Origin of the sequence: Kribbella sancticallisti (genome assembly GCF_039530625.1) — a bacterium.
Classification (GTDB): domain Bacteria; phylum Actinomycetota; class Actinomycetes; order Propionibacteriales; family Kribbellaceae; genus Kribbella; species Kribbella sancticallisti.
In genome coordinates, this window is record NZ_BAAAOS010000064.1 from 223,068 (window position 1) to 279,732 (window position 56,665).

Consider the following 56,665-nt stretch of genomic DNA (forward strand, 5'->3'; position numbering starts at 1 on the left):
CAGTCCGGCGCGGGCTACACCGTACTGGGCGAGCATCAGGTCGAACACGGTCGTGACGAGGTGTCCATCGACCCGGCGGGCCGGCACCCCACGCCGGACGTCACCACCTGATCCGTCGCCGGTGTCGAACCTCGAGACCTGGACGAGGACCGCCTCCGCCTGTTCACCGGACAACGTCAGGGCCGGGTCGGTCTCGCCGGGATCGAGGTTCCATTTCCCTTCGCCGGCCGCCCCGAAGCGATGGCCGAGTGACCCGTTGGGCACCACCGGGGCACCGGTGCGGGAATCCAGCACGACCGTCTTGAACTGCGCGTTCTCCTCATCATCGAAGGCCGGAAGATCGGCCGCGGTCAGGAACTTCCCCGGCCGGTAGACGCCGTCGCTCGCCTCGTCGAGGCGGATCAGGTACGGCAGATCGGTATATGCCTTGCCATAGGCAACGAAGTACGGCGTCTCGCGGTCGACGAAGAACTCCTTGAGAATGACGTGTCCCATCGACATCGCCAGCGCCCCGTCGGTTCCCGGTGCCGCCGGCAACCACTCGTCGGCGAACTTCACGTTGTCGGCGTAGTCGGGCGCGACCGCGACGACCTTCTGGCCGCGGTACCGCGCCTCGGCCATCCAGTGCGCGTCGGGTGTACGGGTGACCGGCAGGTTGGAGCCCCACATGATCAGGTAACCGGCGTCCCACCAGTCCCCCGACTCCGGTACGTCGGTCTGGTCGCCGAACACCTGCGGAGACGCCACCGGCAGATCGGCGTACCAGTCGTAGAACGACAGCATGGTGCCGCCGATCAGCGAGGTGAACCGGGCGCCGGAGGCGTGCGAGACCATCGACATCGCGGGGATCGGCGAGAACCCGGCGATCCGGTCCGGCCCCCATTTCTTCAGCGTGTGCACGTAGGCGGCGGCCACCATCTCGGTCGCCTCGTCCCAACTCGCCCGCACCAGCCCGCCTTTGCCGCGAGCGGACTTGTACTGCGCCGCGCGGGCCGGATTGCCGACGATGTGAGCCCACGCGGCCACCGGGTCACCGTGCTGCGCCTTGGCTTCGCGGTACATCTGCAACAGCACGCCCCGGATGTAGGGGTAGCGGATCCGCGTCGGCGAATAGGTGTACCAGGAGAACGCCGCGCCCCGGGGACACCCGCGCGGCTCGTACTCCGGCTTGTCCGGTCCGACGGAAGGATAGTCCGTCTGCTGGGTCTCCCAGGTGATGATGCCGTCCTTGACGTACACCTTCCACGAGCACGACCCGGTGCAGTTCACCCCGTGCGTCGAACGCACCACCTTGTCATGGCTCCACCGATCCCGGTAGAAGTCATCGGCCTGGCGGCCACCAGTCTTGTGCAACGTCCGCAGATCGTCCGACACCACGCCCTTGGTGAAGTACCGGCGAGTGCTGACCAACGCCTGACTCAATCCTCCATCCAGACCCATCTCGCGCTTGTGGTTCTTCCCGTCAGGGTGAGCCTCAGTGCTCATACAGGTTCCTTCGCTGATCGAGTCGCGCCCTCAGGCTGCTGCTTGGTTCGCGGTGCTTCTGACGATGGTCAGGGTCAGAACGAGAGTCAGGGCTGCCGTGACGGACAGCAAGGTCAGACCGATCGCGTACGAGTCGGTGCGGCCGTAGACGTAGCCCATGATCAGCGGCGGCACGAAGCCGCCGAGGCGCCGGCCGCGCCGACCAGCCCGGTCACGCCACCGACACGAGCGGGATCGGTGACCTTGGCAACCAGTGCGAACGTCGCGCCACTGCCGGCGCCGAGTGCGGCAGCCAGGGACAAGAACGCCACCGTGCCGACGTGCTCGAGCAGCGGCGTGGTGGCGGCGACGGCCGCGCCGGCGACGACGACCGCGTAGCAGCCGGCCAGGACGGGCACGGGACCGAACCGGTCCGACAGCCAGCCGCCGATCGGTCGCATCAGGACGGCGACCACGACGAACCCGGCCATGCGGTTGGCCGCGTCCGCGGCGTCCAGGTCGTACGCGGTCTTCAGATAGGACGGGAGATAGACCGAGAAGGCGACGTATCCGCCGAATGCGACGGCGTACAGGACGCAGGCCTGCCAACTGATCGGCAGCTTCGCGTTGGCGATCACTCGGGTCAGAAGTGAGCCCTGCGGAGGCTTGCGGCCCGGTGCGTCTCGCAGGACCAGCCACGCCACCGCGGTGTAGATCGCGAGGGCGACGGCGGTGAGCAGGAACGGAGTACGTTCGCCTGCGCCGGTGTACAGCTTCACGGTGGTCAGGGCGCTGATCGCTGTACCACCCATCCCCGCGCCGAAGACGCCGATCGCCAGTCCACGGCGCTCGGGCGGAAACCAGGCGTTGACGAACGGCACCCCGACGGCGAACGCCGTCCCGCCGATGCCCAGGAAGAGCCCGCCGAGCAAGAGTGCATCGAACGACCGCAGGCCGATGAAGCCGATGAACAGCACCGGTAAGATCGTCGCGGCCGAAACCAGCGGGAACATCACCCGGCCGCCGAATCTGTCGGTGAGCGCACCGACCGGGATCCGGCCCAGTGAGCCGACGATGACGGGTACAGCGACCAGCAACGCGACATCGGACTCCGACAGCGTGCCCAGCGTTCCCTCGGTCCGGAACAACGGCCCCAAAGGGCTCAGCAGGGCCCAGGCCCAGAAGTTCACGGCGAAGCCAACGGTGGCAACGGCCAGCATCAACCCGGCCGACCTGGTCGGGCCGACAGCGGGAGGCGCCACCTCGCTGCCCGAGCTGGCGACGCTTGGGGGGTCCACGTTCATCGTTGGCCTCCGGCGCTCACACAGGACGTGCCCAAACCGCGGACAGGCAAACCGCGGTCGTGGGCCGACACCTCGATCTTCCCCGTGGCGCCTGGCCGCCGCCAGGGCCGAAGTGCCCGGATGACCGGGACCGATGCCACCACGCTGCCGCCCGGACAGGACTTTCGACTCTGGTCTCCGGGCCGCGCCGCATGACAGCGTTGATAGATCAGCCAAGGGAGGGGATTCGGTCGATGTCTGTTCAACATCCCGCCGAGCCGGCCACGGCTGAGTTCACTTTGGCTCCGGAGCCGACCGGTGGACGGAGCTTGATCGAGCTGGATCCGGCGGAGGCCTTCGAACTGCTGGCCGGCGCCGGCTACGGACGCATCGTGTTCTCCCACCACGCGTTGCCGGCGATCCGGCCGGTGAACCATTTCGTCAGCGACGGCCAGATCATCATTCGCAGCCGGCTGTCCGCGACCGTCGCCGGCGCGACCGGCACCGTGGTCGCCTACGAGGCCGACGACCTCGACCCGCTGCGCCGGCTCGGCTGGAGCGTCGTCGTGACCGGCATCGCACGGACCATCGACGACCCGGCCCGCGTCGCTCGCTACGAGCAAGCACTACGCCCCTGGGTCGAACTCCCGATGGACGTCGTCATCGCCATCCAACCCGAGATCATCACCGGCTACCGGCTCGTCGAGACTTCCGCCGGGTCGGACGTCACCAGGTAGACCAGGGAGCAACACCGCGGTTGGGGCCGCTTCCCGCCGGTCGCCATCGTCAGGTCCCGTTGGCGGCCTCGGACTGGCTGGACCCGATCATCACGTCGCTGCTCCCGCCCATGCCGGCTCGCCGGATGAGGTCGGATACCAGGTCGTGGCCCTGAACGATGGTCTCGTCAAGGGTCCGCATGCCGACGTGGTACGGCGGCCAGACAGAGAACAACATGCCTCCAGAGTTCAACGCCACACACCTTCAGCGCAGGGCCGAAGGTCCCTTCCCCGTCCGCCTACCGACCCGCGATGTCGGTCCCCACTGAGCCTGATCCAGGGTCGTCGTCGGCCCTGCCGAGAGACTCTGCCGGGCATCGTTCGTGCCGAAGGGCCTGAACATTTGGGACCGATGCCCGATGCGAGGGGCAATCCCGCAACCGCAGGCTGGAACTGCGGCAAAGGTTGCCGCCCCAGCGGAGTCGAAGGAACCCTCATGTCTGCAGACGAGCTGTCGATGGAGCAGATCGACCTGCTGCTCAAGGCCGCCGTCGCGGCGCCGAGCATGCACAACACCCAGCCCTGGCGGTTCGAGATCGACCGGCACGCGATCAACATCTACCTGGACGGATCCCGCGCGCTGCCGGCCGAGGACCCGACCGGCCGCGCGATGCGGATCGCCGCCGGCGCCGCGACCTTCAACCTGCGCTGCGCCGCCGCGGCGATGGGCTGCGGCAGCTGGTTCGGCCTGATGCCCGATCGCTACGACCCCGACCTGGTCGCCCGAGTCGTCGTCGAGCCGATCAACGAACCCGATCGCGTCCTGAAGCAGCTCGCGCAGGAGATCCCGCGCCGGCACACCAGCCGCGAGCCGGTCCGGCCGGTCCACCTGGCCGCTGAGGTCCGGGCACTGCTCAGCAAGGCGGCCATGACCGAACAAGCCGAGCTCACCTGGCTCCCGGCGCCAAAGGTCAAGGAGGTCCTCGACCTACTGGTCGACACCGATCTCCGCGAGATCGGCGACTGGCACCGCCGCGCCGAACGCGCCCACTGGGTCGGCGGCGAGCGCAGTACCGACGGCGTGCCGAGCTCGGTGCTCGGACCACGGTCCGCCGCCTACCCCTCACCTGTTCGCGACATGGGCACCAGCCCGACCGACCAGACCCGCTCGCGGGCCGTCTTCGAAGCAGACCCCGTCCTCGCGGTGCTGTCCACCAACGCAGACACCAGAGCCGACCAGGTCGCCGCCGGCCTCGCGCTCCAGCGAATGCTGCTCACCGCAACCCGAGAAGGCCTCAAGGCCTCCTTCCTCAACCAGCCACTCGAGTACGACGACCTCCGCCGCGCGGTCCAACGATCCACCGGCAAGCCCGGCCACGCACACATGGTGATCCGCTTCGGCCACAGCACCGTCACCGCCACGACACCGCGGCGACCGGTCTCGGCGTTCGTTCCTGCCCACCAGGAGTCGTCATGACCGACATCAACGCCCTGCTGGCAGAGATCGCCCGCTGGGAGCAAGAACTCGCCATGCTCGAGGACGAGGCCACCGCCGAAGGCTGGACGACGCCGGAAAAGCTGCTCTTCACCATGCAGCGGACCGTGGACACCTACCGCCGGCGAGTCCTTCCCCGGGTCACCACGGACGGACTGACAATGCGGCCCGCGAGCACCGCCGACCAGGCCCCCGCGGCCTTGACCGCCTACTCCGCGATCGTCGCCGACGAACTCACCCAACTCGTCGACACGCTGGAGGAACTACGAATCGAACTGATCCGGTTCGGCCAGACAGCCGAACTCCAACTCCAGGCCGCCGAGACCCTCGCAGCCCTCCGAGCCCTGGTCCGAGTGCTCGTCCGCATCGGCCAGGAGGTGCAGATCCCAGGATTGGCCACGCACCTCGCGCCGGAGCAATCCGCTCAGCTGACAACCGCCGTCCACGCCTACGAGAAAGACCTGCGATGACGAACGGAGTACTGCCCGCGGTCAGTTCCTCGGCGAGACGGGCCTGGAGATCGAACACGTCCGCCTGACCGGCCCGGCCGCCAGAGACGCCGAACATCGATTGGCAGAGTTCGCCCGGCCTGCCACCTTCGACGGCCAGGTGATCACCGACCAGGCCCGGCTACGGCGTCTTAGTCGGGGATGGCTCCGAGGCTCATGTTCGCCATGGTGCCTGCGATTCCGCTGGCCCGGTCCGAGGCGATGAACGTGACGATCTCGGCCATTTCCTGGAGGCTTGGCAGGCGTTTGCGGTGCGTGCGCCCGGCGACCATGTCCTGGAATTGGTCGCGGGTGATTCCGTGTGCCTTGGCGTGGATGCCGAAGACCTCCTCGATCGTGCCGCTGTCGGGCATGCCCTGGGCGCGGACGCCGGCCACGCGAACGCCGTACGGCGCGAGCTCGACTGAGAGGTCCCTGATCAGGGCCTCCTCGGCCGCCATAGCCAACGCGACGCCACCCATGAGGGGATTGGCGATCCGGGAGGGAATCGAGGTCACGGTCATGATCACCCCCGAGCCCTTCGCCGTCATGTGCCGGCCGGCAAGGCGGGCGGTCAGGAAGTTGGCTCGTACGTGCTCGGCTATCGGCCGCATGAAGTCGTCGACGTCGAGATCGACGAGGGGAACGCCCTGCAGGGTGGTATTGCGGAGCCCGACCGCGTTGAACGAGATGTCGACGCCGCCCGCCTTCTCGATCACGGTGTCGAGGTGCGCGGCCACGGCGTTCTCGTCGAGCGCGTCGACCTGCGCGGACTCGGCCACGCCACCGACCGCACTGATCTCCTTGGCGAGTAGCTCTGCCTTCGACAGGGTGCGGCCGGTGAGAAAGACCCGTGCCTCTTCGCGCGCGAAGGTCTTGGCGACGGCGTGACCGATGGCGCCGCCGGCTCCGTAGATCACGGCGGTCTTGTCCTGGAGCAGCAGACTCGTGTTCATGGATTGCCTTCCGTTACTGGTTCTGCGGCGCGGGGACGAGGGCCGCGTTCTCGCGCTCGAGCGCCTTGACCGCACCGCTGTTCCAGCTGTCGGCAAGCGCCCGCGAGAAGGGATCGGGGAAGATCTCGTCTTCTCCCTTGGCAAGCCCGTCGAGGATGGCCCGGGCTACCGACTGCGGTGACGCCTTCGGAATGTCGAGGTCACGCACCATGTCAGTGTCCACGGGACCGGGCAGCACGGCATGAACGTCCACGCCCTGACCGGCGAGCGTGGCACGCAGGGACTGCGTTAACGAGAACGCGGCCGCCTTCGAGATCGAGTACGCAGGACTGATCGGCACGGCAGCCACCGCTGCCAGCGACAGCACATTGACGATCGCGCCCTTCGACTCGACAAGTCGAGGCAAGAGTGCCTGGATGACGCCATAGGGGCCGAAAAGGTTAACCTCAAGATGCCGCTCCAGGCCGGCTCGATCGGCCAGGTCTTCATAGCCGTACACGCCCGCGTTGTTGATCAGGACGTCGAGTGAACCAACCGTTTCCGAAGCGGCGGCGATCTGTCCGGCGTTGGTCACGTCGAGGGTCAGCGGCGTGACGCGCTCATCCGTGTGGGTGAAGGGCTGGCGGGTGCCGGCGTAGACCCCTTTGGCGCCTCTGCTCAGCGCCTCGTCGACCAGCGCCTTCCCGATGCCGCGGCTGGCTCCAGTCACCAGGACCGTCTTGTCCGCGAGTGTCATGCGTTCTCCTCGTCAGGTGGAAATCGAACTGTCGAGAGTGCAGACACCCCACCGCCGGCAAAATGGGCGGCGCGTGATGCGCCCAGTTTTCGGCCCGGCCGGTGTCACAACTGAGGAAGACTGGCGAACCTGACACCAGGCGAGGTGATGACACGTGACCGCGAGCGAGCTGATCGCAAGAGCGCGGAATGGGGATGACGAGGCGTTCCGGCAACTGACAGAGCTACATCGCCGGGAGCTGCACATGCACTGCTACCGGATGCTCGGCTCGTTCCAGGACGCCGAGGACGTTCTGCAGGACACGCTGCTCGCCGCATGGCGCGGTCTCGACCGGTTCGAGGGGCGGTCCACGATCCGCACCTGGCTGTACCGGATCGCGACCAACCAGTGCCTCAACGCGATTCGCTCGGCCAGCCGCCGCCCGGCAAAGGAGTGGGACGTGCCCGAGATCGAACCACCGGAGCCGAGCCGGCACGGCGAAATCGTCTGGCTCGAGCCATACCCCGACGCGCTCCTCGACGGCGCGATCGCCACGCCGCCCGGCCCGGAAGCACGCTACGAGCAGACGGAGTCCATCTCGCTGGCGTTCGTCACCGCGCTGCAACTCCTGCCCGCCCGCCAACGGGCCGTCCTGATCCTGCGCGAGGTGCTCGGCTACCCGGCAGCCGACGTCGCCGACATCCTCGGCTCCTCCGTCGAATCGGTCAACAGCGCGCTCAAACGGGCACGCGCCACGCTGCAACGGCGCATCCCGCCGGACGGAACCACCGCTTCATCGCCGACGCTCGCCTCACCGGCCGAGCAGGCACTCGTGGCGAGGTTCACTCGCGCGTACGAAGCCGGCGACATCGATGCCCTGGTTGCCCTGCTCACCGACGACGTTCGGGTCTCGATGCCGCCGATGCCGCTCGAATACCTCGGCCGCGACGCCGTCGCCGGTTTCTACACCGCGCTCATGAGCGCCAACCGCGAGTACCACCTGGTCCCCACGCGCGCCAACGGCCAACCGGCCTTCGGCACCTACCTCCGCGCGCCCACCGACGGCATCCGGCACGGAACCGGGCTTCTCGTCCTCACCCTGGCCGGCGACCGGATCTCCGCCGTGACCCGCTTCGACAACAGCGTCCTTCCCTGGTTCGGGCTCCCACGCTCCCTTCCCAGCCACTGATTCCTCCGTCAGTGGAGTTGTACGGGCTGACCCCGGACGAGTTCATTGCTGCCCGCAACCAGCTCGCCAAGACCGTCGGCGGCGCAACCGGCGCCGCGGTCAAGGCGCTGCGCAAGCCGACACTCGCGGCCTGGCCGGCCAGCAGAAGCGGCTCGCAGACCTCGACTACCAGGTCAGGCCTCGGCTTCGGGGTTCTCGTCGACCGCGAGGCTGTGCCAGATGTCGAAGGCCACCGACGCGGCGCCTTCCGCGTCGCCGGCCTCGATGAGATCGATCAACTGCTCGTGCCGACTGACCGACACCCGGCCGTCGACGCCGAAGCGCAATCGCTCCGCGCGGCGGATCAGTGGGTCGAAGCGTTCGATCACCGCTTCGAGGGCCTGATTGCCGAGTGCGGCGACCGGGATCTGGTGCAGTTCCTCGTCCGCATCCAGGGCCGCACTGACATCGCCTGACGCCACCGCCGCGGCAAACCGGCGGTTCGCGTCTCGCATCCGGTCCACATCGTGCGCGCTGATCCGCCCCGTCACCTGTCGTACCGCCAACTCGTGCATCGCGGCGACGACGTCCTTCGCGTCCCGCACCACCTGGATGTCGATGGCGCTGACCGTCGTGGATCGACCCGGCAGCGCCACCACCAGTCCACTCGCCCCGAGGCGCAGCAGCGCTTCGCGCACCGGGGTCCGGCTCACCCCCAGCCATTCGGCGAGCTCACCGTCCTTGAGTTGCTCTCCCGGCCGGAACGTTCCGTCGACGATGGCGTCGCGGAGGCGACGGTAGACGTCGTCGCGCAGAAGGGCGCGGTCTACAGCAGGACTACCCTGGGGAATCGGCACAGCAACATATTGCACACACACCTCCCTCTCTACGAAACCCTGAGCGGCAGTTGCCCTCACGCCCAGGATGCAATATATTGCATATCAGAGACGGCGTATGCCGAACTCTTCACAACAGCCGCTCGGGACCTCCCCGTGCGGGAAGGGAGACCAGAGCATGAGCACGGACCAGGAGATCAAGAACGTCGTACTGGTGCACGGCGCGTTCGCTGACGGCTCGGGCTGGCGGGGCGTACGACAACCTGACCGCGCGCGGCTACCAGGTGACGATCGTGCAGAACCCGCTCACCTCACTCGAGGACGACGTCGCAGCCACCACCCGCGTGCTGGACCGGCAGGACGGCCCCGCGATCCTCGTCGCCCACTCCTGGGGCGGCACAGTCATCACCGAGGCCGGAGTCCACCCGAACGTGGCCGGTCTGGTCTACGTCTCCGCGCTGGCACCCGACGCCGGCGAGACCACGAGCCAGCAGTACGAGGGCTTCGCGGCGACGCCGGACTTCGTGATCGACGTCGGTGAGGACGGCTACGGCTTCCTCAACCACGACAAGTTCAAGGCCGGGTTCGCCCACGACGCGAGCGACGCGGACGCCGCCTTCCTGCGGGACACGCAGGTCCCGATCAACATGTCGGCCTTCGGCGCGCCGGTGAAGAACGCCGCCTGGCGGGACAAGCCCACCTGGGCCGTCATCGCCACGGAGGACAAGGCCTTCGACCAGGCCATGCTGCAGCACATGGCGACCCGCAGCGGCGCGAAGATCACCAACGTGTCCGCCAGCCACGCCGTCTTCCTGACGCAGGCCGGCGTCGTCGCCGACACGATCGACAAGGCCGCGAAGGCCGCTTCGCCCGCCGGTCGCTGAGCCACTGTTGACGCTGGGCCTGGCGCCCGCGCCGAGCGCGCGCCGGCCCAACTGTCCGGAGGGATGACATGTCGATCACCCCGTTCCAGGTGACGCTCTGGATCGAACTCCTGGCCGCCGGACTCGGCGGCCTCCAAGGGGCACTCTTCGCCGCAGGCGTCAGGTCCCGCCGCATCGACGTGCTCGGCGTGATCGCTATCGGACTCGCTGTCGCGCTCGGAGGAAGCCTGCTCCGCGACCTCGTGCTCAACCAACCGCCGGTCGTGGTGTGGAGCAACTGGTACCTGACCGTGGCCGGTGCCACGGCAATCCTCGGCATGGTCCTGCAACCGGTGCTCGCACGAGGGGACTGGCTCATCAGCGTGCTCCTCGACGCCGTCGTGATGGGCCTGTTCGGAGCCATCGGCGCCTCGAAGGCGCTGTCCCTCGGCGTCGGCGCAGCCGGGGCTGTGGTGGTCGGCGTCATCGGAGCCATCGGCGGCGGGATGCTGCGCGACGTGATGCTGGGCCTGTCTTTCTCTTTCCTGCACGTGGGCACCCTGTACGCCGTCGCGGCGGGCGCAGGCACGGCAGTGCTGGTCCTACTCGCCGAACTCGGTACGCCGATCCCGATCGCGGGGGTTATCTGCGGGGTGGTGACGACGCTGGTGCGCCTGGCCGCTGTGCGGTTCGAGTGGACCTTTCCGGAGCAGTTCGTGGTCCGCCCTCGGCGCCACAGGCCGTCCGAGGGGTAGTAACAGCTTAGGTGTGTCTGGGATCGATCGGGTGCGGGTGGCAGTTCACACCGCGCCAAATCCACGCTTGCCCTGCGGCGGCGTCCAGTTGCGGAAACCAACGGTCGTGACCCGTTGGCTCAGATCGCGCACAGCTCAGTGAGTTTCGGCGTCGCTCTACCTCGCCGGCAAACAGCTACTTGAATAGCCGCATCGGGACCGAGCGGTCCACGCCGCCCGGCGCCGCAGTACCTGCTCATGGACCGCCACGTACCGCTGTCCTGCGCGCTCTCGGCCTCTAGGCCATCGTCTTGTGCCCGGTAGGGCGCTTGGTCCTCGGGCAGGGGACCTTCGGCACTGATCGTGTGGCTCGGTGTGCTGTGGAATGGGAGCTGTAGGACGCCTGACGGTCTCCTACATCGTTGCCCAGAGCATGGGATCGGGAGGGACATCATCATGAGCGGTTCGCCGTACATCACCTGGTCACCGGACGGAAGCGGTTTCACCACCACCCCGGCTGCCTACCGCGAGTTCGTGCGGACTGCCAGGCTCCGGACGGTCGTGGCTACGCAGCTGCGCCGGCTTCGCCGTGGCGCGGACCTGATCGCGGTCGGGGCGTCCATTCGCAATGCCTACTTCTACGCGGACGTTCCGCCGGCTGTGGCTGAGGCGATCTCCGACGCGTATCGCCGGCTCGGTGGCGATGCGGTCGAGCTGGTGGTCGGGGGCGAGCCGGCCGACGACCCCATCGTCGAATTCCTCACCGGCCCGCAGGAGGTGTTCCTCCATGTCCGCGGACCGAACGCACTGTACTCCGCTTGCAAACGCTGCTGGGCTTCGTTGTTCACTGACCGGGCCATCATCTACCGAGAGGTTCGAGCCATCGATCAACTGTCGGTAGATCTCTCAGTGAGGATCCGACCGGTGGCAGCGTCGAGGTTGGCGCCGCAATCGAGGGAACTCGTGGCAATCGGTCCACGGTGAGAGTCACCGCCCCGATTCGGCAAGAACGGAGCGGTGCCAGGCCGCCCGCCGGTCATCGACGGGCATGACCTGGTCGACATGCTCGCCCAGGCCGACATCGCCCGCGCGATCACTTGCCGGCGGGGAGGAGACGGCCGTCGTGGACTTCGGCGACCGCGTCGACGGTGGTGAGCAGGGAGCGGTCGTGGGTGACCAGGACAGTGGCGGTCGCTCGCTGGTGGGTCAGGGTGGCGATGAGTTCGAGGATGGCAGCGCCGCGTTCGTGGTCGAGGGCGCTGGTGGGCTCGTCGATCAAGAGAATCGCTGGGTCGTTCATCAGGGCGCGGGCGATGTTGATGCGCTGGCGCTGGCCGCCGGACAGTTGGTGGGATCGCCGGTCGGCCTGGTCGGCGAGACCAACCGCGTCGAGCAGGTCCAAGGCGCGGCTGCGGGCCTGCTTCGGGTTGCGGCCGTCGAGATGGACCATGAGCTGAAGTTGTTCGGCAGCGGTGAGGGAGGGAAGCAGGTTGGGCTGCTGGAAGACAATGCCGATGGCGGTGCGGCGCAGGGCCGTCAACTCGTTGCGGCTCAGCCCGGTGGTCTCAGTACCCGCGATGCTCACCCGCCCGGCGTCGGGAGTGACAAGGGTGGCTGCCACCGCCAGGAGACTCGACTTGCCGGAGCCGGAGGGGCCGACGACAGCGGTGATGGTGCCGGCGGGCACGCTCAGGTTCACGTGATCGAGGGCGGTCAGGCGGCTGATGCCGTCGGGGTAGGTGAGGGTGATGTCTGCCAGGTGCAGGCCTGCGGCGGTGGTTGTCGCGGTCATCGGGCACTTCCCAACGCGGTAAGGGGGTCGACAGAGGTGATACGCCGGATAGACAGGGCCGCCCCGAGGACGCCGAGCGCGATCATGATGGCCATCGGGACGAGGACCGTGGCGGCGTCCAGGACGAACGGGATCGCGCTGCCGCCAACGGCAGCGCCGAGACCGGCCGCCAGGACCGTGCCGATTCCGGTGCCGAGTACGAGAAGGGTCACGGCCTGGCCAAGGGCGTCCTTGAGCAGGTAGTGGCCGGAGGCGCCCAGTGCCTTGAGGACGGCGACGTCGCCGCTGCGCTGGAGGGTCCACACGGTGAAGAACGCACCGATGACGAGGGCCGAGATGGCGAACAGGAAGCCGCGCATCAACTGCAGGGAACCGTTCTCCGCGGTGAAGGAGCCGATCGCCTGCAATGCTTCGTCGCTGCTGACGGCCCTGGTGTTGAGTTTCCGGTCGGCTGCCGCCAGATCGGCTCGGGTGGTGGTGGCCAGGGCCACGACAGTGGCACCCGCGCCGCCGTCACCGGCAGGAGCACCGAGTTGCTGCCAGTCGGCGAGGGACGTCCACACGACGGGCGTGTGGCTGTACATCGCCTCCCCGCTGACAGCGGCGACGGTAACAGCGTGCCCGCCCAGAGTGAGGGCGTCGCCGACTTTCACACCCAACTCGTCGGCGGCCCGCGTGGACATCACCACGGCACTGTCGTTGATCTCACTGGAGTCGGGAGCCAGCTCGGAGCCTGGCTGGACACCGAAGGCGGACAGGGAGGCGGTGGTGGAGCCGGCCTGAGCCTTGGTCATCGCGATGCCCAGCGGCTGGGCGGACTCGACGCCGGGTATCTGGGCCCACCGCTCCCAGGTGTTCTGGTCGATGTGGGAATCCGTGAAGGAGATGTCCTGGTCACCAGGTGGAGCGGAGAAGACCAGGTGGTCGGCAGGTAGGCCGGTGATGGCGGAGACGTTCTCCCGGGCCAGACCCGCCGTGAGCCCGGACAGCAGCCCCACCAGCAGTGTGATCAGCACGATCACGGTGCCCATGAGGGCGAAGCGGCCCTTGGCGAATCGGAGGTCTCTCCAGGCCACGAACACAGGCTTACCTCTTTCGGTGTGGTCCGGCGCCGGACCTGGCGCCCGGCGCAGGTCTCCACCGTCGCCTGTCGGACCTCGCCGCGGCATCGCCCCGAGGACTGCCCGATGATGGATCGTGGGTTCACCCGCGCTTACACCTTTTGGTTGATGCCGCCACCCGCGGCGCTTGCTTACCCTGTTCTGGGGAGTGGCACCATCTGGACGGATGTGCCCGACAGCCGATGAGAGACCTTGTGAGCGATCCTTCCTTGACTCCCGCGATGCGGGTGCTGCGTTTCTGCCTGCACTTGATGGTCGCGGGCCTGCTGGCCATTGCCGGAGTACGGGCCGCGGCCGACGGCGGTGCGAGCGGCCCGAAAGTGATCATCGCGATCTGCGCACTTGCGGCCGTCTACGGCGCGGGACCGCTCCTGCACCCCGTACGCACTCGGGCACCGGCCGCGGCCTGGTGGCTGGCAGCTGTCACGGCCACCTGGTTGGTCCTGCTCGCACTCACCCCGGACGGCGTCTGGCTCGCCTTTCCACTCTTCTTCGTCCAGTTGCACCTGCTGCCGCGCCGCTGGGCACTGACAGCCGTCGCGATCACCACCGTGCTGGCAATCGCAGGATTCGGCTGGCACACCCACACTCTCACCCCGGGCACAGTCATCGGCCCCGTGCTCGGCGCTGCAGTCGCCGTCGCGGTGGCCCTCGGCTACCAGGCTCTGTACCGGGAGAGCGAGCAGCGCCGCCGTCTTATCGAGGAACTGACCGCGACCCGGGGTGAACTGGCCGCTGCCGAGCATGCCGCCGGAGTCCTGGCCGAGCGCGAACGCCTTGCCCGCGAGATCCACGACACCCTGGCCCAGGGTCTGTCCTCGATCCAACTGCTGTTGCGGGCCGCCGAACGCGCCCAGCTGTCCGGCCGGTCCGCGGTGGCACTGGACCATGTGCGCCACGCCCGCCACGCTGCCGTCGACAATCTCGCCGAGGCCAGACGGTTCGTCCGTGCCCTGAGCCCACCCGGCCTGGAGGCCGGAAGCCTGCCTGCCGCGCTGGTGCGACTGTGCGCCACGACCTCCCGAACCTCTCCTTTGACCGTCCATTGCCAGATCTCCGGCACCCCGGCAGAGCTACCCACCCCGCACGAGGTCGCGCTGCTGCGCATCGCCCAGTCCGCACTGGCCAACACCGTTCAGCACGCGAACGCCACCCATGCCGAGCTCACCCTGAGCTACATGGATACCGAGATCGCGCTCGACGTCGTCGACAACGGACACGGCTTCGATCCCGGCGCTCTCCCCGTGCACGGCGGGAGCGAGTCCGGCTCCGGCTCCGGCTTCGGGCTGATCGCGATGCGCGCCCGCACGAGTGCCCTGCACGGCGCCCTGACCCTCGAAACCGCCCCAGGCCAAGGGACCGCCCTGGCCGTCGCACTCCCCCTGCCGGCCCGCGAAGGAGTCGACGTATGACCGTCGCCCCCGTCCGGCTGCTGGTCGCCGACGACCACCCGGTGGTACGAGCCGGGCTACAGGCCGTCCTGGAGACCGAGCCTGGCTTCATCGTCGTGGCCGATGTGCCCACCGCTGAAGAAGCCGTCACTCTCGCCGCCGAGCCCGACCTCGCTGTCGACGTGGTGTTGATGGACCTCCAGTTCGGCGGCCAGATGCTGGGCTCCCAGGCGACAGCCGCCATCACCGCTCGCAAGGGCGCGCCCCGGGTGCTGATCCTGACCACCTACGACACCGACGTCGACATCCTCGCCGCCATCGAAGCCGGTGCGTCCGGCTACCTCCTCAAGGACGCCCCGCCCGAGGAACTCGCCGCAGCCGTACGCACGGCGGCGGCCGGGAAAGCAGCGCTCGCACCCGCCGTCGCGCTGCGGCTGATGGGCCGCATGCGCGAGCCTGCCACCACACTGACCCGGCGCGAAACCGAAGTCCTGCAGTTGGTCGCCGACGGCCTTTCCAACGCCGCCATCAGCAAGCAACTCTTCCTCAGCCAGGCCACCGTCAAGTCCCACCTCGTCCACATCTATCTCAAGCTCGGCGCCGACTCCCGTACCTCGGCCATCGCCACCGCGACAGTCCAGGGCATCATCCGCCGCTGACTCTTTCGAGGATGTTGTGACACCGCGGGGTCACCGACGCTGTCGACGCTAGTCCGGCCCGCCGCAGGCTCGCGTTGCACCAGGCAGAGCTGACGGGACCTACGCAAGGGAATCGTCCGCCCGTCAGAGTTCGCGTGAGGCTGACCACGGGGCTACATCGAGGGGCGTACGCCGCCCGATGTACCCCCGGCGCCGTCCAGGTCCTGACCCACTCCCCCGGCACGACGCGTCGACCCCTTGCTCGCGACGAGGGTTGAACCATGACCAGCTCACCTCTCAGCCGGGCCCTGAAGGCCCTCCACGCAGCGCCACGTCGTGTCCTCGTGGCCGTCTTCTTCTTCGTCATCGTCGCCGGCGTCCTCGGCGGCCCGGTCGCCGGCGCCCTCGAGACCGAGGGCGGCTTCGTCGCCTCGAACGCCGACTCCGTCCGCGCCGTAGAGCGGGTCGAGGCCGCCACGGGACGCAGCCTGTCAGCCGGCATCGTCCTCCTCGTCGAAGGCGGTTCGGACGGGCCCGCGGTCGACACCGCTGCCGACATCCTCAAGGCGGTCGACGGCATCGCCGCGGTCGGGCCGGGCGGGTCCGCGGCGGACGGTTCCTCGAGCCTGGTCACCGGCACCCTCGAGGCCGGCGCCAGCAGCGACGACGTCGCGGCCGACGTGCTGGAAGCGTTCGCCGACGACCCCGCCGTCACCGTCGGCGGCCAGGCCGTCGCCGGCGTCCAACTCAGCGAGCGGGTCGCCGCGGACCTCAGCCGCGCCGAGTTGATGGCCTTTCCGATCCTGGTCGTGCTGTCGCTGCTGATCTTCGGCGGCCGCGCCGCGGTCCTGCCGCTGGCCGTGGGCATTACTACCGTCATGGGCACCTTCCTGGCCCTGGCTGGGATCAACCAGGTCTACGGCCTCAGCGTCTTCGCGCTCAACTTGGTGATCGGCCTCGGGCTCGGGCTGGCCATCGACTACACCCTGTTCCTGGTCAGCCGCTACCGCGAGGAACTGGACCGCCAGGGCCCGACGTTCGGAGCCGTCGCCACCACCATGCGCACAGCCGGTCGCACTGTGGCCTTCTCGGCGGCCACCGTCGCGGTCGCGCTGGTCACGCTCACGGTGTTCCCGCTGGGCTTCCTCAAGTCCATGGGCCTGGCCGGCGCCGTCGTCTCGGTCGTCGCCGCGGTCTCCTCGCTCGTCGTCACCCCGGCCGTCTTCGGCCTCTGGGGGGCGAAGCTCGCCCGCCGGTCCCGGCGTACGTCGGGGGCCGAGGGCCGTTGGTACCGCTTGTCGCAGCTGGTCATGCGTCGTCCCGGGCTGGTCGCCGTCACGACCGCCGCGGTGATGGTCGCGCTCGCAGTACCGGCGCTGCGGGCCGAGTGGACCCCGATCGACGGCACCGTGGTGCCCACGGACCTCAGCGCCCGCGTGGTCAGCGACACCGTGGCCCAGGAGTACGAGGGCTCGGGCACCACCCCCGTGACCGCTGTGGTGAGCACCGACGACCCGGCCGAGGCGGCGGCCTTCGCCGACGCCGCCTCGTCGGTGGAGGGTGTCGAGGTCCCGGCCAAGGCCGTTGACCTCGGGCAGAACACCTGGCAGGTCGACCTGGTCGTCGGAGGTGACGCCGCCGGGGACGTCGCCCAGCGGGCCGTCGCCGACGTCCGCGACCTGGCCTCCGACAAGGGAGTGGACGCGCTGGTCGCCGGACCCGCCGCCGAGTTCGTCGACCAGCAGGCGGCCATCGCCGCCGGCCTGCCGCTCGCGATCGCCCTGCTGGTTGGCCTCACGATGCTGGTGCTGTGGTTGATGACCGGCTCGGTGGTGCTGCCGGTCAAGGCGGTGGTGATGAACGTCCTGACCGTCGGGGTCGCCCTCGGGGTGCTGACCTTCATCTACCAGGACGGCCGACTGACCGGCCTGCTCGGCTACACCCCCAACGGCGGCATCGAACCGACCGACTTCCTGGTGGCCGCCGCCGTGGTGTTCGCGCTGTCGACCGACTATGGCGTGTTCCTGCTCGGCCGCATCCGGGAGTCCCGCGAGGCAGGGCTTTCCGAGCGGGACGCCGTGGCGACCGGCCTGGGCCGTACCGGCAGCGTCGTCACCGCGGCGGCGATCCTCCTGGCGGTCGCGATCGGGGCGTTCAGCACCAGCTCGATCTCCTTCATGCAGCAGCTCGGCCTGGCCACCGCGGTCGGCGTCCTGGTCGACGCCTTCGTCGTCCGCTCGCTGCTGGTGCCGGCCCTGATGGGACTGCTGGGTAAGTGGAACTGGTGGTCGCCGATGCCGCTGCGCCGGCTCCACGACCGGATCGGTCTGTCGGAGGGCGGGTCCGACCAAGCCCAGCACCTCGCCCAGGCTGAGGCGGACCGCCTGGCACGTACTCCCTGAGGACGACGCCGGCCCGGGTCACGTCTCGGTACACTCGCGGCGTGATCCGGGCCGCTGTGCGTCGCCACCTCGCCGACGACCTCGTCGTCCACGGGCTCCCGGCGCTCCTGTGCGTGGCGGCCATGGCGGTGGAGCTGGCTGTGCTCGATCAGGCCCGGGCGAGCGGGCTCGCGGTGGCCGCGATCGTGGTCGCTTCGCTGCCCCTGCTGCTGCGCCGGCGAGCACCGGAATGGGCGCTGGTCCTGGCGCTGCCCACGCTGATCGGTGTCCTGGTGACCGCGAAGATCTACAACACCGTGGCGTTCCCCGCCGTGCTCTGCGCCTACGCGCTGGCCACCCGGCGCGGCCGCCGGACGGCCCTGACGGCGGCGATCCTGCTCATGCCGGTGGTGGTTGTCATCCTGCAGGTCCGCAGCCCGCACGACGTGCTCACCTGGGACACGGCGCGCAACCTCAGTTTGATCGCGCTCCCTCTCGCGCTCGGCGTGGCGACCCACGAGCGACGGGCCCATACCGCTGCGCTGCTCGAGCGGGCCCACACCGCCGAGCGCACCAGGGAGGAGGAGGCTCTGCGCCGCGTCGGGGAGGAGCGGCTCCGGATTGCCCGCGACGTCCACGACGTCGTAGCTCATGCCATGGTGGCGATCAACGTGCAGGCCGGCGTGGGCGCACGCCTGCTGGACCGCAACCCCGAACAGGCTCGCGGCACGCTGCAGGACATCAAGCGCGTCAGCGGCGCCGCCCTGAACGACCTGCGCTCGATGCTGGGGGTGCTGCGCGACAGCGACGGGCCCGACGCTTCCGCGCCGGTGCGCCCGACCGTCGACCTCGACGGCCTCACCGACCTGCGGGAGAGCCTGCGATCGGCCGGCCTCGACGTCGATATCGCCATCGACCTCGGCGTGGACGCTGAGGCCCGGAATCTCCCGGCGACAGTGGGCGCGACGGGCTACCGCATCGTGCAGGAGGCGCTGACCAACGTGCTCCGGCACGCCGGCCCGACCTCGGCGCACGTGCGGGTGACCCGGCGCGATGACCTCGTGGTCTTCGAGGTCGAGGACGACGGCGGTCCGGCCGGTGCGCGGGCCGGAGCCGGCACCGGATCTGGCCAGGGGCTGCGGGGGATGCGCGAGCGCGCCGTCGCCCTGGGCGGCTCGCTGGAGGCCGGGCCGCGGCCAGGTGGTGGCTGGCGGGTGGCAGCGTCGCTCCCCGTCGGGGCCCCATGATCCGGGTGCTGCTGGTCGACGACCAGAGGTTGGTGCGGGCCGGCTTCCGGGCCCTGCTGGAAGCCGAGGACGACCTCGACGTGGTCGGCGAGGCCGTCGACGGCGCCGAGGCCGTCGAGCTGGCTGTGCTGACCACGCCCGACGTGGTTCTCATGGACATCCGGATGCCCCGGGTGGATGGGCTCGAGGCGACCGCCCGCATCACGGCCGACCCCCGGCTCGCGGACACCCGGGTGCTGGTGCTGACGACTTTCGAGCTCGACGAATATGTCTTCGGCGCGCTGCGCGCCGGAGCCTCGGGTTTCATCCTCAAGGACGTGGATCCCGCCGCTCTGCTCGACGCGGTGCGCCTGATCCACGACGGACAGGCGCTGCTGGCCCCGCGGGTCACTCGGCGGCTCATCGAGGCCTACGTCGCCGCCACCCCCGCCGAAGCGCCGACGGCTCCTGTCGCGGGGTCGCCGGATCCCAACGGGCGGCTCGCCAAGCTGACCCCCCGGGAGCGGGAGGTCCTTGGCCTCGTCGGGCAGGGGCTCTCCAACCACGAGATCGCCGAGCACCTGGTGCTCTCGCCGCTGACCGCGAAAACCCACGTGTCGCGGCTTTTCCTCAAGCTGGCCGCCCGAGACCGGGCCCAGCTCGTTGTCACGGCCTACGAGACGGGGCTGGTTACCCCCTGAGCAGCGGAGGGGTAGTGCCTGCTCTACCACCGCTTGGCCCATAGGCAGCATGTTGCCGCCGGCGCGATCGCCATAGCGTTTTCGTGTGCTCATCCAGAGCGCTACCACGGAAAGGCGAATTGATGTCCGTCTACGCTGACCAGGTCATCCCGGGTCCTCGAGCAGCATCGCCGAGTGACTCCCAGGCGGCCGTGCGGGTCGAGCAACTCACCCGGACCTACGGAACTGGTGGCCAGCCTGTTACCGCCTTGGCCAGTGTCGACGCCACCTTCGGCCGAGGCACCTTCACGGCAGTGATGGGGCCCTCGGGCTCTGGCAAGAGCACCCTGCTCCAGACCGCCGCGGGGCTGGACCGCCCCACCTCGGGACGTGTCTGGATCGGCGACACCGAACTGTCCCCACTGTCCGAGTCCCAGCTGACCGAGCTGCGCCGGACGAAGATCGGGTTCATCTTCCAGGCTTTCAACCTCATCGGTGCATTGACCGTCGAGGAGAACATCGTGCTCCCGCTGCGCTTGTCCGGAGCGCGTCCCGACCGCCGGTGGCTCGCGCAGGTGGTCGACCGCGTCGACCTCGGCAGCCGCCTGCATCACCGCCCGGCGGAGCTCTCCGGCGGCCAACAGCAGCGCGTCGCGATCGCCCGGGCCCTGGCCATGCGCCCGGACGTCATCTTCTCGGACGAACCGACCGGGGCACTCGACACCCACACCGCCGCCGCGGTGCTGTCCCTGCTGCGATCGGTGGTCGATGAGCACGGGCAAACAGTCGTGATGGTCACCCACGATCCGGTGGCCGCGTCGTACGCCGACCGCGTCATGGTGCTCGCGGACGGCCGGCTCGTAGCTGACATGCCGCAGCCCGGCGCCGAACGCATCGCTGCCCAGTTGGCGTCCCTCGGCCGCCGTCAGCCCGTTGCACAGAAGGGCTGAAGCATGACGAAGCTCGCACTCCGGATGCTGCGCCACCGTCCCGGCAGCGTCGTCGCCACCCTGGTGGCGCTCGCCGCCGGCGTGATGATTCTGATGACCATGGGTGTCCTGGTCGAATCCGGCCTGCGCCATCGACCGGCCGCGGATCGGTACGCCGCAGCGGACATCGTCGTCGCGGACCGCGACATCACCTTTACCGGCAAGGAGTTCGACGGCGAGACCTACACGACGACGGTCCGGCTACCCGAAGGTGGCACGCTGTCGGCCGACCTGCTCACCCAGATCCGCCGGGTCCCGGGCGTCGCGACCGTCGTCCACGACCTCTCGATCCCGGTCGTGCCGCTCGCTTCCGGCTCCGTGCCGGCCGACGGCCACAATTGGAGCAGTGCCGCTCTCACGCCGTACCGCATCACAGCCGGTACGGCGCCCGGCGGCGACAACGAGATCGTGGTCGACGCGCGACTGGCCGAGGCGACCGCTGGTGCGCTGACCCCTGGCCGGCTGACCGACCTGGTGATCGGCGGCGTAGCGCACCGATACCGGGTCAGCGGAGTTGCCGAGCCGGCCAACGGATCCGACGAGCGGGCGGCAGTGTTCTTCACCGATACACGCGCTGCGGCACTCGCCCCCCGTCCCGGCCGCATGGACGCGATCGGAGTCATCGCGGCACCCGATGCGGACCGTGCAGCGGTGACCGCAGCCGTCGGTGAGCTCGCCGAGGCCGCAGGCGCGAAGGCCTACACCGGTTCCGACCGGGGGCTGGCCGTGCAGTCCGACGATGTAGCGGCCTCGGACCTGCTGATCCAGGTGGGAGCGGCGTTCGGTGGGTACGTCGTGCTGCTGATCGCCTTCGTGGTCGCCGGCACCATCGGTTTGTCCGTCCGGCATCGCCGCCGGGACTTTGCTTTGCTGCGGGCGATTGTCGCCACGCCAGGTCAGGTACGGAAGATGCTGGTGGCGGAGGCCGCACTGATGGGACTCGTCGCGGCAGCGCTCGGCGTACCGGCGGGCCTGCTGGCGACTCAGTGGGTGAGTGCCGAGTTGGTCGCCCGCGGATTCATCCCGGCCGACTTCCCGATCAGCGATGGTGTCCTCGCGGCTCTGGCCGCGGTGGTGGTGACAACCCTCCTTGCGGTGGTCTCGGCCCTGATCGCCGCCAGGCGGGCGACGTCCATCCGGCCGATCGAGGCGCTCGGCGAAATCGCTGTCGAACCTGCTCACAGCGGCAAGGTCCGGTTCGGTTTCGGTCTGGCGTCGCTTGCCGGTGCCGTGTCGTCGAGCATGCTCACGATCGGCCTGGACGGCCAGGCAGCCGCGGCCGGTGCGATCGGCATGCTCTACCTGTTCGTCATCGCCGTGGCTCTGCTAGCGCCGTGGATCAACCGATCTGCCGCCCGGCTGCTCGCACCGGTCCTGCGCAGAGTGTGGGGCAACAGTGGGTACCTCGCCACCGCGAATCTCAGGGCCAACGCGCAAGGTATGGCGACCGTGCTCACCGCGCTGGTGTTGTCGGTCGGCTTCGGTGGTTCCGTTTGGTTCCTGCAGAACAACCTGGAACGGCAGACACTCGAGCAGCACCGCGACGGCATGCTCGCCCAGCATGCTCTGGTTTCGCCGGGCAGCCTGCCCGACAGCGCCGTCGCGGAGTTCCGCGGCATTCCCGGGGTACAGGCAGCAACCGGCGTACGACGTACCTCGGTGATCGTCAGGATCTTCGACGGTGCCGAGTCCGTCGCGGCGCAGGCGATCGATCCGGACCAGGCCGCCGAGACGATGGACCTGCGGATCAGCAAAGGCAGCTTGTCCGACTTGCGCGCGGACAGCATCGCCGTGTCGACCATCCGGGCCTCGTCGCAGGGCTGGAAGGTGGGAGACCGGGTCGACGTCTGGCTCGGCGACGGCACCGCGAAGAAGTTGCGGGTCGCCGCGATCTACGGGCGTGGCCTGGGGTTCGGCGACGTCATCCTGAATCGAGCGACTGTCGGTGCCGGTCTGGACGAAGTACTGATCCGTACCGACCCGCGCGCCGACGTCGATGCGGCGCTGACCAAGGCGGCGGCACACTACCCTGCCGGCCATTTGGCGCAGACGGGCAACCTCACCAGCCAGCTAGCCACCGATCTCGCCATCAGCGCCTGGTTGAACCGGCTGCTCATCGGCGTGATGGTCGGCTACGCCGCCTTGGCCGCGGCCAACACAATGATCATCGCTGCCCTCGCCCGCAGTCGTGAACTGGCCCTACTGCGTCTGGTCGGTGTCACCCGCCGCCAGGTCAAGCGGATGGTGCACGCCGAGCAGGCGGGCCTCCTCGGCGTCGCCCTCGTGATCGGCGCAACGATCGCGGCGGTGACCTTGACCGCCGTGGTGAGGGCCGTAACCGGTAGCGCGCTCCCCTATGTGCCACCGTTCGGCTGGGCCGCCGTACTCGGGGGAGCCACGCTCCTGGCGATGATCACGACCATCCTGCCAATCGGCCGGCTCCTCCGCACCCCACCGGTCGAGCACATCGGCCTGAAGGAGTAGGAACTCTGTCCCGAAAGCGAAGATCGACGCCAACAGCCGGTGCAGGTGACCGGCTGTTGGCAGGTCACGTACTTGTCGCACGCCCGCCGCAGGCCCTAGCGGCAGCCGCGACGAGATCACCGGCTTCTCGCGACCTTCTGACAGCTCTTCTCACTCAACGGACGCGCGACTCTGCATCGAACTCCACCGGCCGGAAGATCATCTAGGAACGTACGGGAACGCGGGCTAGCGTGGCGGGACCACGTCCGTGACCTGTCCTCCGGTGACGTCCACGGTGCGGTGCACACCCATCCGCGGGCTCCAGGGCTCCGAAGGCCTCTTCAGTGTCCCTTCCTGAGGAGATGGTCGCTGATGCGACGCTGCACGCCCACAGATCTCGGCACCAGAGGATCGACCTTCCGGGGTGATGCACGGTGAAGGCGTGGCCGGCAGTCTGGCGGTGGCTGGCTGCCAGCACAGTCTTCGCGGCGCTGATCGCCGTCGGGGTCGTCGTATTCGGTTCCGACGGCACTCCGTCGCAGTCGTCCAATGGCGCCCCGACTGTCCGCCCGACTGGGCCGGAGATCGCGTCCGAGACGCCCGCACCGGCCGACGAGGACGCGTTGGTGAACCGAATGCTCGATCAACTCCGGGAGGGCAAGCCCGTCGAGTCGCAGTTCGGGCCGGGTGACAACCCGGTCCAAGGTGTGCCGATCCGGGCGATCAAGGCCAAACCTGGTGAGCAGCTTCAACTCGGCCGGCTGGCGATCCCGCGAATCGGGCTCGATGACGAACTGAACAACGGCGTCGACGAGGCTGCCCTGGTTCGTGGCGTCGGCCATTGGCCTGGTACGCCGTTGCCCGGGAGCCCGGGGAACTCCGTGATCAGCGGCCATCGCAGTACCAACGAGAAGCCGTTCCTCAACCTGGACAGGCTCCGCCCGGGTGATCCGATCAAGGTCACCGTGGGCGCGAAGAGCACGACGTACAAGGTCTTCAGGACCACGATCGTGCCGGAGGCGCAGTACGTGAAGTTCGTGCTGCGCCAGCCCACCAAGCCCGGCGACAGGGTGATCACCCTGTTCGCCTGCAATCCCCTCACCGCCCACTACCAGCGCATCGTCGTGGAGGCGCGCGTCGACTGAGGAGGTCGGTACCCCTGCACGCACCGGATCCCAGCACGAAGCCGGGGCACAGCATGCACCCGGTCTGATGCACTCAAGGAGAGTCATGGGTATCAAGCAGATCTTCCGGGGCCGGCCGGTCCTCGAGTTCGCCGACGAGCACAGCAGGCGGAGCTTTCTCCGCAATGCGGCCCTGGTCGGCGTCGGTGTCACCTACGTCGCCACCCGGCCGGGTGATCCCGTTGCGTTCGGCAACGCGGACCGCGGATTCAGGAACGATGTGGCCAAGAGCGACCTGGACATTCTCAACTACGCGCTCACCCTCGAGTACCTCGAGGCCGCGTTCTACACAGCGGGCCTGAAGGCGAAGCTGCTGAAGGGCCGCGAGCTGGAACTGGTCGACCCGATCCAGCAGCACGAGGCCGACCATGTCGCGGTCGTCCGCACCACGATCACGGACCTGGGCGGCAGGCCGGTCGCGCAGCCGAAGGTGAAGTTCCCGGCCGGCACGTTCTCCAACCGCGCGAACTTCCTCAAGACCGCCGGTGTCTTCGAAGAGCTCGGGGTGAAGGCTTACCACGGTCAGGTCACGCTGGTGAAGAATCCTGACCTGCTCGCGGCGGCCGCGTCGATCGCGGGTGTGGAGTCCCGGCATGCCGCGATCATCGCCCAGATCACCGGCGGGAACCCGTTCCCGGCACCGATCGAAGCCAATCTGGCGATGGGGCCGGTCCTCAAGGCCGCCATGCCCTTCATCGCGAAGTAGGAGGAACAGCTGATGACCGACACAACGGCAGACCTGATTCACGGCAACGCCTCCGCGGTACCGGCCGGCGTCGCGATCGGTGCCCTGAACAACGGTTTCGCGCTGGCCAGTGCCAAGGACTTCAGGAACGACATCGAAGTACTGAACTACGCCCTGGCGCTGGAATATCTGGAAGCCGAGTTCTACCGCCAGGGCAACAAGGCGAACCTGGTCAAGGGCAAGGAGAAGGAGTACCTGATGCAGATCGGCGCGGACGAGGCCTCGCATGTCGCGACCCTCACCGCCACGATCCAGAAGCTCGGCGGTACGCCGATCGGCGCCCCGGCCGTCGACTTCGGCGGTGCCTTCGACAGCCGCAAGAGCTACCTCACCACGGCGCACATCTTCGAGAACAAGGGCGTCGGTGCCTACCTCGGCGCAGCCGGCTTCGTAAAGGACAAGATGATTCTGCAGGCCGCGGCCGGCATCTTCGGCGTCGAGGCCCGCCACGCCGCCGTCGTCGGCAACCTCCTCGGTCTCAAGGCCGAGGGCGGTGTCTACATGAGCGCCTTCGAGAAGGGTGCCTCGAAGAGCAGCACGCTCGCAGCCGTGGCCCCGTTCCTGGTCGATCCCGACAAGGTAGTTGCTGCGATCACCCACTGACCCAGCCGGCGTGCGGGCCGGTCTTTCCCTGGGGGAAGACCGGCCCGCACTGTGGTTCATGACAAGCTCCTCGAATGTGGTGAGTGACGCCAGTGAGTACGGCACCGCCGCCCGCCGCGTTAAACCCCTGTGAGGTTTTGCGACGCGCTCAGCCGCGAAACGTGAGGACGATCAGTACGACGGCGAGCAGGCCCACGATCGCCGCTTCGAACGGTCGCTGACCACGCTTCGACTGGTAGATCAGCAATCCGAACTACACCAGCCCGGTGATCGCCCCACCGAGCAGCAGCGGGATACCGAACAAGAGGTTCAGGGCGATCGCACCACCGACGACCTCGGCCAGTGACGTTTCAGCGGACCCCGTGACGAGAACATCGCCAACTGGTCGGAGTTGTCGACCGCCCCAACTGCCAGGCGGCCGGTGCGCCGACCTGAGGGACGCTTCGGTCCAGCGTGGCCTTCACCTTGCCGTCCAGCCAGATCTTGTCCACCCTGGCGGTCGGCCTTCACCGCACGAATATCCTCACTGTTCCCGGTGACGATCAGCGGGATGTCCTTGCGCGACAGGTCGTTGTAGCCAAGCTCGGCGAGCTTGGTCGCATTGAACAGTCGCCGGTCTATCCGTCCGGCAGTGACCAGTGATGCCGCGTCGTACGGCATCACATAGGTGTCACCGGCTTCCTTGTGGATGTGAAACCTCATACCGGCCCGCCCTGGCCCGGCCTGCACGGCGGGCGGTCTCGGCCCCCGCATCTCGACCCGGTCACCAGAGATCAGCATGACCATCCTGTCCGACCGACCGCGACCGTCCGGCGGCGCCTGCTGACCGCCATCACGAACGCCAGTGCACCCGCGGCGAGCCTTCGTCGCCATATCCTCATGAACTCTCCTCGTCATCGCTGTGTCTGCAACAGTCCCGTCACTCACCAATGACTCCACCGGCGCCGGTCGTGTCACATGAGGTGAGGAGCAGCAACACGGCTCATTGAGCACTGTGGGCCCTTTCGAGCGACAGGCAGCGACGATTGACGTTTGCTGAGTCCTTCGGCAGTGCGGCGTTCCACGTAGTTGCGGGTGACTTGGTGGTGGTGCATGCGAACGGGTGTCCGGTTGGGCTGATCAACAACAAGAGGGGCGAGCCGTAAAGGGCACGCGGGGTCAAGCACAGTTGGCGTGGGACACGAAGATCTCCCAGTCGTGAGCGGTTCCTAGACGGCTCCCGCCCTCTTGCCGCCGCGGACCGCGTCAGGCAATCGCCAACGGGCCGACGCAAGGACCCGGGCATCGCGTCCGCGGAGTGAGCGGTGTCCGGGGCCGGTTCAGCAGAACCAGTCGAACCAGTAACCGCTAGTCGGCAGGTAGTAGATCGGACCTACCTCGCAGTGGAACCGCCGGAACTCGTATTGCTTGCTCTCACACGCCGGCCTGTTCCAACCACACCCCCAAGTGCCCTGGCTCGCACTCGCGACGGGGCCGGCGCCACCGGCCGCCGTCGTGTGGTTCGCGCCGACCGCCTGACCAGCCGGCAGTACGACTATCGCGGCCGCAAGGCTTGCGACGGCAACCATTCGCTTCACTTGACGCATTTCCTCAGCTCCTCTGGAAGACTCCGTTGTCCGGCGACCGACATTGGGTCTCGACCGCCGGCCGATCCTCGGGCGAGCTAGTCACGAGTGTGAGCCCGACCGCTAGTTGGTGGCGTAGAACCCGCGGCCCGTTCCACTGGTTGTTCAGAGACGGGCCGAATACCGGGCGCCTGGTACAACCGACATCGTCGTGAGCGCGATGGAAATTCGACCCGTCTCCTCACCTCACGGGGATGTGCCGTCTGGGCCATCGACGGTGTGAAGTCACCGCAGAGAGGGCAATGATGCCAACAGCAACTAATAGTCCGCGGACCCGTCGATGGCCGGCGCGCCTCGTGGCCGTGCTAGCAGGGCCTGACGCCTGGGAAGGGATCGGTGTGCGTGTAGACCCAACGGGCGGCGATGTAGCCGGTGGAGTGGGTGACGTCACCCACCGTCTGGTACCAGATGTTGTTGCCGCCGGCGTGCTGCTGGCCGGTGGTCCAGCAGTTGAAGTAGCTGAAAGTGGTGCGCAGCCGGTCGATGACCGGTTCGGGCTTGTCGTTCGCCGTCGAGCGCGGGAGCCGGTAGATCGGTGCATCGTAGGTGTTGCCGCAGTACAGCTTGCCGCTGCTGGCGTAGCAGGAGGCAGCCTGTGCCGGAGCGGCAATGGTCAGGCCGGCACCGACGATCGCGACTCCGGCGCCGAGGGCGGCCAAACGGGTCCGTGACATGGTCATCCTTTCGGGAGGGGGGCCCGCAGGACTGTAGGTCGTCCCCGCGAGCAGATTCCATCAACGCACTGCTGCCCAGCTCCGGACCAGCGATTTCGGTTCTGACCGAAGGCGTCGATCTGTTTGTGCTCCGAACCGGCGATTCGGTTGCCGACCGCACCTATTCGGCCGCGGACTGCCGCACAGCGGGCCGGCTCAGCAACTGGCGGGCCAACGGTGTCAGCGAGTGCAGGGCAGAGCCACGATCGCGATGTGTGGAGATCAACCCGGCACTCCGCAGGATGGTGCAGTGCTCTGACGCGGACGCCGGTGAGATCCCGAGGCGGCGGGCCAGTTGGGTGGTGGTTGCGGGGACCACGAGGCCACGGATCACGGTGGCGCGGGTCCGGCCGACGAGATCGATCAGCGAGTCGGCGGTGGTGTGCGGACAACCGGAGGACAGCTGGGCACCGGGATATATCAGTATCGGCCGATGGCCGGGTACGTTGTGGAGCATGCAGTTGGTGGTGAACGGGGATGGCTGAAGGGCGAGACCGCGACCCGCAAGATGAAGCTCGTAGTCGTTCGTGCCCCGTACGGTCAGCGTCGTATCGGCCCAGCTGATGGTCGGGTGCAGGGTGGCCAGTAGCTCGCTTGTACCCGTGCTCAGCAAGGTCTGCGAAACAAGGGCCAGGTCGGCACTGTGGCGGCCGGCCACTTCGACGGCGTCCGGCCCTAGGACACCTTGGTGGAATGTGCGGATCGCGGTGCCGAGTGCGCGCCGGGATTTGGCGGTGCCGGCCGCCAGGCCATGGAGAAAGGGATGCGTATCCGCCGGCAACCACGGCTCGAGCTCGTCGCGCAGTACGTCGGCCGATGTGTCGATCAACTCGTCGATGGCCGGCTCGAGGCCTGATGTGGTGAAGGGCGTCAGGAAGTCGGGGAACTTGCCGTCCGGCGTGATCAGCATGAGCAGCGGAAGCGTCGGTGGGCGCAGCCGGGAACGCGCGGCCCGCTGCCATCGGTGCAGCTCTGGCGACCGTTGCCGACCCACCAGCGCCCGGGCGGCGAGAGCAGCCTGCCACAGTGGCGACGGCTCCGATGGGAATGTCACCCTGCCCAGATCCTCAGGGCCGAAGTGTATCCGGAACATAGGCGGATTATCGTCGCTCCCGGGATCAGGCCAGGTGGATCGTCTGGCGCCCGGAACCTGGTGTGTCGGCTCGAGCGCCGGAGATAGCCCGGTGATCAAGGGCTGGTGGCGGACCAGTTCGCTTGAGAAAGCTGCTGAGCGAGCCGACTCAGGCCCACCATGACCTTGATGTACGGCGCGGCGCCAAGACTGATTCGCGCAACGCCGGTCTTCACCAACCCAGGGATGTCACCGTCAGTGCCGGTCATGACATTGACTGGCAGGGGGGAACCATCGACCACCTGGCCGATCAGGTCAACGGCCACCAACCCGGGCACCAATAGACCGTCTGCGCCCGCGGCTGCGTAGAGGTGCGCCCGAGCCAGCACCTCCTCGACACCTCGGTGCCCCGCCTTGCTGTCGGAGAGGAAGACGTCGGTGCGGGCGTTGAGAAACAACGGCACGCCCGTTTCATCCGCCGCTCGACGCGCAGCTCGTAGACGTTGTGCTTGGTCGTCCGCAGAAATCAGCGAACCCGACCCAGGGCGCCGGTCCTCCAGATTGCAGCCCACGGCACCAGTGGCGATCGCGCGGCGAACACACCGGTACACCTCCAGCGGTCCGGAGCCGTAGCCGCTCTCGAGGTCGATGGAGACAGGCACGCGCGTCATGCCGACGAGCGAACGGGCAAGAGCCAGCACGTCGTCGAGAGGCATGGTCTCGCCGTCCGGCATCCCCATCGCCGCAGCGACCGCCCAGCTGCTGGTGGCCAAGGCGGCAGGTTCGGTCTCGAGTACGGCTCGAGCGCTTCCGGCATCCCAGATATTCATCAGCAGCAGCGGGTCACCAGGGCGGTGCAATGCGCGGAATACCTCGGCCGCGTCTGTCTGTGTTGTCATGTGTTGTCTCCTTGGTCACGCATGATGGAAGCGTGACCCATTGGCCATCTGCGACGCCACGATGTGGCGGCAGCCTTATCGTGAGGTGGTAGTCACCGATGCCAGAGCGCCTGTTCGGCCTCCAGGACATGAGCCGTACCCGCTTTGTGATCTCACCTCTGTGGGAACTTGTCGCGAGCCTGCGAGTGATCGGCGGTAGGCAGTCGCGAGGCCTGCACTCTGCGTGGGTGCAGACCACGCGGAGGCGGCTCGCCGACGCGCGCATGGACCCTTCAAGGCTGCTTGCTCTCGTTCCGCCGAGTGGTCACATTCCCGATTTCCTCACCCCGTCGCCGACGGAGGCAGCACCGGATCTGGACGCCGAACTTCGGCTCGTCGCGCAGACGACACCAGCGGACCTCCTTCGAGATCTCGGACTTCTGACCGCGGCCGGTCCCGCCTGGTATGCGCTTCAAGACGCATGCGACAGACCACAGACCTTCGTCCGGCAGATCGCGGATGAGCTGCGGTGCTACTGGGAGATAGCGTTGGCACCGTCGTGGCGGCGCATCAGGTCGCTCGCCGAATCCGACATCGCTTGGCGCTCAGAGCGAATCGTTGGCGCAGGCATCAGAGACGGGCTGTCCTCGCTGCACGATCGGATTCGGGTCGATGGTGAGCATTTGATTGTCCGCACCACCTGTCATGCCCCCGACCCCGCTCCTATCGGGGCGGGGGTCGTGCTGGTGCCCTGTGCCTTCGCGTGGCCTGAGGTTCTGCTGCTCGATACTGGTCACCAACCCGCGACCCTTGCCTACACGCCTCGTGGTACGGGAATGCTGTGGGCAGCCCAGACCAACGGCCTCAACGGTATACCTGGTCTCATCGGTCGCACGCGGACAAACCTACTCAACGCGCTGGATCTGCCGGCGACCAATTCTGAACTCGCTGAGCGGCTCGGCCTGACCCCGCCCACGACGAGTCAACATCTGCAGATACTCCTGCAGGCCGGAGCTGTCTCCCGTCGGCGGACAGGTCGCCTCGTGTACTACGCGCGGTCACCGCTCGGCGAGGCACTCGTGACGGAGCATTCGATGCGCGATGGCGACCTGCCTTTCAGCACCGGTTGAGTTGCGACGCGCCGGCCAAGCAAAGCACCGACCCGCCGTGGTGCGCTACAAACGGCTGATCACCAGACCGAGCACGGCGAGCGCCACCATGCCGACGAGCCCTCCCATAGGCGCCCAGAGCCACGACAATGTGTGGCGGCGGCGGTGGTCGGATGCCACAAGGCCGAACAGTAGGCCTCGGACGCCCGAGACCAGTCACGCTGCGGCGAAGTTGAACCAGCCGACTGGTGACATGTTGCTGATGCCCTTGTCCAACGGTTCGATCAAGTGCAGCAGGATGGCGGCCTTGACGAGCGTTTCGGCCACCGGGTAGGCCAATTGACGATGGCCATGGCCCACAGCGCCATCGACAGGACCCGCGCCGGAACCATGCGTTCCCATCTCGAAACGGCCACCAACGCAACCAGAATCGTCACAGCTCGCAGGGCGGTAGCCCCAAGGGCCACCGCCGCATCGCCATCTGCGGGCTTTCCCTGCACTAGTTGTTCGATGACTGCTACCGCAACAACCACCACACAGAAAAGTCCAATACCACCGGCGATGGCGTAGGCCGGCCAGCGCCGTACTGTCAGTTGCTCGGCTGGTGTCGACATCTTCGTCTACTTCCGTTCTTCTCGGCATCAGTCGACACCAAATGGCGACCTGGGGACATCGGCCGGATGGGGGATCCAGCGCGCCCTCTCCTCACCCCGATGATTGAAGTGCCAAGCCTCGACGCGTCGCCACCGGACTGCCTCCGGTCACGCTAAGCGCTGCCGCTACGTCACCTTCAACTCTGTAAGACCTGGATCGAACACCCCTCGTGAACCCACCTGACCGATGCCAACGACCCAGCCGTACTCCGCGGCATCGTCGCAACAGCGTGACGACAGTCGAAGGTGACAGTGTCGAGTGGTCCACTCATCGCCATCGCGGCGGCGGCGATGTAGCCCGAACTACTCTGTCCGCTTTGCAAGACATACGGCTCCGGAGGTAATCCGCTTGCAACCCGCTGACCCGCCCGGGACGGCGCCACCACAGCGAACAGGCGATCCCATCCGAGGGTCAATCGCCATGGTTTGCGGGTGGCATGCCCTGCTGGCAGCGATCTTCGTCGGATGGGTTTTCACCTGGCCGGATGTGGTCAGCAGCGGTGGAGAACCTGGCTTCCCAACCAGTCGGAGCGCTATGGCCGTCGTGCTCGGAATGTTCCTGTTGGCGCCGGGGCTGGGCATCAGCTTCGCCGTTGCGTGCGGCGTCGTGGCCGTCTTGAACAGAAGGCGGCCACGGTCCGGTGTGGTGACCGGCACGATCGGCACCCTTGTCGGCCTATCGACAGTCGCCGCCGCGCTCGCTGCCTATGCACTCACTCGCGGCTGAAAGCCACCGCGTCCCCGATCGGCTGCCCACCATGACCGATCCAAGTGACATGCTCCTGCAGCAATCACAGCAAGGGATGAGACTGCGAGCAGGGCAGCCGCTGCGCTACGTAGAGCTTCCTGTGAATCCTTTCGACGATCGTCGGGAGAAACCAACTCCAGCACGCGACAGCGCATGGCTCCCGCTGTGCCGATATCAGGAGGTTCGGCACAACCGCCGAACCGGCAAGACGGCTGACAGATTCTGCTGTTCGAGCAGTGTTGCAGGTCGTACTGCCGTCACAATGTCCTTTGCCTGTCGCCGGTGAGCTGTCCACACAGACCCGGGCCTCGGTCTGCCGAACTCGTGCCGACGACGGGTCGCTCAGCGGGGCAGGACGAGGACAGAGGGAGTTGACAGACTCAGGCAGTCCAATCAGGTTCGATGCTGAAAGCAGAAAATGCCTCACTCTTACTCTCGCGCTCAATCTCGACGCTGGAGGACGAACGTCCTTCGCGTCATGACCATTGGCAACCCTAGGAGACACCGACGATCGCCGCTCACTGAAGGACCTCGACGCTACGAAGAACACCGTTTGCTCCGCGTTGGCGTGGATGGATCCACCTGGGCGGACCGTCCCACGTCTCCGCTGACCCACATGCCCGGGCGTCCTCAGCCCCGGGCAGTCAAGGGCTGAGGACGCCCGAACGACGATAGGACAACTGTCCGTCGTGGCCCTGCCGCCGGTCTGCCGCGGAGTCCCAGTGAGCATCGGGTTTGTGAAGACCCGTTCACTCGGATCCGGCCTCAGTGAGGGCCAGCGGGTCCTCAGGTGGAGCAGTGCGTTACCTCGGAGGTCATCGACTCAGGTCCAGGGTGCACGACACAGTCGTGGCATCGACAAATACTTCGGAAGGAACGGCAATGTCTGCTTCGACGACGATCGACGGTACTGGCGGCCCGCCTCGTTTCGTGGCGACCGTATTGCGGGTTGACGCTTTGGCGTCGGGAGGGCTCGGTGTACTGCTCGCCGCGCTAGGGCCGGCACTGAACGACGCCCTCGGGTTGCCCGGTGCGCTGACCTTGGTCGCCGGATGCTTCCTGATTGTCTGGGCCGCGGCCCTGTGGGCAATCGCGCGAAGACCTGTGCCGATTCGCGCGCTGATCGTAGTAGTCGCGGTCAACGTAGCTTGGGTGGCGGCCAGTGTGGCGCTGGTCTTCGGCGTCGCAGCGACCGGTCTGGGTAGTGCGTTCGTGATCGCCCAAGCCGGCGCGGTAGCCGGCTTCGCCGGGCTGCAGCTGCTCAGCATTCGCAAGAGCGCCTGAAAGGTGCCCAGGCCGGCTGCTCTGACCTCGCTGATCGGCGCGCCGCGGCAGGCCCACGCTCTGTCCTGACTGCTCGTTCGGCGTTGAATCTGTGTTCGGTCAGAAGTCGAGCGAGGAAGAGTGCTGACCCTGCCGTCATCGTCGTCCCCGTGGAGCGCCAGAACTGTTGCCTGCCGCATCTATTGCCGAAGCGGCTCCACCTCATCGCAGCCTTTGACGTCGGCCCCATGGTGCTCAGCAACCATCGGGCAGCTTAGCGACAGGTAGGTGACAGAGGTGGGTGCTTCAGTTCGGGTGCTCCGCCGTCAACCTCACCGACGGTGGAGCTGCCGGTGGAATGACCGTCCGTTCCGATTGAGAGGTCTCCAGATGTCGATACGTCCTGCCAGGTGGCTCCCCCGGTCCACCGCGGCGGACGCGGCCGGTGGAGCACACTTCGCCGTCCTGGTTCCGCAGGGTGCCTCCCTAGTACAGGAAGGGAATCGGTGTTGCGGGCGTCGCGCCCAACGTCCGGATCGCGGCGATCAGGGTCGGCGATCCGGACGGCTACATCTACCCGGAGTCAGCCATCTGCGGCTACATCTGGGCGGCGGAGCACGGAGTGGACATCGTGAACGGCTCCTTCTCCATCGACCCGTGGTACTTCTGGTGCGACTCGGATCCGGATCAAGAGGCTGTCTCGACCGCCATCCAGCGGTCGATCGCTTACGCCACCTCGCGATCGGTCGTCGCGGTCACCTCACTGGGCAACAACTACGCGGACCTGGCTCACGACGTACTGGACACCCTCAGTCCGAACAATGGCACGCCCATCACACACGAGCCACCGACAGCTCCTGCAAGCAACTCCCGGTCGAAGCGGGCGGAGTGAAGGGCGTTTCGTCGGTAGGCGCCTTGAAAGACCGCTATTACGACTCTAACCACGGCACCGGCGTAGTCGGGGCAGTCACCTCTGACTTGTCCGCGGGAACATCGCGCCGTTGATTCACCTCTCGATGGACCGATTGAGCCTGCCACGACATTCCTCATCAGCGACCAGCTCCGCCTGAGCGGCGGCCGGTGAGGCACGCGGCGGCCCAGAGGTTCTCGTTCTCGCTCCCAGCCTGAACCCGGCGGAGCTCCGCATCGGGCAGCTGAGCCAGTACAGCGAGCTCGGCGCCGGCAGCTCGCGCGTACGCGGCCGACCAGCTGGTGGAGGAGCCTGCGAAGGCGCGCTCGACCGTCTCCTTCGCATCCTCGGTGAACCCGTGGTGGGATGCGACCCGGGCGTCCACGAAGGCGGCGAATACCAAGGCGGGGTGCGCGGCGTCGACCCCACGCAGGGCGAGTTTGGCGCGGGCACGCCACAGCCGGTACGCGTCAAGGTCGTCGAGCAGCCCGTGAGCGAGAGCGACGGAAGAGGCCGCTGGTGACAGCCAAGCGGCGATCGGAGCTCCGGATCCCTGCCAGGCAGTCCACATCGGCTCGGCGTGGAGCAGGGCTTCCTGAAGACGTCCCAGCAGCACGAGCGGAGGAATCAGTTTGCTTGTGCCTCTATACGGATGTCCGCCGAGGAGCTCGTCCTGCGCGATGTACTCGGCTGTGGAGAGGGCGGACTCCAGGTCGCCGGCGGCGAAGGCGCACAGCCAGGCGTTGTGAAAGGTGTCGAGCAGCTCCGGGGCGCTGGACGGGTGACGACGGTCCATGAGTCCCACCAAGGCCAGGCGTTCCTGGGCAATCCGGTGAGCCCGGCCGAACTTGCCGCCGCGCAGGGCGACCGTACCGGGTGCGTCGAGCGCGGCACAGAGAAGCACGGCATCACCAGTAGCCCGAGCACTCGCCACCGCTCGCTCAACCATTTCCGGATATGGAGGCAAACCCTCCGAACCCAACTCGGGTGGAGGACCTGTAGCAGAGGCAGGGCACCAGGCGGCTGCGGCTGCGAGGTGGGCGGCGATGATGGGATCGCCATTGGAGCCCAATGCTTCGGCGCGTTCGGCGAGGGCTCTCAGCCGGGTGGGTGGTACCGGCTCTGAAAACCCTGATGGGAAGCGGCCCGCCGTGACGACGGCCTGGGCGAGTGCGGCGGCCTCGGCCGGATGGTTGCCGGCAGCCCGCGCCTGCACGGCGGACTTCAGGAACAGCTCGAACACACCGCGAGCCAGCCCCACGGCGAAGGCTGTCTGCGCGGCCGAGTAGAGGTCCGCCGCGGCATCCGATGGATCGGTCGCACGGTCGGCCGCCTCCTCGTAGTACTCCAAAGCATCGCTGGCCAGACCGTGTGCGTAGGTGAGGCGACCCAAGGACCGAGCCAGGCCGTGTCCCGGTTCGCCTGGAACTCGCGGCGCCTGCTGAAGCGCCGCCTGCAGATTGTCGGCCGCATCGTCGAACCGCTCCCAGCTCAACTCACGCGCGGTATCCGCCGCCCACCACAGATAAAGCTCCCGAGTCTGCTCCAGCTCACCCCGGGCGGCCAACCGGTTCAGAGCATAGGCGCGGACTGTCTCCAGCAGCCGCCAGGAGTTCTTGTCTCGGACAACCAAACTTTTGTCGACCAGCCTGCCGAGGACGTCGGCGACACCGCCGACTGCAGCGACTCGTTCCGCCGCGTCGAGGTCGAAGCCCGCGGCGAAGACTGCCATCCGGGCGAACAATATTTGCTCGTCCTCGTCGAGCAGATCGTGACTCCAGCCGATCACGGCGCTGAGCGAGCGGTGTCGCTGGTCGGGGTGACGGCTGCCGGTGAGGACTCGCAGCGTGTCGTCCAGCGCGGCGAGCAGACCGTCCGCACCCAACGAGGCACACCGCGCGGCGGCCAGTTCGATGGCCAGTGGTACGCCGTCGAGCCGGGCGCAGATCCCGGCGACGACGGCCGGCGAGAGCAGGAGATCCACGTCGACGGCGTTGACCCGGTCGACGAAAAGCGCCTCGGCATCGGAAGCGAGCGGAAGCGGTGAGATCGGCACGACTCGCTCACCCGGCACGCCGAGCCGTTCCCGGCTGGTGGCCAGGATCGTGACGCCGGGACAATGTGCCAGCACAGTGTCTGCCAGGGCGGCCACCTCGTCGAGCACGTGCTCGCAGTTGTCCAGGATCAGCAGCCTCCGCGAACGCCCGAGGAAAGTGACGACGGACGAGTCGATCGACTGCTCTGCGGTCTCGATCACGCCGAGCCGGCGGGCGACGGCTCCTGCCACGTCGTTGACCGGCACGAGATCGACGAAGGCGCCACTTTGGCCGAGTTCAGCGGCGACGACCGCAGCCAGCCTGGTCTTGCCGACTCCACCGGAACCGGTCAGGGTCACCAGCGCACCGGGACGGAGCAGGGCGAGGACGGTGTCACGTTCATGGGCGCGGCCGGTGAAGGCGGTACGCCACGCCGGCAAACCCGCGATCGGCCCAAGCACTGACTCCTCACTCGGTGTTCGCCGCGCGATCACCGCCAGCGCTCGCCGATCGGACACGCCGTACTTGCGCAGCATCGAGGCGACGTGATTCTCCACCGTGCGGACCGAGATGTGCAGGCGGCCGGCAATCTGCGCGTTCGACAGATGCTCGTCGATCAGCGCGAGCACCTCCGCCTCGCGCCGGGAGACCGACTTCGTACTCATTCGTCTATCCGACCATGCGATCGGTTCGCGCGGTAAGTGGTCGATAGGTGGTGAGCACGGATGTCGCCCAGCCGGTTCCCGGCCAGACTTGCGGTGTCGGCGAGGAGAGGTGGTGATCACGATGACTGGCGGCGTACTCGGCGAAGCGTACGAGCGCTTCAGTCGGACCGGTCCGGAGTGGGGCGAGGACCAGTTGACCAACCACGGTCCGATGGCCGTGGAGGTGCTGGTTCGCCGGGGCCGATCGGATCGTGTGGATGGATGGGTCCAGCAGTACCTGGAGCGGCTCGACGAGTTGCCCCGCAGCACTGGGGAGATCACGGTCGGCGACTGGAACGCGGCGATCGGTGATGGACAACGGGTCGCGGACTGGGTCGTCTACTTCACCCATGAACTGCAGGAGCGGCCCTGGCGTGAGGTCCTGGCGATCTGGTGGGAGCGCCTGTTGCCGGGCATCGTCGCCGGGACCACGCACGGCGTCATCAGGGTCGGACATGTGGTCCGTGCGTTGCTCGCCGGTGCGGAGAATCCAGCCATCCTCGGTGAGCTCGCGCACGGGTTGGCGTTCTGGGCGGCCAGGTCCCGCCCGGTGCCCGATCCAGGTCCGCCAGCCGGGCTGCTCTTCCCGCGAGCCGCGCTGCAGGCCCTGCCCCGGGTGCCGATGCAGCGAGGTCGGGTGGCCGACAGATTCGACCAGTTGCCGCACCTGCCGCAATGGGCGAGTGCCGTTGTCGGGCTGGCCCCCGCCGCGACGCCAGACCAGGTACCGGCCAGGTTGTCGGAATTGGTCGATGCAGCCACGCTCGGTTACCTCTCGTACGGCCACGGCCAGCCGGTCATCCTGATCCACACCGCGACAGCACCCAACGCCGTACTGCACAGCCTGCCGGCGCTGCCACGTGACCTCTGGGCGCCGAGCTTGGCCGCGATCTGGACCACCACGGCGGCCATCTTCTCCGCGTACGCGCCACCGGACGCGGCGCCTCGCTCGATCCTGCCCGCCGCACCAGAAGGACCGGATGCCCTGGCCGAGGTACTGGACCGCGCGATCGCGCACACCGACGAACACGTCATCAAGTTCACCGACACGGCTGCCGAGGTCTATACGCGAACCGGCGACCCGGATGCGCTGACTGCGGCCCTGCGAGCCACTCAGCTGATCAGTTAGACAAAGCGGACATCCTGAACTCACCGTGACCAGGTTCACCACGCCAGGGGGCATCGCCCAGGCCTGGCTCGTGCCGCTTGTCGACGAGACCTTCAACAAGGAGATCATCATGACCGCTACCTACACCTACGACATCTACACCACTCTCGACGGGTTCGGCTCCTACGGCGACGGCGGCGACTGGGGCGGCTACTGGGGCAAGCAAGGCCCGGAGTTTCTCGACCGCCGCCTCGCCCTGTACGGCCAACAGCAGCGGATGGTTCTCGGGGCCAACACCTACCGGCAATTCGTGCAGGCACTCGGCCCGAGCACCGACCAGGCCAAGCTGGACGACCCGGTGAACACCCAGATGATGAACCTGCCGACAACCGTGGTGTCCACCACCCTGGAAGAACCCCTCGGCTGGCCGAACGCGACCCTCGCGAGCGGCGACGCCGTCGACATCGTCGCCCGGCTCAAGAAGGAGTCCGAGGTACCGCTGCGCTCGCAGGGCAGCGTGTCGATGAACCGGGCACTGATGGCCGCCGGTCTCGTCGACTACGTCCAGGTCACAATCTTCCCGGTGATCACCGGTCGGACCGGAGTGGATCCGATCTTCCACGGCGCCGCCGACTTCGACCTCGAACTGATCGAAAGCCGCACACTCGACGGCCACACCCAAGAACTCACCTACCGCCCCACCCTGCATGGCTAGGCCGCCACTTCGCCTCGTACTCGGTCGCGAGAAGCGGCTCAACGAGCCAGCCGTAATGTCGAGCTCGCCGCCGACGGTACGACCTCTGTGCCGGGGACGTCGTCCCCTACAGGAGCTCAGGTGAGAGGAAGCGCGATGAATCTGCGGCCACGCCGTCGGAGGCTCGGAGCATGAGATCAAACGATGGCGGTCTGCGGACGTTTCGGATCCGGGTCGCCGACGACAAGCTGGACGACCTCCGGGCGCGGCTCGCCGACGTCCTGTGGCCACCAGAGCCGGTCGGCGACGCGGGGACCTACGGTGCTTCCAGACTGAGGATCGAGGAGCTCGTCGACCATTGGCGACGCCGGTACGACTGGCACAGGTGGCAGGCCCGGCTGAACCAGCACCCGCAGTTCACCACCACCATCGACGGCACCACCGTGCACTTCCTGCACGTCCTATCCCCCGAACCGGACGCCTTGCCCTTGATACTCACCCACGGCTGGCCCGGTTCGGTTGCGGAGTTCCTGGACATCATCGGTCCGCTGAGCGACCCGCGGCAGCACGGCCTTGATCCGGCCATCGCGTTCCATCTGGTCATTCCGTCCCTGCCGGGGTTCGGCTGGTCGGGACCGACAACCGACGGCGGTTGGGGCCCGCGCCGGATCGCACGAGCCTGGGCAGTGCTGATGCGGAGACTGGGATACCGCTCGTACGGTGCGGCCGGCAACGACTGGGGCGCGATCATCTCACCCGAGCTGGGAAGGATCGCCCCCGACGAGGTGGTCGGAGTGCATGTGACACAGCTGTACTCACTACCGGACGGGGAGTCGATGGCTTACCCACCCACCGCCGAACCCTCCGACTTGCACAAGCTCGCCCCGCGCGACCGAGAGGCGCTCGACGCACTCCGATCCCTGCAGCACAACGGCGCTGCCTACAGCCATATCCACACCCAGCGTCCGCAGACACTGGCCTACGCCCTGTCCGACTCACCCGCGGGACTTCTGGCGTGGAACAGTCCCACGATGGGCGACCTCGACCGTGACCAGCTACTCACCCATGTATCGATCTACTGGTTGACCGGTACCGCCGGTTCGCCGTTGCGGATCTATGCCGACGAAAGCAGGGAGGAGCCGCCCACAGGGCCGACCACAGTTCCACTGGGCCTGGCCCAGTTCGCCCGCGACATCCAAGCGATCCGCCACTACGCGGAACGCGACCACTCCAACATCGTGTCGTGGAACGTCTACGACCGAGGCGGGCACTACGCGGCACACCAGGAGCCCGATCTCCTGGTCACAGACCTGCGGACCTTCTTCGCACCGCTGCGTCCCCGCGCCGTCCCGACTTGACCGTCTGAGAACCCACGAGACTTGACTCTGTCGTCAGGTCCGGGGTGGACAATCGGTGGTATGCGAACCAGCGAGCACGGTGGAGCTCCTGAGCTTCATCAAACGCGCGCGGGAGTTCGCCTTCACCCTCGACGAGGTCGAGGAACTGGTCACCGAGGGACTGGTGATCCTGGACAACTGCGAAGTGATCCGCTAAATCGGCCACGACGCGGACGCCCCACACCGAGCCCGGAAACCGAGCAGCGACGGGGCTCGGCGCGGTTGCCGCCGCCACCGGAGGGCCCTTGATCGCCGCCACTGTCCAAAGCGACGCTGCGCGGGATTGCGGACACACAGCAACCAGGACGGGCGCTCTGTTGTGCTGGGACATGCCTTGCGGGTGCTCGGGTGACGTGCCTGGGCGAGACTGTGGCCATGGGCAACTGTCGCCTGAACTCGAAGGGCCGTCCAGCTCGAGCTCGCTGACTGACAGCGCACCAGTTGGCGCTTGGCCGATTACAAGCCCTCTCGGAAGTCGAGCTCGCGGTTCAGGACGCGGCGCGCGGTGGCAGCGAGCGTGGTGTTGGTGGCGTAGGCGTGAGCCCGAAGGATCGCCAGTGCGTCGTCAGGAGGGACGTGGAGTTGGGCGACCACCATGCCAGAGGCCAAACTCACCTCGTCCCGCGATCCCAAGGCCCCAGCCGTGCTGAGGGCCGGATCGCGCAGCAGGGCCGCCCCGACGACGTCGGCCACAAGTTGCGCGGCGCCAGTCGGTTCGGGCAGTTGACCTTCCCCTACCAGGTACGCGCTGACCACACCCAAGGTTCTGCCGCCCGGACGCATCGGGAAGGAAAAGATGGTGACCCGGCCTACTGCATCCACTGCGGCGCGAGTGAACTCCGGCCATCGCGTGTCCGGCGTCTCGTCCACCGTCAGCGTGAAGTAGGTGCCATACCGGAACGCGTCGAGACAAGGGCCTTCACCGGTCACGTCCTGCAAGTCCTCCAGCCGCGCAATCACTGCATCGGTGGTGCAGCACGTCATCCGGTCGGCCGTTGTCTTTGCCGCTGTGACGGCCGCGCCATCGGCACCGAGAATCAATCGGCCGGCAGTACACAACCGACTTGCGAGGTCGGTCGGCGCGGCGTCAGTGGCGAGGAGGCGGGCCAGACGGGTCAACAGGGTCGCGCGATCAGTCATCAGCTCCAACTCCCCGCCCAGCTTTGGCTTGCTGCGGCCGCCGGGCCACCCTATCGCCAGCTACTGGTTCACAGTCGGTCAGCGATGCTGGTCGATCAGGCTGGCGGCCATTGCCTGTGCGCGCCGCGCGGCGCCGATGTCGCCCTCGGCGGCTGAGACGATCGAGCCCTTCATGAGGATGTGCCAGGAGCGGGCGAACTCTTCGGGCTCTCGCAGGCCGGCTTCGGTGGCCAGTTGCGTGATGACAGTGCGGATGTTCTCCAGGTGGCGGATGCTGGCCTCGCCCAGGATGTGGGTCGCGCGCATCTCCAGGAGCACGTTGACGAACGTGCAGGTGTCGAAACCGTCGCTGCGAAACCACTCGTCGAAAACATCGAAAACGGCCAACAGTTGCTGTTCGGGGCCGGCGCCGCGCCGCCGCGCTTCGGCTTCGACCAGGCCCAGGGTCCAGACCTGCTCCCGCTGCTCGAGGACGGCCAGGACGAGGTCGTTCTTGGACGGGAAGTGCCGGTACAGCGTCGCCTTGGCGATGCCTGCTTTGGCAATGACCTCTTCGACACCGACGTCGCGTACGCCGCGGTGCGAGATCAACTGGTAGGCGGTGTCGAGAATGCGTTGCCGTGGTGATTCTTTGCGTACGGCAGTCCCGTTGGCAGTCATGTAGCGCACCCTACGCGCTGGACTTCGGCGCCGATAGGGAGTAGAAAGAGTTGTCTTCCTATCCACTCCGGTGGATGGCAGTCGGAGCCTCCTGGCCTCGTCTGACCCGGGCACATCAAGCCACGAGCGGTGTGTGCCGAATGGGCATCGAGCGCGATGGAGCCAAGGTTCCGATGTGGAGAAGCCAGTGACCTTCCCAGAAGGCATCCGAGAGAATCAACCGGCACGTCCTGCCGCGGAACCGGCCTCCGGCGCGCATCAGGTTTCGCGCTCGGCGAGCATGCCCGACGAGGACCGGTTGGAGAACCTGGTCGTACAATTGCACGAGGCCGCGGGCACCCAACAGACCGTCGATCGTTTCCTGTGGTTCGCCGTCGAATTCCTGGCGTGTGACCACGCGACCATCGCTTTGATGCGCCGTGCCGACATCAGTGCGGCGGCGGCAACCGACGAAGCCTCCGGCGCTGCGCTGGCCGCTCAATTCGAGCTCGGTGAGGGCCCCTGCGTTACTGCGATCCGGACCGGCCTGAGCGTTCTGGTCCCCGATACCGCCGCGGAGACCCGCTGGCCCGAGTGGACACGCCAAGTCACACCACGCGGCCGCTCGGTCTTCAGCATCCCGCTCACCGTGGCCGGCTCGACCCTTGGCGCGCTGAACCTGACCGGCGAGCACCCGCACACCTTCGACGCCAATGACATCCGGGCGAGCCGCCTCGCCACCTACGGCGCGGTGGCGATCGCTGCGGCACAACAGCGCGAATCCCTGCTCGAAGGTGTCGAGGCCGGCAAACGCACCGGCCAGGCCGTCGGCATTCTCAGGGAACGGTTCAGCATCGACGAGGTCCGCGCCTTCGAGATCTTGAAGCGCTACTCCCAAGACAACAACACCAAGCTGCGCGACGTCGCCCAGCATGTGCTCGACACCGGCCGACTGCCCAGCTGAACAGCACCACATTCGGCCGGCACGGCCACCCGCTATCGCGCCAGACAGACACTGGCCCCGCGGGTCAAAAGACGGAGGCTCACTATGGGCGCACAAGAGCCGATGGCTGAGCCGGGCAGTTTCCGGCGGGCTGGCTCGGTTGCACGCCGCCACAGTGGCCGAACACGGCAAGCTGGCCGACCTGCAGGTCATCGGCGCGGCCGAGGAACTCGTGGCCGGCGCGCGGATGGTCTGCTTGCTCAACCTGCAGGTGACCGTGAAACAACGGCAGACGGCAGCCAGGGACCAGCTCAGCAAGGCGCGGGAAGCCGGTGACAGCGACAAGATCGCCGCCGCCCGCCGGCACTGCGAAGCCGCCCGGGCCGAATCCGACCGCGCCAGCGACGAAGCGATCGAGGAGATGTTCCAGATCACCTGCGCCGGGACAGATCGCTTGGACCTGATCGTCGACCAGTCCGGTCGGTGGCAAGACGCCGCCGACGCCGAGTTCGAGGCCCAGCTCAGAGCCGGACAATGAACCGGCGGTCGCAGGTGCGGACTTTCCGAGCGGGAACGCCAAACTGCGCGACGTTGCCGAAGGCGTCGTCGGCGACGCCATCAAGGCCAAATAGCTTCCGGTAGCCCGACCGGTCATGCGGGCGGCCCGGCCAGACCCTCCTCTCGGCTGGGCCGCCACCCGCCCTCGACATCGGCGGTCCCGACGGGTGTTCCCGGCGCTCGCACCGCACTCAATGGAACAGACCGTCGAGACGGTGGTCCTGATCACCAAGGGCCGGCACCCACAGATCATGGCACTGACGGATTCGAAGCTGGCCGAGCTGTACCAAGCCCAGACCGATGCCGGCGCCACTTGACACCCGCAAACTGCCTGCAGGTTCCAGGCCCAAGCCGTAACGGTCCGTCTTGTTCTTCGAGGACATGAGTCCTCAGAGTTGGTCCCCGGACGCTGCAGCCGCGATCAACCTACGAGCGGTCACCGCTAGGGGTCGGCCAACGGCCAGAATGGCGAGTTCGGCGTAGGCCAAATCGGCGTAGGCCGGATCGGCGGCCAGGACCTGAAGTTGCATCAGCACGCCGGTCGCCTGCTCCCGGCGGGAACGGTCACGCGCGCTGCTTGTCCAACGCGCGTGACCTGGTAGCCCATTTCCCGCGCGGGTTTCGTGGCCACGTGACGCCCAAGTTTCCCCTCGAGCACATCGCTAACCCCGCTCAGCATCCTCACCAGGCCCAGCTTGGGCCGTCGGCGATCCAATGCTGGTCGTTGGGCACTGGAACAGCGCACCTGACCGGTAGGCCGCAAGGTCAACGGTGCGGACGTCTTTGAAGCCGTTGTTCTCGTAGAAGCGATGTAGGCCGGTGTTGCCTGTGCCACAGTGATGTCGCCCTGGACCCCGCGCAGGACGCCGACTCCACGTCCGCAGACAGGTCAAGCGACTCGGCAGCACCTTCGTCTTCGCGCTCCCGATCCGGTAGCGTTGCGCGCGGCACCTACTTTGGCGACTTCGGCCGGGCCTGTGATGGGCGCCCTGGCGTCGATGTCACCCTTCGCCAGGCGTTCCGCAGTACGGGCTGTTTCTTCGAGCGGGCGGGCCAGGCGGCGGGTGACCACTTCGGCGCCGAGGACGCTGAGGAGGAGGACGAGCAGGCTTCCGCTCGTCATCATCGCCGCCCGCGATCTGGCCAGCCTCGTCACCTTTGAGGCCTTCAAGGTACGCCGCGATGTCGGCGGGCGAGCGGGATCGGGAACGCCAGACGATAACCGTGGTCATCCCGATCGAGAGCAGCAGAATCCGGCGACGCATGGTCAGCCTTCTTCGGGAGGTGCGAGCTTCACGCCGACGCCACGCACACTGTGCAGGAACCGGGGTGTCGCGGCGGTCTCACCGAGTTTGCGGCGAAGCCAGGACAGGTGGACGTCGACAGTACGGTCGCCGCCCCACGGTTCGGGCTAGATCGGCTTCGGAGCCCGCAGCCCGGTACTGCGTAGTTCGAGGTCGGCGAGTTGCGCGATCACCTCGGAATCGCCGTCGCGCCAGGCGGTGACCGGGTCGTCGGAGATCTTGGCGAGCCGGTGCATCGGCTGGTTGGCCATCGCCCGGAGCGCGAACAGGTCCAGGTCCGACGCGCTGTCGATGAACTTCTGCGCCGCCGACGCCCGCCGGGAGAACCTGATCCTCCGGGGCAGCCAGATCAGCAACGCGAACAACACCGGCAGCCCGATCGTCACTCCCGCCAGCAGGTAGGCGAGTTGCTCCACCGCGTGCGCCTGATCCCGCCCGGCCTCGGCCAGCTTCCCGGCGGCACCGGCAGCCCCGTCGATCGGCGTCTTCAACTCGTCCCCGACGACAGGCACCTTGCCGACCGGCTCGGACATCTTGCGAAGATCCTCGGCCAGCCCATCCCCCGCCTCGGCCGCCTTCCGGCCCGGGTACCCGAGGGCGTTGGTGATCTTGAAAACGGTCAGCCCGAGCGCCGTACAGAACGCGATCCACCCGAGCAGCAGCAGGTCCCCCAGCACCTGCCCGAACCTCTGCACGCCAACGTCGGAGTAGAGCTTCACCGGTCATCCCCTCACTCGGTTACCACACCAATGCCCCACTCAGAGCACGCTGACACTAGCGCCCGGTGATGACGGGAGATTTTCGTCGGTGCTGGTGGTTAGGGTGGCGGGGTGATGTTGGCGGGGCCGTTGGGGTATCACCGGGCTGTGTTGTCGCAGGTTCGCCGGGTGGATGAGCGTGCGTGGGCTGCGCTGCGGGCCGGGGACGTGCAGGATCCGGGGTTGAGCGAGGTCCTGCTCAGGAACACCTATCGGCTCGAGGCCGGGAGTCATCCGGCGTTGCATGCGGCGGGGCGGCAGGCTGGTGAGGCGTTGGGGCTCGACATGGAGGTCGAGTTCTTTCAGGCGCAGGGAAGTGGCCAGCCGAATGCATCGTTGGTGCATCAGGGGGATCGGGCCGTGGTGCTGTTCGAAGGGCCCTTGCTGGACCGGCTCACGCCGGAGGAGTTGACGGCTGTCTGTGGGCACGAGTTGGCGCATCGGGTGTTGTGGACGCTTGACGACGGCGCCTATCTCGCAGTGGATCGGCTGCTGGACGCGGCGGCGGGTGATGCCAGGACTCCGCAGCAATATCTGGAGACGCATCGGCGCTGGGTGATGGCGTGTGAACTGTTCGCCGATCGCGGAGCGCTCGTCGCCTGCGACGATCTCGGTACTGCGATCAGCGCGCTGCTGAAGGTCCAGACGGGGCTGGGGACCGTCGACCCCGACGCCTACCTCAGACAGGCCGGCGAGCTGGATCTGAGCACGGGCAGCCGTGGAACGAGTCATCCGGAAGGGGTTGCTCGCGCCTGGGCGTTGCAGAAGTGGCTCGCCGGAGAGGACGTCGAGGTGCTCTTGACCGGGCCGCTCGACGTGGATGCGCCCGACCTCCTGGATGCCGAGTTGCTCCGCGAGCTCAGCACGGACTTCGCCGCACACATCGCCCAGGCGGAAGGCCTGCGCACCGACGCCGTCGCCACGTATGCGGCCGGGTTCGCGGATCCGCCCGGGCCGCTCGGCGTACCGGGTGGGGTGGTGCCGCGGTTCGACGAGCCGCTGGCGGTCCGCCCGGTCGACGGGGCTCCGATCCCCCGCCCGCGGGCGTTGACGCCGGCCACGAGGCAGTACCTCTGCTACCTGCTGCTCGATCTCGCGACGGCCGATCCCGAGGCGGGTGATGCCGCGCTGATCGCCTCGTTGCGGCTGGCGCGCCACGCGGGACTGACGGAGTACGACGATCTGGCGGACGACGAGCTCGGTTGGAGCGGCAAGAGGCGCGCGGAGCTGATCGAGGCGGTGACGGCATGAAGGATCTCGTCGCGCTGGCCGTCTCCCAAGGTGGGCTCGGCAATGACGCCTTGCTGGCGGCGGTGCTTCCGCTGTTCCACGCCACCGCCGAGGTCCACGAGCGCGGCCTGGTCGCGCCCCTGCGCGGCCTCGATCGCATCACCGTGGACGACCGGACACGGCTCGGATTCCTGCCGGAGCACGCATCCCGTCCCCTCCTCCAAGAGCACGAGATCGCTGCCAGAGAAGGGCATCGCGCCACCGCGGTCGAGGTGGTCGCGCACCGCCAGGTCGAGACGGACCTCGGCGAGAGCGGCTCCCGTCCACAGCTGAAGGTCACCGAGCCGGAGCCGGAGGCGATCACCGCGCCCGTCCTGGTGCCCGGTTGGCAGAGCTGGGAGCACGTGCTCGGTCATCACGACCCACTGACCGACATCTTCAGCCTCGGCCAACTGCTGATCGGTCTCGGCTGCGGCCTGGACCTGTCCCGGACCGAGGGCGTCGCCCGCCTGATCGGTGCCCGAGGCAACCTTTACACCCTGACCGGGACACTGCACCCGGTGATCGTCTCGGTCGCCGCCCAGATGGCCGAGCCGGACCGGCACCACCGCGCCCAGGATTTGCGCTCCCTGATCGAGCAGCTGGAGAACTACCGCGACCAGCCGCTCGACTTCGACGTCGACGCGGTCACCCGCGGTACGGCGGATCGGCGCGCGGCGGTCCTGAAGGCCTTGCGGGACAGGCTGTTCGACCTGTCCCGGCGCAACCGCCTGGTCAACTTCCGGCACACCGCGCAGACGATCAACCTGACCGAGGTGTCCGTCCCGCTGATGCTCGACGTGCGCAACATCCGCGCCGAGCAGCTGTTCACCTGGAACGCCGACCTCGCCGCCCGCTTCGTCGACGGCAAGCCGCAGACCCTCGGCAAGTGGATCCGGTACGACGAGGCGCCGTACGCCGCGTCCGCCCTGGACAAGCTGATCTCGACCGCCCGGCGCGACCGAGCGGAGTACGGGCAGGATCAGCTGCGGCTGGTTCCGGCGTTCCTGCGCTGGCACGACCTGAAGAACGACCCGGCGACGCGGCTGACCTCTCCCCTGGTGCTCGTGAAGGTGGAGCTGGCGAAGAAGCGCGGCGTGCGCGACTCGTACACGCTGCGGATCGCCGATCCCCTCGCAGAGGTGAACCCGACGCTGCGGCATCACCTGCACCAGCTGTACGGGATCAACCTGCCGGTGAAGGTGGATCTGACCGACCCGGGGGCGATCGGCGTACTGCATGAGCGGTTGCGCGCCGAGCTCCAAGCGTCGGAGCCGGGGCTGCGGTTGCAGCTGCGGGAGAAACCCCGGATCGACCTGGTCCGGCAACGCGCGATGGTGAAGCTGCGGAACTACCGGCGCCGCCAGCACGGGAACACGGCGAACGAGTTCGGCGGGCGGCACTACTCGTACTCCTATCGGCGGCCGGACTACCAGCCGCTCGGCGTGCAGATCTTCCGCAACCAGTTGGCTGTGCAGGAGTTGCCGCTGAGCATCGTCCTGGGCGAGCCGCGGCGGCCGGGCGCGATCGAGACCGACACCTACACGCTGGAGACCGGTGACGACGGCAGCCCGTACGCGTGGGACGTGGACCTGTGCGCGGTCGCGCTGGCGAACTTCAACTACCGGACGCTCGGACTCGTCCGGGACTACGACGAACTGCTGGAGACCGGGCGGTCGTGCCCGTCGTTCGACCAGCTGTTCTCCGACCGGCCCAGGCCGATCAGCAGCGAACCTCCCGAGCTGCCGACCGCGGATCGGCACCTCGTGGTGCCGGCGGACGGGTCGCAGGTCGCGGCCGTCGCGCGCGCCCAGCGGGGCGAGAGCTTCGTCATCCAGGGTCCACCCGGGACGGGGAAGTCGCAGACGATCACCAACATGATCGCGGACTTCGTCGCCCGCGGCCGGCGGGTCCTGTTCGTCTGCCAGAAACGCGCGGCGCTCGACGTGGTGCACGCACGACTGGTCAGCCGCCGGCTCGACGGACTGTGCACGCTGATCCACGATTCCCAGGCCGACAAGAAGGCGTTCGTCCACGGGTTGCGCGACACGTACGAGAGCTGGCTGGGGTCCGAGGACGACCTCGACGACCTGACCGTACGCCGGGACGCGCTCGTGGCCCGGGTCGATCGCCTGCTCGCTACCGTCGGGCAGTTCGAGACCCAACTGGCGGGCGATTCCCCGCCGCTGCGCACGGTCGTCAACCAGCTCGCCGAACTGCGCGAACACCGGTGGGGCGACGACCTCACCCCGTCCCAGCTCCGGCTGATTCCCTCGCCTGCCGACTGGTGGTCCGCCCGCGAAGTCGTGGCCGAACTGGCGAAGGCGCTCGCTGTCGCCGATCCCACCAACGGCGGCGTCCTCGCCCGCAGTCCACTCAGCCTGGTCGCCCCCGAGGTCTGGTCCGCTCCTGGTGCCGACGCCGAGATCCCCAGCATCGCCGGCGAGGCTCAGCCCCTCTGGGTCGCGGTAGCGCAAGCTCTCGAGAGTGCCGGCGACCCAGCAGCGGGCGAGCTCGCGGTGGCGGACGCCCGCCGAGTGGGTCAGTTCGGTGTGGTGATGCGCCCGTTGGCGGAGAAGGGCAAAGCCGGCGCCGTCGACGTCGAGTCCACGGTGGCGCGGGCCTTGCGGGACACCGCCATCGACCACGAGCGGCTGGTGACGGCCGAGCGGACGGCCTGGGAGGCGGCTTCGGGGTGGAGTGAGCCGTTGACGGCGGTGGACGCACGGGCCGCGCTGGTGGTTGCCCGAAGCAAGGAAGGCGGAGTGCTGTCCTTCCTGAACGGCGACTGGCGCAGGGTGAAGTCACTGGTGAAGCGCCGTCACGACGCGTCCACGCGGGCGGTTCGGCCCTCCGTCACGGAGACTCTGACCAGCCTGGTCGCGGCACACGACGCATCGGACGCGGTCAAGCAGAACGCGGAGAGGGCGCAGCACGACTGGGGGACGGACGACCCGGTCGAGCTGGCGCGCCGCGTTCATGAGCTCGGCCAGGAGCCGGCCCTGGCGAGCTGGCGGTCCGCGCTCGCGGCCGATAGGTCGGTGGCCGCGGCGCTCGAGAAGGTAGCCGTCGCGCTGGCTGAGGCCGAGGACGCCACCCGAGGGTTGCTGGTCGAGAGCTACGCGGACCGGACGCTGGCCGAAGTACAAGGGGTTGTCGATGCGTTGGCTTCGCCGGCTCTGGTGCCGGCGATCCAGCAGCTGGTTCCGGCGATGCGCAAGCTCTCGGAAGCACCTGCGTCGATACAGGCAGCAGTCCGGTCGTCGGAGGCGACGCCGGAGCAGCTCGAGTACGCGGTCTGTGCCCTGCACTGGCAGCGCGCGCGGGCGGCGGCGCCCTTGCTGACCGAGCTGACGTCCGCCCGGCTCGATTCGATCGTCGGCGAGCTGAGCCTGGTGTACGACGAACTGACGGCGGTCAACGCCGACGTCGTGGTCGCCGGAGTACGGCGTCGCTTCCTCACCGAGCTCGCGCAGTCCGAGCTGAGCGCGACCGGGATGCCGGCCGAGGATCGCGCGCGGAAGAAGGCCTTCGCCGCCGGCCGGCGCGAGCTGGAGCACGAGTTCGGCAAGGTGATGCGCTACAAGTCGATCCGCGATCTCGCCTCGGGCGCGCCGGGCACGGTGGTCTCGCTGCTGCGGCCGGCCTGGCTGATGAGCCCGTCGTCGGTGTCGGACACGTTGCCGCTCGCGACCTCGTTCGACGTGGTGATCTACGACGAGGCCAGCCAGATCCCGATCGAGGAGGCGATCCCCGCACTGCATCGAGCCCCGCAGGTGATCGTGGTCGGCGACCAGATGCAACTGCCGCCGACGCAGTACTTCCGGGTCTCGACGCCGACCGTGGACCCCGACGACGAGGACGCCGAGCAGGTCGGCATCGCGCTCACCGACGACAGTTTCCTCGCGATCAGCGCCCTCCGGCTCGCCTCGACGATGCTCACCTGGCACTATCGCAGCCGCTCCGAGGCTCTGATCTCCTTCAGCAACGCCGCCTTCTACCAGGGCCGCCTCGCCACCATCCCCGATCGCCTCCCCGCCCATCCCGCCCCACCCTGGACGGTTCGAGCCGAGGACCGCAGTACGGACGTGGTCGACGGCGTGCTGGCCGGGAGCATCACCGCGGTGCGAGTCGTCGACGGCGTCTATGTACGGCGTACCAATCCCGCCGAGGCGACCTGGATCGCCGGACTGGTCCGGGAGATCCTCAGCCGCGACACCGGCAAGAGCCTCGGCATCGTCGCGTTCTCCGAAGCCCAGCAGGGTGAGATCGAGCGGGCGCTGGACGACCTCGCCGAGGCGGACCCCGACTTCGGCGCGAAGTACGAGGCCGAGCAGGTCCGGACCCGGGACGAGCAGGACGCGGGGCTGTTCGTGAAGAACCTGGAGAACGTCCAGGGCGACGAGCGCGACATCGTCATCATGAGCGTCTGCTACGCCGCCGGTGCGGACGGCCGGATGCTGATGAACTTCGGCCCGATCAACACCTCCGGCGGCGAGAAGCGGCTGAACGTCATCTTCAGCCGGGCCCGCCGGCACATGGTGATCGTCTCCAGCATCGAGCCGGAGGCGATCACCAACACCTACAACGACGGCGCCAACACGCTGCGCCGCTTCCTCACCTACGCCAACGCCATCTCCCAGGGGAACCCGGAGGCCGTCCGCGCCGCCCTGTCGTCCTACGTCCTTCCCACCCGCAAGACACCTTCAGCCGATCACCGGTCGGCTGTTGTCGCGCAGTTGGCGGAGGCGTTGCGAGCCCACGGCGTCGAAGTCGATACCGCGGTCGGCGAATCGGTGTTCCGGTGTGACCTCGCACTGAAGCGGCCGGGTGACGAGGGGCACCGGTTGGCTGTGCTGGTCGATACCCCGGAGCGGGTCGCGGCAGACTCGTTGCTGGAGCGGCTGACCACCCACCCGCGCGCGTTGAGCACGGGCGGGTGGCGAGTCCACCACGTCCTCACAGGTGACTGGGCTCGCGATCCCGACGCGGTGCTGGCTCGTCTGCTCGATACCCTCGACCGCCCGACCGACTAGGCCACCACGCCGTCGCGCATCTCCCGACCGCAACAGGGCTCTCAGAGCGAGCTTCGCAAATCCCACAGGAGGGGGTAGTAGCGCAGATCCAGGCGGCTGCGGAGGTAGCCGGCGCCGGAAGATCCGCCCGTGCCCGGCTTCGTGCCGATCATTCGCTCGACCATCACCACGTGCCGCGCGCGCCATGACGCGGCCAGTTCGTCGTGCTGGAGGAGAGCTTCGGCCAGCTCCCAGATCTCGGCGTACTGGCGGCGGTCGCCGGCCACTGTCTGCAACGCCTTGTGCAGGTCGTCCTCGTTCGTCGTGGAGAAGCCGGCACCGTCCAGCACCACCAGGAACGCCTCCCACAGGGTCGGCTCGTCCAGCCGCTGATCGAGCCGGGCCTTCTCCAGGTCCGACAGGCCGCGGAACCGCTTCACGAACGAGGGATCCTTCGCTCCCGACAGGAACTCGATCTCGCGGAACTGCACCGACTGGAACCCGCTGGCCGGCGACAACCGGTGCCGGAACTCGCCGAAGTCCTGCGGCGTCATCGTCTCCAGGATGTCGACCTGCTGGGTGAGCGTCCGCTCGATCGTGTGCACCCGCCGGAGCAGGTGCTGGGCCAGCCACAGCTGGTCGGTCAGCATCGCGTCCCGGGACGCGGTCAGCTCGTGCAGGATCTGCTTGAACCACAGCTCGTACACCTGATGGATCGTGATGAACAGCAGTTCGTCGTGCGCGACCGGGTCGGACTCCAGCCGCTGCTGGTCCAGCAGGTGCTCCAACCGCAGGTAGCTGCCGTAGGTGAGGCGACCACCTTCCTCACCGAAGTTCACGTCCACGCCGTCCCACCGGCCGGTCACTACTTCACCGCTGGGCTGGACCCCGTCTGTACCACTTGCGCTGCTCACGGCCCGAGGATAACCCCGGCCACGGTGACCATCGCCGTCACGGCTGTACTCGCCGCCGCCGTCCTCACCTCGTTGATCGCCGCACGCCGATCACCTGGCGTATTGACGCGCTCACGGAGGCCGCAATACCTTCGTGAGAACGCTCTCTTCCTTCCGCCCCAGGGAGAACTCATGCTTGGTGGAATCGTTTCCGCTGTCACGCTTACAACGTTGTCCCTCCCCCTCGGTGCACCCGCTCCGCCCGCTCCGTCCACCCCGCCAGTGAGCAGATCGATCCAGGCCACCATCTGCAACAAGTACTGCGACGCCCGCGACCCCGCCCTGTCCCCCGGCGACCGCTCCCCGGTCTCGGCGGGCATCTTCGGCCGGACCCTGCGGCTCCACTTCGACGACGCCGACGCGATGGGCTGGGCCTCGATCGAGACCGGCAATGCCGGTGACGAGGTCTGGCTGGACCGGTCGTTCGACGGCGGCCGCACCTGGTCGTCCGGCAGCCGGCTCGGCAACACCGCGATCCCCGCGGGCCAGAGCGGCTGGCGAACCCTGATGTACAACGTCGACGACTGGAACAACCACGGCGTCGGCGCCCTCCGCGCCTGCGGCAAAGCCGGCGACCGCCCCGACATCGCCTGTACTCCGTGGGCCCGAACGACCTGGAACGCAGGAGACCGCCGTACCGCCGCCGCCACCGCGCAGATGCAGTTCTACAACTACTCGACCGGCCTGTTCGCCACCACCGGCTGGTGGAACTCCGCGAACGCGCTGAACGCGATCATCGACAACGCTTGGGTGACCGGAATGGGCAGCTACCGGTACGCGATCGCTCGGACCTACGACCTCAACCTCAACGCCCACCAGGGCCAGTTCCGCAACGACTACCTCGACGACACCGGCTGGTGGGGTCTCGCGTGGATCGCCGCCTACGACCTGACGGGAGAGGCCCGCTACCTGCAGACCGCGAGAGCAGACGCCGACCACATGGCGGCGTACTGGGACAACACCTGTGGCGGCGGGGTCTGGTGGAGTCAGGCGAAGACCTACAAGAACGCCATCTCCAACTCGCTCTACATCCAGCTCAGCGCGGCCCTGCACAACAGGATCCCCGGCGACACCACCTATCTGCAGCGAGCTCAGAACGGCTGGACCTGGTTCCAGCAGACCGGGATGATCAACAGCTCGAACCTGGTCAACGACGGCATCAACCTGTCCACCTGCAAGAACAACGGCGACGTCGCCTGGACCTACAACCAGGGCGTGCTGCTCGGCGCCCTCACGGAGTTGTCCAAGGCAACCAACAACAGCGCCTACCTGACCAGGGCCCGCCAGATCGCCGACGCGGCCACCACGTCGTCCGGACTGAACACGCCCGACGGGATCCTCAAGGAGCCGTGCGAGTCCGGTGACTGCGGCGGCGACGGCCCGTCCTTCAAGGGTGCGCACGTCCGCGGCCTGGGCAAACTCAACGCGGCGCTGTCCGACCGCCCGTACACGACGTACCTGCGGCGCCAGGCCGATCGCGCCTTCGCGGCCGACCGAACGCCGATGGACCAGTACGGTCTGCGCTGGTACGGCCCGATCGACAAGCTCGACGCCGCTCGCCAGCACAGCGCCCTCGACCTGTTCAACGCGACCCCATAGCCGGTGATCCAGGGGCGCCCGGGTCCGTGGCACTTCGCCGACCTAGCCTGGGAGGCGTGAGCCGCAAGGACATCCTGTACGTCGACCCGTCGAGCAACCTGATCGTCAGCACCAAGTTCTCCTCGTCCTCGGAGGAGCAGGGCACGTTCGTCTTCGAGGAGGAGTACCGCGAGCCCGCGAACAGCTACACGGTCTGGCTCATGTCCAACGCGGTACCGGCTCTCGACGAGTACCTCGAAGGGCGGCTCGGCTGGTCGCCCGCCGGTGATCCGGCGGAGCGGCTGGTTCATTGCCTGGAAGAATTGATCGCCCGCGGTGAACTGTCCCCCGCGGGCGGTCGCTCGGCTCTGCGCGAGCAGGTGTTCACCTGGTGCGAAGAAGCCGGCTTGTCGCCGAAGCGAGGCGGCGTCAACCGTCGCGAGGTTGTGCTCGCCCGCGGCATGGTGACGATCGAGGTCACGGTGGACTCCACCAGCCGGAAGGTCATCTTCCAAGAGGTGCACGGACCGCTCGACCAGCGAGCCGGGCTCTATCAGATCCAGCTCGGCCACAGCACGGTCGAGGCGGTGACCGCCTTGCTCGAAGAGCGATCCGCCAAGCCGGTCCCCGAGCCGGACGGCGACTGGCAGGAGAGGTTGCTCAAGGCGTTTCGCGCCGTGGCGGACCTGTTGGCTCCCGGGGAGCGGCCGATGGAGGCTCGCGATCGGGTGGCCGGCTGGTTGGCGGCGGCGGGGATTCCGTTCCAGAGCTACGGTTCCGAGTGGCAGACGACGTTGCTCAAGGTGCATCGGCGGCGGAACGACTGTGTGTTCTCGTTGCGGGTGACGCTCGATCCGGAGCGCGGGGACGAAGGGATCCGGTTCACCGAGTTCTACGACTATCTGCCGCTGGCCGACGATCCCGGCCGGGAGTACGGGTACACCGTGCACGCGCCGTACGACGCGCTGCCGCGGTTGGTCGACTTCCTCGAGGAGAGCACCGGCAGCAACCCGGCCGGGTCCTTGCAGACCCGGCTGATCGACTGTTTCGCCGCCTTGATCGCCGAGGGAGAGCTCGGCGACGGCCTCCCGTTGCGGGAGAACCACCTCCGGGTCGCCGGCTGGTTCGAAGCAGCCGGCGTCCCCGCCGACACCGAGACCTGGTCCTGGATCAACTCCGAATGACCAGCCGGCCGGTGCGTTGGTGCCAGTGCCGGCCCTCGGCCAGGTGGTCCGCGATCGCACGCTGGAGCGTCGTCTCCCGGGGCAGTTCCGTAGCCCCCTCCCCGAACACGAACTCGATCACGTCGTCGTCCGCGACCACCGGATCGCCAATCACGGTGAAGCGCTGCTGAAACCGGATGATGTTGCTGTCCGGCCGCAAGTAGTCGCGGAGTTGTTCGTCGAGCAGCCAGGAATGGCAGACCGCGCGGCTGTACTCGCCGCCGAAGAATGCTGCGGCCTGCGCGAACGACTCATCGCACGCCGACGGCGGCAGCGGCCCATCGCCGGGAATGTGTACTTCGAGAACCCCGTCGGGCGTCCGATCGAACTGGAGACGACCCAACCGGTAGAGGCTGCCGTGGAAGTGCCGCGCCAGCCAGTTCTGCTTGCCGAGTTGGGTGACCTTGGTGCCCAGATCAGCCAAGGTGGCCTGCGAGATCTGGT

Annotated in this window: 53 protein-coding genes and 1 pseudogene (2 of these 54 only partly in view); 31 read left to right on the top strand and 23 right to left on the bottom strand. The window is 67.8% G+C overall.

Translation table 11 applies throughout. The features are described 5' to 3' along the window. The 3 genes from ABD255_RS40655 to ABD255_RS40665 form a co-directional block, all read right to left on the bottom strand. On the bottom strand, window positions 1-1,440 hold the beginning of the coding sequence (locus ABD255_RS40655) for a nitrate reductase subunit alpha (RefSeq protein WP_425554645.1). Its footprint begins 2,238 nt before the window's first position; the window shows 1,440 of its 3,678 coding nt (coding positions 1-1,440); it begins with the start codon at window positions 1,438-1,440; its stop codon lies beyond the left edge, outside the window. A 75-nt stretch (window positions 1,441-1,515) separates the two neighbouring features. Then, window positions 1,516-1,659: a hypothetical protein gene (locus tag ABD255_RS40660; RefSeq protein ID WP_344222182.1), complete on the bottom strand. Its 144-nt coding sequence runs from the start codon at window positions 1,657-1,659 to the stop codon at window positions 1,516-1,518. After that, window positions 1,647-2,768: an MFS transporter gene (locus ABD255_RS40665; RefSeq protein WP_344222183.1), complete on the bottom strand. Its 1,122-nt coding sequence runs from the start codon at window positions 2,766-2,768 to the stop codon at window positions 1,647-1,649. Before ABD255_RS40665 ends, ABD255_RS40660 begins: the two co-directional genes overlap by 13 nt. A gap of 233 nt (window positions 2,769-3,001) precedes the next feature. Between ABD255_RS40665 and ABD255_RS40670 the strand changes: the two genes are divergently transcribed. Next, window positions 3,002-3,484: a pyridoxamine 5'-phosphate oxidase family protein gene (locus tag ABD255_RS40670; RefSeq protein WP_344222184.1), complete on the top strand. Its 483-nt coding sequence runs from the start codon at window positions 3,002-3,004 to the stop codon at window positions 3,482-3,484. Between the two features lie 49 nt (window positions 3,485-3,533). Here the strand turns inward: ABD255_RS40670 and ABD255_RS40675 are convergent, their stop codons facing one another. Next, window positions 3,534-3,701, bottom strand: coding sequence for a hypothetical protein (locus ABD255_RS40675; protein ID WP_344222185.1), 168 nt, complete (start codon window positions 3,699-3,701; stop codon window positions 3,534-3,536). Between the two features lie 258 nt (window positions 3,702-3,959). On the opposite strand from ABD255_RS40675, the gene ABD255_RS40680 reads away from it, so the two are divergent. Continuing rightward, window positions 3,960-4,940 carry an Acg family FMN-binding oxidoreductase gene (locus ABD255_RS40680; protein WP_344222186.1) on the top strand — a complete coding sequence of 327 codons (981 nt, stop codon included), beginning with the start codon at window positions 3,960-3,962 and terminating at the stop codon, window positions 4,938-4,940. Next, the gene (locus ABD255_RS40685) at window positions 4,937-5,428 is read left to right on the top strand and encodes a hypothetical protein (RefSeq protein WP_344222187.1); all 492 of its coding nucleotides are present in this window, start codon (window positions 4,937-4,939) and stop codon (window positions 5,426-5,428) included. Before ABD255_RS40680 ends, ABD255_RS40685 begins: the two co-directional genes overlap by 4 nt. 170 nt (window positions 5,429-5,598) lie before the next feature. Here ABD255_RS40685 and ABD255_RS40690 read toward each other — a convergent pair whose 3' ends face one another. After that, window positions 5,599-6,402, bottom strand: a complete 804-nt coding sequence (locus tag ABD255_RS40690; RefSeq protein WP_344222188.1) for an SDR family NAD(P)-dependent oxidoreductase — start codon at window positions 6,400-6,402, stop codon at window positions 5,599-5,601. 13 nt (window positions 6,403-6,415) lie between these two features. Next, window positions 6,416-7,138, bottom strand: coding sequence for an SDR family NAD(P)-dependent oxidoreductase (locus ABD255_RS40695; RefSeq protein WP_344222189.1), 723 nt, complete (start codon window positions 7,136-7,138; stop codon window positions 6,416-6,418). A 154-nt stretch (window positions 7,139-7,292) separates the two neighbouring features. Between ABD255_RS40695 and ABD255_RS40700 the strand changes: the two genes are divergently transcribed. Then, the gene (locus tag ABD255_RS40700; RefSeq protein ID WP_344222190.1) at window positions 7,293-8,306 is read left to right on the top strand and encodes a sigma-70 family RNA polymerase sigma factor; all 1,014 of its coding nucleotides are present in this window, start codon (window positions 7,293-7,295) and stop codon (window positions 8,304-8,306) included. Window positions 8,307-8,479: 173 nt separating this feature from the next. Here ABD255_RS40700 and ABD255_RS40705 read toward each other — a convergent pair whose 3' ends face one another. Further along, window positions 8,480-9,142: a GntR family transcriptional regulator gene (locus tag ABD255_RS40705; protein ID WP_344222191.1), complete on the bottom strand. Its 663-nt coding sequence runs from the start codon at window positions 9,140-9,142 to the stop codon at window positions 8,480-8,482. A gap of 272 nt (window positions 9,143-9,414) precedes the next feature. On the opposite strand from ABD255_RS40705, the gene ABD255_RS40710 reads away from it, so the two are divergent. From ABD255_RS40710 to ABD255_RS40720, 3 genes are all read left to right on the top strand, one after another. Next, window positions 9,415-10,005 carry an alpha/beta hydrolase gene (locus tag ABD255_RS40710; protein WP_344222192.1) on the top strand — a complete coding sequence of 197 codons (591 nt, stop codon included), beginning with the start codon at window positions 9,415-9,417 and terminating at the stop codon, window positions 10,003-10,005. A 68-nt stretch (window positions 10,006-10,073) separates the two neighbouring features. Further along, entirely contained in the window at window positions 10,074-10,739 is a 666-nt protein-coding gene (locus tag ABD255_RS40715; protein WP_344222193.1) for a trimeric intracellular cation channel family protein, read from the top strand. 435 nt (window positions 10,740-11,174) lie between these two features. Then, window positions 11,175-11,702 (top strand): PEP/pyruvate-binding domain-containing protein, encoded by a 528-nt coding sequence (locus ABD255_RS40720; RefSeq protein WP_344222194.1) that lies wholly within the window; start codon window positions 11,175-11,177, stop codon window positions 11,700-11,702. 109 nt (window positions 11,703-11,811) lie between these two features. Here the strand turns inward: ABD255_RS40720 and ABD255_RS40725 are convergent, their stop codons facing one another. Both ABD255_RS40725 and ABD255_RS40730 read right to left on the bottom strand, forming a co-directional pair. Then, window positions 11,812-12,510: an ABC transporter ATP-binding protein gene (locus tag ABD255_RS40725; protein ID WP_344222195.1), complete on the bottom strand. Its 699-nt coding sequence runs from the start codon at window positions 12,508-12,510 to the stop codon at window positions 11,812-11,814. Then, on the bottom strand, window positions 12,507-13,586 hold the full coding sequence (locus ABD255_RS40730; protein WP_344222196.1) for an ABC transporter permease: 1,080 nt from the start codon (window positions 13,584-13,586) through the stop codon (window positions 12,507-12,509). The genes ABD255_RS40725 and ABD255_RS40730 overlap by 4 nt, the downstream gene beginning before the upstream one ends. Before the next feature lie 239 nt (window positions 13,587-13,825). On the opposite strand from ABD255_RS40730, the gene ABD255_RS40735 reads away from it, so the two are divergent. The 10 genes from ABD255_RS40735 to ABD255_RS40780 all read left to right on the top strand — a co-directional run bounded on the left by ABD255_RS40735 (window position 13,826) and on the right by ABD255_RS40780 (window position 25,931). Next, window positions 13,826-15,043, top strand: coding sequence for a sensor histidine kinase (locus ABD255_RS40735; protein ID WP_344222197.1), 1,218 nt, complete (start codon window positions 13,826-13,828; stop codon window positions 15,041-15,043). Continuing rightward, window positions 15,040-15,681 carry a response regulator transcription factor gene (locus tag ABD255_RS40740; protein WP_344222198.1) on the top strand — a complete coding sequence of 214 codons (642 nt, stop codon included), beginning with the start codon at window positions 15,040-15,042 and terminating at the stop codon, window positions 15,679-15,681. Before ABD255_RS40735 ends, ABD255_RS40740 begins: the two co-directional genes overlap by 4 nt. 260 nt (window positions 15,682-15,941) lie before the next feature. Continuing rightward, window positions 15,942-18,062 carry an MMPL family transporter gene (locus tag ABD255_RS40745; protein ID WP_344222199.1) on the top strand — a complete coding sequence of 707 codons (2,121 nt, stop codon included), beginning with the start codon at window positions 15,942-15,944 and terminating at the stop codon, window positions 18,060-18,062. A 41-nt stretch (window positions 18,063-18,103) separates the two neighbouring features. Continuing rightward, the gene (locus tag ABD255_RS40750) at window positions 18,104-19,288 is read left to right on the top strand and encodes a sensor histidine kinase (RefSeq protein WP_344222200.1); all 1,185 of its coding nucleotides are present in this window, start codon (window positions 18,104-18,106) and stop codon (window positions 19,286-19,288) included. Next, window positions 19,285-19,968, top strand: coding sequence for a response regulator transcription factor (locus ABD255_RS40755; protein ID WP_344222201.1), 684 nt, complete (start codon window positions 19,285-19,287; stop codon window positions 19,966-19,968). Before ABD255_RS40750 ends, ABD255_RS40755 begins: the two co-directional genes overlap by 4 nt. A 122-nt stretch (window positions 19,969-20,090) precedes the next feature. After that, window positions 20,091-20,897: an ABC transporter ATP-binding protein gene (locus ABD255_RS40760; RefSeq protein WP_344222202.1), complete on the top strand. Its 807-nt coding sequence runs from the start codon at window positions 20,091-20,093 to the stop codon at window positions 20,895-20,897. A gap of 3 nt (window positions 20,898-20,900) precedes the next feature. Continuing rightward, window positions 20,901-23,420, top strand: a complete 2,520-nt coding sequence (locus ABD255_RS40765; RefSeq protein ID WP_344222203.1) for an FtsX-like permease family protein — start codon at window positions 20,901-20,903, stop codon at window positions 23,418-23,420. A 413-nt stretch (window positions 23,421-23,833) separates the two neighbouring features. Then, the gene (locus ABD255_RS40770) at window positions 23,834-24,544 is read left to right on the top strand and encodes a class E sortase (protein ID WP_344222204.1); all 711 of its coding nucleotides are present in this window, start codon (window positions 23,834-23,836) and stop codon (window positions 24,542-24,544) included. Window positions 24,545-24,629: 85 nt separating this feature from the next. Continuing rightward, window positions 24,630-25,289 carry a ferritin-like domain-containing protein gene (locus ABD255_RS40775; RefSeq protein WP_344222205.1) on the top strand — a complete coding sequence of 220 codons (660 nt, stop codon included), beginning with the start codon at window positions 24,630-24,632 and terminating at the stop codon, window positions 25,287-25,289. A 12-nt stretch (window positions 25,290-25,301) separates the two neighbouring features. Then, window positions 25,302-25,931 (top strand): ferritin-like domain-containing protein, encoded by a 630-nt coding sequence (locus ABD255_RS40780; protein ID WP_344222206.1) that lies wholly within the window; start codon window positions 25,302-25,304, stop codon window positions 25,929-25,931. 309 nt (window positions 25,932-26,240) lie between these two features. Here the strand turns inward: ABD255_RS40780 and ABD255_RS40785 are convergent, their stop codons facing one another. The 5 genes from ABD255_RS40785 to ABD255_RS40805 all read right to left on the bottom strand — a co-directional run bounded on the left by ABD255_RS40785 (window position 26,241) and on the right by ABD255_RS40805 (window position 30,240). Next, complete coding sequence (locus tag ABD255_RS40785; RefSeq protein ID WP_344222207.1) at window positions 26,241-26,717, bottom strand: hypothetical protein; 477 nt, start codon at window positions 26,715-26,717, stop codon at window positions 26,241-26,243. 533 nt (window positions 26,718-27,250) lie between these two features. Beyond that, window positions 27,251-27,517, bottom strand: a complete 267-nt coding sequence (locus tag ABD255_RS40790; protein WP_344222208.1) for a hypothetical protein — start codon at window positions 27,515-27,517, stop codon at window positions 27,251-27,253. A 344-nt stretch (window positions 27,518-27,861) separates the two neighbouring features. Beyond that, window positions 27,862-28,230 carry a hypothetical protein gene (locus ABD255_RS40795; RefSeq protein WP_344222209.1) on the bottom strand — a complete coding sequence of 123 codons (369 nt, stop codon included), beginning with the start codon at window positions 28,228-28,230 and terminating at the stop codon, window positions 27,862-27,864. A 160-nt stretch (window positions 28,231-28,390) separates the two neighbouring features. After that, window positions 28,391-29,323 (bottom strand): winged helix-turn-helix domain-containing protein, encoded by a 933-nt coding sequence (locus ABD255_RS40800; RefSeq protein ID WP_344222210.1) that lies wholly within the window; start codon window positions 29,321-29,323, stop codon window positions 28,391-28,393. A 134-nt stretch (window positions 29,324-29,457) separates the two neighbouring features. Then, complete coding sequence (locus ABD255_RS40805) at window positions 29,458-30,240, bottom strand: isocitrate lyase/PEP mutase family protein (protein WP_344222211.1); 783 nt, start codon at window positions 30,238-30,240, stop codon at window positions 29,458-29,460. A gap of 227 nt (window positions 30,241-30,467) precedes the next feature. Between ABD255_RS40805 and ABD255_RS40810 the strand changes: the two genes are divergently transcribed. Beyond that, window positions 30,468-31,349, top strand: coding sequence for a winged helix-turn-helix domain-containing protein (locus tag ABD255_RS40810; protein ID WP_344222212.1), 882 nt, complete (start codon window positions 30,468-30,470; stop codon window positions 31,347-31,349). 195 nt (window positions 31,350-31,544) lie between these two features. Here ABD255_RS40810 and ABD255_RS40815 read toward each other — a convergent pair whose 3' ends face one another. After that, window positions 31,545-31,730: a hypothetical protein gene (locus tag ABD255_RS40815; RefSeq protein ID WP_344222213.1), complete on the bottom strand. Its 186-nt coding sequence runs from the start codon at window positions 31,728-31,730 to the stop codon at window positions 31,545-31,547. Between the two features lie 786 nt (window positions 31,731-32,516). On the opposite strand from ABD255_RS40815, the gene ABD255_RS40820 reads away from it, so the two are divergent. The 3 genes from ABD255_RS40820 to ABD255_RS40830 all read left to right on the top strand — a co-directional run bounded on the left by ABD255_RS40820 (window position 32,517) and on the right by ABD255_RS40830 (window position 34,884). Further along, on the top strand, window positions 32,517-32,708 hold the full coding sequence (locus tag ABD255_RS40820; RefSeq protein WP_344222214.1) for a hypothetical protein: 192 nt from the start codon (window positions 32,517-32,519) through the stop codon (window positions 32,706-32,708). 903 nt (window positions 32,709-33,611) lie between these two features. Further along, the gene (locus tag ABD255_RS40825; protein WP_344222215.1) at window positions 33,612-34,013 is read left to right on the top strand and encodes a hypothetical protein; all 402 of its coding nucleotides are present in this window, start codon (window positions 33,612-33,614) and stop codon (window positions 34,011-34,013) included. Window positions 34,014-34,494: 481 nt separating this feature from the next. Beyond that, complete coding sequence (locus ABD255_RS40830) at window positions 34,495-34,884, top strand: S8 family serine peptidase (RefSeq protein WP_344222254.1); 390 nt, start codon at window positions 34,495-34,497, stop codon at window positions 34,882-34,884. 157 nt (window positions 34,885-35,041) lie between these two features. Here ABD255_RS40830 and ABD255_RS40835 read toward each other — a convergent pair whose 3' ends face one another. After that, window positions 35,042-37,603 (bottom strand): ATP-binding protein, encoded by a 2,562-nt coding sequence (locus tag ABD255_RS40835; RefSeq protein ID WP_344222216.1) that lies wholly within the window; start codon window positions 37,601-37,603, stop codon window positions 35,042-35,044. A gap of 121 nt (window positions 37,604-37,724) precedes the next feature. Here ABD255_RS40835 and ABD255_RS40840 point away from each other — a divergent pair, with 121 nt between their 5' ends. From ABD255_RS40840 to ABD255_RS40850, 3 genes are all read left to right on the top strand, one after another. Beyond that, window positions 37,725-38,771 (top strand): questin oxidase family protein, encoded by a 1,047-nt coding sequence (locus ABD255_RS40840; RefSeq protein ID WP_344222255.1) that lies wholly within the window; start codon window positions 37,725-37,727, stop codon window positions 38,769-38,771. 25 nt (window positions 38,772-38,796) lie between these two features. Beyond that, on the top strand, window positions 38,797-39,465 hold the full coding sequence (locus ABD255_RS40845; protein ID WP_344222217.1) for a dihydrofolate reductase family protein: 669 nt from the start codon (window positions 38,797-38,799) through the stop codon (window positions 39,463-39,465). A gap of 170 nt (window positions 39,466-39,635) precedes the next feature. After that, the gene (locus ABD255_RS40850; protein WP_344222218.1) at window positions 39,636-40,802 is read left to right on the top strand and encodes an epoxide hydrolase family protein; all 1,167 of its coding nucleotides are present in this window, start codon (window positions 39,636-39,638) and stop codon (window positions 40,800-40,802) included. Between the two features lie 495 nt (window positions 40,803-41,297). Here the strand turns inward: ABD255_RS40850 and ABD255_RS40855 are convergent, their stop codons facing one another. Beyond that, window positions 41,298-41,882, bottom strand: coding sequence for an ANTAR domain-containing protein (locus ABD255_RS40855; RefSeq protein ID WP_344222219.1), 585 nt, complete (start codon window positions 41,880-41,882; stop codon window positions 41,298-41,300). Between the two features lie 177 nt (window positions 41,883-42,059). Beyond that, window positions 42,060-42,641, bottom strand: a complete 582-nt coding sequence (locus ABD255_RS40860; RefSeq protein WP_344222220.1) for a TetR/AcrR family transcriptional regulator — start codon at window positions 42,639-42,641, stop codon at window positions 42,060-42,062. Window positions 42,642-42,816: 175 nt separating this feature from the next. On the opposite strand from ABD255_RS40860, the gene ABD255_RS40865 reads away from it, so the two are divergent. The 3 genes from ABD255_RS40865 (at window position 42,817) to ABD255_RS40875 (ending at window position 44,438) form a co-directional block, all read left to right on the top strand. Next, on the top strand, window positions 42,817-43,584 hold the full coding sequence (locus ABD255_RS40865) for a GAF and ANTAR domain-containing protein (protein ID WP_344222221.1): 768 nt from the start codon (window positions 42,817-42,819) through the stop codon (window positions 43,582-43,584). A gap of 154 nt (window positions 43,585-43,738) precedes the next feature. Then, complete coding sequence (locus ABD255_RS40870) at window positions 43,739-44,101, top strand: hypothetical protein (protein ID WP_344222222.1); 363 nt, start codon at window positions 43,739-43,741, stop codon at window positions 44,099-44,101. 214 nt (window positions 44,102-44,315) lie between these two features. Beyond that, the gene (locus ABD255_RS40875; protein WP_344222223.1) at window positions 44,316-44,438 is read left to right on the top strand and encodes a hypothetical protein; all 123 of its coding nucleotides are present in this window, start codon (window positions 44,316-44,318) and stop codon (window positions 44,436-44,438) included. 572 nt (window positions 44,439-45,010) lie between these two features. Here ABD255_RS40875 and ABD255_RS43980 read toward each other — a convergent pair. The 3 genes and pseudogenes from ABD255_RS43980 to ABD255_RS40885 form a co-directional block, all read right to left on the bottom strand. Then, complete coding sequence (locus ABD255_RS43980) at window positions 45,011-45,247, bottom strand: HAMP domain-containing protein (protein ID WP_425554646.1); 237 nt, start codon at window positions 45,245-45,247, stop codon at window positions 45,011-45,013. A 141-nt stretch (window positions 45,248-45,388) separates the two neighbouring features. Then, window positions 45,389-45,508: pseudogene (locus ABD255_RS40880) on the bottom strand (winged helix-turn-helix domain-containing protein); the annotation flags it as partial. Between the two features lie 24 nt (window positions 45,509-45,532). Then, window positions 45,533-46,144 (bottom strand): hypothetical protein, encoded by a 612-nt coding sequence (locus tag ABD255_RS40885; RefSeq protein ID WP_344222224.1) that lies wholly within the window; start codon window positions 46,142-46,144, stop codon window positions 45,533-45,535. 168 nt (window positions 46,145-46,312) lie between these two features. On the opposite strand from ABD255_RS40885, the gene ABD255_RS40890 reads away from it, so the two are divergent. Further along, the gene (locus ABD255_RS40890; RefSeq protein WP_344222225.1) at window positions 46,313-47,434 is read left to right on the top strand and encodes a M48 family metalloprotease; all 1,122 of its coding nucleotides are present in this window, start codon (window positions 46,313-46,315) and stop codon (window positions 47,432-47,434) included. Further along, window positions 47,431-52,488: an AAA domain-containing protein gene (locus ABD255_RS40895; RefSeq protein WP_344222226.1), complete on the top strand. Its 5,058-nt coding sequence runs from the start codon at window positions 47,431-47,433 to the stop codon at window positions 52,486-52,488. Before ABD255_RS40890 ends, ABD255_RS40895 begins: the two co-directional genes overlap by 4 nt. Window positions 52,489-52,529: 41 nt before the next feature. Here the strand turns inward: ABD255_RS40895 and ABD255_RS40900 are convergent, their stop codons facing one another. Then, window positions 52,530-53,381, bottom strand: a complete 852-nt coding sequence (locus ABD255_RS40900; RefSeq protein WP_344222227.1) for a tryptophan 2,3-dioxygenase — start codon at window positions 53,379-53,381, stop codon at window positions 52,530-52,532. 261 nt (window positions 53,382-53,642) lie between these two features. On the opposite strand from ABD255_RS40900, the gene ABD255_RS40905 reads away from it, so the two are divergent. Beyond that, window positions 53,643-55,019 carry a glycoside hydrolase family 76 protein gene (locus ABD255_RS40905; protein WP_344222228.1) on the top strand — a complete coding sequence of 459 codons (1,377 nt, stop codon included), beginning with the start codon at window positions 53,643-53,645 and terminating at the stop codon, window positions 55,017-55,019. 56 nt (window positions 55,020-55,075) lie between these two features. Continuing rightward, window positions 55,076-56,182 (top strand): hypothetical protein, encoded by a 1,107-nt coding sequence (locus ABD255_RS40910; RefSeq protein ID WP_344222229.1) that lies wholly within the window; start codon window positions 55,076-55,078, stop codon window positions 56,180-56,182. Here the strand turns inward: ABD255_RS40910 and ABD255_RS40915 are convergent. Next, a protein-coding gene (locus ABD255_RS40915) for an acyltransferase domain-containing protein (RefSeq protein WP_344222256.1) crosses the window boundary here: on the bottom strand, window positions 56,169-56,665 show its 3' portion. The gene runs 262 nt beyond the window's last position; only the last 497 of its 759 coding nucleotides appear in the window; its start codon lies off the right edge, out of view; its stop codon occupies window positions 56,169-56,171. The genes ABD255_RS40910 and ABD255_RS40915 overlap by 14 nt on opposite strands.

Excerpts from the sequence above, each read along its gene's own strand:
- ABD255_RS40665 (WP_344222183.1), bottom strand. The coding sequence starts at position 2,768 with ATGAACGTGGACCCCCCAAGCGTCGCCAGCTCGGGCAGCGAGGTGGCG.
- ABD255_RS40670 (WP_344222184.1), top strand. The coding sequence starts at position 3,002 with ATGTCTGTTCAACATCCCGCCGAGCCGGCCACGGCTGAGTTCACTTTG.
- ABD255_RS40675 (WP_344222185.1), bottom strand. The coding sequence starts at position 3,701 with ATGTTGTTCTCTGTCTGGCCGCCGTACCACGTCGGCATGCGGACCCTT.
- ABD255_RS40680 (WP_344222186.1), top strand. The coding sequence starts at position 3,960 with ATGTCTGCAGACGAGCTGTCGATGGAGCAGATCGACCTGCTGCTCAAG.
- ABD255_RS40685 (WP_344222187.1), top strand. The coding sequence starts at position 4,937 with ATGACCGACATCAACGCCCTGCTGGCAGAGATCGCCCGCTGGGAGCAA.
- ABD255_RS40690 (WP_344222188.1), bottom strand. The coding sequence starts at position 6,402 with ATGAACACGAGTCTGCTGCTCCAGGACAAGACCGCCGTGATCTACGGA.
- ABD255_RS40695 (WP_344222189.1), bottom strand. The coding sequence starts at position 7,138 with ATGACACTCGCGGACAAGACGGTCCTGGTGACTGGAGCCAGCCGCGGC.
- ABD255_RS40715 (WP_344222193.1), top strand. The coding sequence starts at position 10,074 with ATGTCGATCACCCCGTTCCAGGTGACGCTCTGGATCGAACTCCTGGCC.
- ABD255_RS40720 (WP_344222194.1), top strand. The coding sequence starts at position 11,175 with ATGAGCGGTTCGCCGTACATCACCTGGTCACCGGACGGAAGCGGTTTC.
- ABD255_RS40725 (WP_344222195.1), bottom strand. The coding sequence starts at position 12,510 with ATGACCGCGACAACCACCGCCGCAGGCCTGCACCTGGCAGACATCACC.
- ABD255_RS40740 (WP_344222198.1), top strand. The coding sequence starts at position 15,040 with ATGACCGTCGCCCCCGTCCGGCTGCTGGTCGCCGACGACCACCCGGTG.
- ABD255_RS40745 (WP_344222199.1), top strand. The coding sequence starts at position 15,942 with ATGACCAGCTCACCTCTCAGCCGGGCCCTGAAGGCCCTCCACGCAGCG.
- ABD255_RS40755 (WP_344222201.1), top strand. The coding sequence starts at position 19,285 with ATGATCCGGGTGCTGCTGGTCGACGACCAGAGGTTGGTGCGGGCCGGC.
- ABD255_RS40760 (WP_344222202.1), top strand. The coding sequence starts at position 20,091 with ATGTCCGTCTACGCTGACCAGGTCATCCCGGGTCCTCGAGCAGCATCG.
- ABD255_RS40765 (WP_344222203.1), top strand. The coding sequence starts at position 20,901 with ATGACGAAGCTCGCACTCCGGATGCTGCGCCACCGTCCCGGCAGCGTC.
- ABD255_RS40775 (WP_344222205.1), top strand. The coding sequence starts at position 24,630 with ATGGGTATCAAGCAGATCTTCCGGGGCCGGCCGGTCCTCGAGTTCGCC.
- ABD255_RS40780 (WP_344222206.1), top strand. The coding sequence starts at position 25,302 with ATGACCGACACAACGGCAGACCTGATTCACGGCAACGCCTCCGCGGTA.
- ABD255_RS40785 (WP_344222207.1), bottom strand. The coding sequence starts at position 26,717 with ATGGTCATGCTGATCTCTGGTGACCGGGTCGAGATGCGGGGGCCGAGA.
- ABD255_RS40790 (WP_344222208.1), bottom strand. The coding sequence starts at position 27,517 with ATGCGTCAAGTGAAGCGAATGGTTGCCGTCGCAAGCCTTGCGGCCGCG.
- ABD255_RS40795 (WP_344222209.1), bottom strand. The coding sequence starts at position 28,230 with ATGTCACGGACCCGTTTGGCCGCCCTCGGCGCCGGAGTCGCGATCGTC.
- ABD255_RS40805 (WP_344222211.1), bottom strand. The coding sequence starts at position 30,240 with ATGACAACACAGACAGACGCGGCCGAGGTATTCCGCGCATTGCACCGC.
- ABD255_RS40815 (WP_344222213.1), bottom strand. The coding sequence starts at position 31,730 with ATGGGAACGCATGGTTCCGGCGCGGGTCCTGTCGATGGCGCTGTGGGC.
- ABD255_RS40820 (WP_344222214.1), top strand. The coding sequence starts at position 32,517 with ATGGCCGTCGTGCTCGGAATGTTCCTGTTGGCGCCGGGGCTGGGCATC.
- ABD255_RS40825 (WP_344222215.1), top strand. The coding sequence starts at position 33,612 with ATGTCTGCTTCGACGACGATCGACGGTACTGGCGGCCCGCCTCGTTTC.
- ABD255_RS40835 (WP_344222216.1), bottom strand. The coding sequence starts at position 37,603 with ATGAGTACGAAGTCGGTCTCCCGGCGCGAGGCGGAGGTGCTCGCGCTG.
- ABD255_RS40840 (WP_344222255.1), top strand. The coding sequence starts at position 37,725 with ATGACTGGCGGCGTACTCGGCGAAGCGTACGAGCGCTTCAGTCGGACC.
- ABD255_RS40850 (WP_344222218.1), top strand. The coding sequence starts at position 39,636 with ATGAGATCAAACGATGGCGGTCTGCGGACGTTTCGGATCCGGGTCGCC.
- ABD255_RS40860 (WP_344222220.1), bottom strand. The coding sequence starts at position 42,641 with ATGACTGCCAACGGGACTGCCGTACGCAAAGAATCACCACGGCAACGC.
- ABD255_RS40875 (WP_344222223.1), top strand. The coding sequence starts at position 44,316 with ATGGAACAGACCGTCGAGACGGTGGTCCTGATCACCAAGGGCCGGCAC.
- ABD255_RS43980 (WP_425554646.1), bottom strand. The coding sequence starts at position 45,247 with ATGATGACGAGCGGAAGCCTGCTCGTCCTCCTCCTCAGCGTCCTCGGC.
- ABD255_RS40895 (WP_344222226.1), top strand. The coding sequence starts at position 47,431 with ATGAAGGATCTCGTCGCGCTGGCCGTCTCCCAAGGTGGGCTCGGCAAT.